Raw genomic sequence first — 57097 nt, 5'->3', positions numbered from 1 at the left:
GGCGTGGCCGTCATCCACTGGCTGGCCCGGCAGCCGTGGTGCTCCGGCCGGGTCGGCATGTTCGGCATCTCGTGGGGCGGCTTCAACTCGCTCCAGATCGCCGCGCTGGCCCCCGAGCCGCTGAAGGCGATCGTCACCGTCTGCTCGACCGACGACCGCTACGACAACGACGTCCACTACATGGGCGGCTCGGTGCTCGGCGTCGACATGCACGCCTGGGCGGCCACCATGCTCGCCTTCGTCTCCCGGCCGCCGGACCCGGCACAGGTCGGCGACGGCTGGAAGGACATGTGGCTGAAGCGGCTGGAGACCGTGGACCCCTTCATCCACACCTGGCTGGCCCACCAGACCCGCGACGACTACTGGAAGCACGGCAGCGTCTGCGAGGACTACTCCGCGATCCGGGCCAGTGTCCTCGCGGTGGGCGGCTGGCACGACCCGTACCGCGACACCGTGCTGCGGCTCGTCGAGCACCTGGACCCCGGCCGGGTCCGCGGGCTGATCGGGCCCTGGTCGCACCAGTACCCGGACCGCGGTCTGCCGCCGGGGCCGTCGATCGGCTTCCTCCAGGAGACGCTGCGCTGGTGGGACCAGCACCTGAAGGAGAAGGACACCGGCGTCATGGCCGAGCCGTTGCTGCGGGCCTGGATCAGCGAGTCGCACCGTCCCGCCACGGTGTACGAGACGCTGCCGGGCCGCTGGGTCGGTGAGGACAGCTGGCCGTCCCCGAACGTCACGCCGGTCGCGTACGCGCTCGGCGGCGGGCCGCAGATCGTCGACTCGCCGCAGCAGACCGGGCTGGACGCCGGACGCTTCTTCCCGTTCGGCAACGACGCCGACCTGCCGCCCGACCAGCGCGACGAGGACGCCAAGTCGGTCTGCTTCGAGTTCCCCGTCCAGGAGGCGCCGATCGAGATCCTCGGCCGCCCCCGGGTGAAGCTGCGGATCCGGATGGACACGCCGCGCGGCCAGGCGATCGCCCGGCTCTGCGACGTCGCGCCGGACGGCTCCTCCACGCTGGTCACCCGGGGCGCGCTCAACCTGTCCGCCCGCCACGGCCGCGACCGCGCGGAGGACTGGCCGGTGGGCGCCACCGAGGACGTGACCTTCGAGCTGAACGGCATCGGGCACACCTTCCCGCCCGGCCACCGGATCAGGCTCGCGGTCTCCTCCTCGTACTGGCCGTGGATCTGGCCGCAGGCCGGGGCGGTGGGCTTCACCCTGGACGCCGACGGCAGCCTCGTCGAACTGCCGGTGCGCCGGTCCGTGGCGGACCCCGCGATCCGGTTCGAGGAGCCGGAGCAGTCGGAGCCGCTCGGTGTCGTGTACCCGGTGACACTCGACGAACAGCGCCCGGAGCGGCTGGTGGTCCGCGACGTCGCCAAGGGCGAATGGCGGCTGGAGGTCGACCCGCGCTACGGCGGCACCCGCGTCTACCCGGACGGCCTGGAGTTCACCGAGGACGCGCTGGAGACGTACACGATCCAGGAGAACGACCCGCTCTCCGCACGCACCCGCTCCGACTGGGCGATCCGGCTGCACCGGCCGGAGATGGCGTGGGACGTACGGATCGAGACCCGCTCCGAGATCGGTGCGGACGACACCGACTTCATCACCTCCGACGAGGTGGTCTGCAAGGAGGGCGGCGAGGTCGTCTTCCACCGGACCTGGGAGAAGCGGATCCCGCGCACGGCCGGCTGACCGGACCCGGGCCACTGCCGTCGCCGTGCCCCGGGCCACTGCCGCCGCCGTGCCCCGGACGCCCGTCGCCGCGCCTCGCGCGCCCGGGGCACGGCGGAACTTTCCGGGCATCAGGGGCGGTTGGGACACTCCCGCGAGAGGGCGGCGGCGACGTAACGTGTCCCCCAAGCGACCTGGAAAGCGAGGCAGCAACACATGCCCGAGCAGAGCAGCCCGCTCGATCTGGCCGAGGGCGACCCCTTCGGTCCGCACAACCTTCCCTACGGAGTGTTCTCCACCCCCGATCACCCCGAGGACCGCCGGGTCGGCGTCCGCATCGGCAACCACGTACTGGACGCCGGAGCCGCGGCCCACGCGCTCGGCTCGCCCTACGCGCAGCTCCTCGCGCAGCCGGACCTGACGGCGCTGCTGTCGGCCGGCCGCACCGCCTGGCGGGACGTCAGGCGGGCGCTGACCGCGTGGGTGACGGTCCCGGCCCACCGCCCGGACATCGAACCGCTGCTGCACCCCGTCGACTCCGTGACGCTCCATCTGCCGTACGCGGTCGCGGACTACGTCGACTTCTACGCCAGCGAGAACCACGCCACCAACGTCGGGCAGATCTTCCGGCCGAACGCCGAGGCGCTGACGCCCAACTGGAAGCACCTTCCGATCGGTTACCACGGCCGGTCCGGCACCGTCGTCGTCTCGGGCACGGACGTGGTGCGCCCCTCCGGCCAGCGCAAGGCGCCGACCGATGCGGCCCCGGTCTTCGGCCCCTCCGTGAAGCTGGACATCGAGGCCGAGGTCGGCTTCGTCGTCGGCGTGGGCTCCGAACAAGGCCGCCCGGTCCCGCTCGGCGACTTCCGCGACCACGTCTTCGGGCTCTGCCTGCTCAACGACTGGTCGGCGCGGGACATCCAGGCCTGGGAGTACGTCCCGCTCGGCCCGTTCCTCGGCAAGTCCTTCGCCACCTCCGTATCGGCCTGGGTGACACCGCTGGAGGCCCTGGAGTCGGCCCGCATCGCGCCCCCGGCCCGCGACTTCCCGCTGCTTCCCTATCTGGAGGACGCCGACGAGGACGAGGACGGCGGCCTCGACCTGCGGATCTCCGTCGCGATCAACGGCCAGGTCGTCGCCGAGCCGCCGTTCGCCACGATGTACTGGACGGCGGCCCAGATGCTGGCCCAGATGACGGTGAACGGGGCGTCGCTGCGCACCGGCGACCTGTACGGCTCCGGCACGGTCAGCGGCGCCGAGCCCGGCCAGCGCGGCTCCCTCCTGGAGCTGACCTGGAACGGCCGCGACCCGCTGGACCTCCCGGACGGCAAGCGCACCTTCCTGGAGGACGGCGACACAGTGACGATGACCGCCTGGGCGCCGGGGCCGGACGGCACCCGGGTGGGGCTCGGCGAGGTCACGGGACGGATCGTTCCGTCGGCCTGACGCCCGCTCGTTGACGGCCGCGCCCCCGAGAGGTCCGGCCGTCAACAGCACCCGATTGGTTCACCTGTTCGCGCGGTTCGGAACCGGTTCCCGGCGGATACGCTGGACAGACCCGCGAGACTCCGTGCATGGGAGCACTGATGAGCGTCGAACCCGAGGCCCCCGAGCCGAGGTGGGCGGTTCCGCCCGTGGGCGGCTGGACCGCCGATGACCTGGACACACTCCCGAATCTGCCTCCGCACACGGAGCTGATCGACGGGAGCCTTGTTTTCGTGAGTCCGCAGACCCTGTTCCATTCGCGGGCGGTCGACTTCTTCAACTGGCAGCTGCAGTCGCTGGCACCGCACGAATTCGAAGTCGTGCGCGAGTTCACCATCGACATCGACCGCTACAACCGGCCCGAACCCGATGTGATCGTCGTGGACGGCGAGATCATCCAGGACCCGAACCAGACCCGCTTCCCCGCTGAGTCCGTGCAGCTGGCCATTGAGGTCGTCTCCCCGGAATCCCTGACCCGGGACCGGGAGACCAAGCCCGTGAAGTACGCGCGGGCGAAGATCCCCCACTACTGGCGGGTGGAGAACCACGACGGCCGGGCGGTGGTCTACGTCTTCGAACTGGAGCCGTCGACCGGGGCCTACACCTCGACCGGTATCTTCCACGACCGGATGAAGGTATCCGTCCCCTTCCCCGTCGATCTCGATCTCACCGCGATCACCGCGCGCCGCCGGGGTGCGGACCCGCAGTAGGCCGGTCCGCAGCGCCGCCCGCCCGCACCGCTCACTCGTACTCGGGCGGCTCCTCGTCCCAGCCGAACTCGGGGTCCGAAGCCGTGACCGCCGGGGCCGGTACGACTTTCAAAGCCGGGGCCGGGGCCGGGACCGGGGCCGAGGCCGCCGCCCCCGACCCCGCCTCGCCGAACGACGCCAGCACCTCCAGCACCCCCTCCCCGTACGTCGCCAGCTTCTTCTCGCCCAGGCCGCTGATCCCGCCCAGCCCGGACACCGAGTCCGGCCGCACCGTGGCGATCTCGCGCAGGGTCGCGTCGTGGAAGATGACATACGCCGGAACACCCAGCTCCTTCGCCTGGGCGCCCCGCCAGGCCCGCAGCGCCTCGAAGACCGGGACGGCCTCGGGGGCCAGATCGGCGGCGGCCGCCTGGGACTTCGACTTGCGTTCGGCCTTCGTGGAACGCGACGCGGGCTTGGGTGCCTCCTTGCGGAGCAGCACCTCGCGCTGCCGGCCGAGCACGGAGCCGCTCTCCTCCGTGAGCACCAGCGTGCCGTACTCGCCCTCGACCGCGAGCAGCCCCTGGGCGAGCAACTGCCGTACGACGCCGCGCCATTCGGCCTCGGCCAGCTCCTCGCCGATGCCGAACACCGAGAGCTGGTCGTGGTCGAACTGGATGACCTTGGCGGTCTTGCGGCCGAGCAGGATGTCGATGATCTGGCCGGCACCGAACTTCTGCCCGCGCTCCCGCTTCAGCCGCACCACGGTCGACAGCAGTTTCTGCGCGGCCACCGTGCCGTCCCAGCTCTCGGGCGGGGTGAGGCAGGTGTCGCAGTTGCCGCAGTCCGCCGCCGTGGGCTCCTGGCCGAAGTACGTCAGGAGCTGGGCTCGGCGGCAGCGGACCGTCTCGCACAGCGCGAGCATCGAGTCGAGATGGGAGGCCGCCCGGCGGCGGAACGCCTCGTCGCCCTCGCCGCCCTGGATCAGCTTGCGCTGCTGGACGACGTCCTGGAGCCCGTACGCCATCCAGGCCGTGGACGGCTGCCCGTCACGACCGGCGCGGCCGGTCTCCTGGTAGTAGCCCTCGACGGACTTCGGCAGGTCGAGGTGGGCGACGAAGCGTACGTCCGGCTTGTCGATGCCCATGCCGAAGGCGATGGTCGCGACGACGACCAGGCCCTCCTCGCGCAGGAACCGGGACTGGTGGACGGCGCGCGTGCCCGCGTCGAGCCCCGCGTGGTACGGGACGGCCTCGATGCCGTTGCGGCAGAGGTACTCGGCGGTCTTCTCGGTCGAGTTGCGCGAGAGGCAGTAGACGATGCCCGCGTCCCCGGTGTGCTCGTCCTTGAGGAAGGAGAGCAGCTGCTTCTTCGGGTCGGCCTTCGGCACGATCCGGTACTGGATGTTGGGCCGGTCGAAGCTGGCGACGAAGTGCTTGGCGTCGGGCATGCCCAGACGCTGGGTGATCTCCTGGTGCGTGGCGTCGGTCGCGGTCGCCGTCAGGGCGATGCGCGGTACGTCGGGCCAGCGCTCACCGAGGACGGAGAGGGTCAGGTAGTCCGGGCGGAAGTCGTGGCCCCACTGGGCCACGCAGTGCGCCTCGTCGATCGCGAAGACGGAGATCTCGGCGCGCGAGAGCAGTGCGAGCGTGGAATCCAGGCGGAGCCGCTCCGGCGCCAGGTAGAGCAGGTCGAGCTCACCGGCGACGAACTGGGCCTCCATCGAGCGGCGCTCGTCGAAGTCCTGCGTGGAGTTGATGAAGCCGGCCCGCACGCCGAGCGCGCGCAGCGCGTCCACCTGGTCCTGCATCAGGGCGATCAGCGGCGAGATCACGATGCCCGTACCCGCTCTGACCAGGGCGGGGATCTGGTAGCAGAGGGACTTGCCGCCACCGGTCGGCATGAGCACGACGGCGTCGCCGCCCGCCACCACATGGTCGACGATCGCTTCCTGCTCACCGCGGAACGCCTCGTACCCGAATACCTTGTGCAGCGTCCGCCGTGCGTCGCTCTCGGTCACATCCATGGTCCCGCCCGTCGTGCCCATCGCTCTGTCCCCCGGGTCCGTCCCGCTTTGTCGTCCGTGTTGCCGCCGTCCCCTGCCACGATAGGCGCCGCGTACGACAACGCCGGACGGGCTTGACTTCTCAAGCCCGTCCGGCGGCGGTCGCTGCTGCGTGGAAGTGCGCTACCTCACGAAGACTCCGGCCTGGCTCGCCAGGTCCAGGAAGTACTGCGGGGCCAGGCCCAGCACCAGGGTGACCGCGACTCCCACCGCGATCGTCGTCATCGTCAGCGGGGACGGGACGGCGACCGTGGGGCCGTCCGCCTTCGGCTCGCTGAAGAACATCAGCACGATGACCCGGATGTAGAAGAACGCGGCGATCGCCGAGGAGATCACACCGACCACGACCAGTCCGCCCGCGCCACCGTCCGCCGCCGCCTTGAACACGGCGAACTTTCCGGAGAACCCGGAGGTGAGCGGGATACCGGCGAAGGCCAGCAGGAACACCGCGAAGACGGCGGCGACCAGCGGCGAGCGGCGGCCGAGCCCGGCCCACTTCGACAGGTGCGTGGCCTCGCCGCCCGCGTCGCGCACCAGGGTGACGACGGCGAACGCGCCGACGGTCACGAAGGAGTACGCGCCCAGGTAGAAGAGGACCGACGAGATGCCGTCGGGGGTCGTGGCGATCACACCGGCGAGGATGAATCCGGCGTGGGCGATCGAGGAGTAGGCCAGCAGCCGCTTGATGTCGGTCTGGGTGATGGCGACGATCGCACCGCCCAGCATCGTGACGATCGCGACGGCCCACATGACCGGACGCCAGTCCCAGGCGAGGCCCGGCAGCACCACGTACAGCAGACGCAGCAGCGCGCCGAACGCGGCGACCTTGGTGGCGGCGGCCATGAAGCCGGTGACCGGCGTCGGGGCACCCTGGTAGACGTCCGGGGTCCACATGTGGAACGGGACGGCGCCGACCTTGAAGAGCAGGCCGGTCAGGATCATCGCGCCGCCGATCAGGAGCAGCGCGTCGTTGCCCATGGTGTCGGCGAGCGCCGGGTCGATCCGGGTGACGGAGCCGTCGACCACGTTCGCGATCGCCGCGTACGAGACGGAGCCCGCGTACCCGTAGAGCAGGGCGATCCCGAAGAGCAGGAACGCCGAGGAGAAGGCGCCGAGCAGGAAGTACTTCACCGCGGCCTCCTGCGACATCAGCCGCTTGCGGCGGGCGACGGCGCACAGGAGGTACAGCGGGAGGGAGAAGACCTCCAGGGCCACGAAGAGCGTCAGCAGATCGTTGGCCGCGGGGAAGACGAGCATCCCGGCCACCGAGAAGAGGACCAGCGGGAAGACCTCGGTGGTGGTGAACCCGGCCTTGACCGCGGCCTTCTCGCTGTCGCTGCCGGGGACCGAGGCGGCCTGGGCGGCGAAGGAGTCGACGTGCTTGCCGTGCGCTGCCGGGTCGAGCCGCCGCTCGGCGAAGGTGAAGACGGCGACCAGCGAGGTCAGCAGGATGGTGCCCTGCAGGAACAGCGTCGGCCCGTCGATCGCGATGGCGCCCATCGCGGCGATGTGCGCCTTCGTCGTGCCGTATCCGCCGGCCGCCAGTCCGACGACCGCGGCGAACGCGGCGGCCAGCGCGACGACCGTGAGGAAGACCTGCGTGTAGTAACGGGCCCGGCGCGGCACGAAGGCCTCGACGAGTACGCCCACGACGGCGACACCGATCACAATGAGGACCGGGGCGAGCTGGGTGTACTCGATGACCGGGGCCTTGAACTTCTCGACCGGGGCGGCCGATGTCACCCCGCCCGCCATTGTCCACAAGCTGTGGACAGCTGTTGCGCTCACTTGGCGGCCTCCACCTCAGGCTGGGGGTCCTTCTTCTGGACGTCCGACATGGTGTGCTGCACCGCCGGGTTGACGATCTCCGTCAGCGGCTTCGGATAGACCCCCAGGAAGAGCAGCAGCGCGATCAGCGGGAGGACCACCACCAGCTCCCGGACCTTGAGGTCCGCCATGCCCTGGACCTCGGCCTTCACCGGGCCCGTCATCGTCCGCTGGTAGAGGACGAGGACGTAGAGCGCGGCGAGCACGATGCCGGTCGTGGCGACGATGCCCGCCGCCGGGTACGCGCTGAACGTGCCGACCAGAACCAGGAACTCGCTGACGAACGGGGCGAGTCCGGGCAGCGACAGGGTGGCCAGACCACCGATCAGGAAGGTGCCGGCCAGGATCGGCGCCACCTTCTGCACCCCGCCGTAGTCGGCGATGAGCCGCGAACCGCGCCGGGTGATCAGGAAGCCCGCCACCAGCATCAGCGCGGCGGTCGAGATCCCGTGGTTGACCATGTAGAGCGTGGCGCCGGACTGGCCCTGGCTGGTCATCGCGAAGATGCCCAGGATGATGAAGCCGAAGTGCGAGATCGACGCGTAGGCGATCAGGCGCTTGATGTCGCGCTGGCCGACGGCGAGCAGCGCCCCGTACACGATGCTGATCAGCGCCAGGACGACGATCACCGGCGTCGCCCACTTGCTGGCCTCCGGGAAGAGCTGGAGGCAGAAGCGGAGCATCGCGAAGGTGCCGACCTTGTCGACGACCGCGGTGATCAGGACGGCGACCGGGGAGGTCGCCTCGCCCATCGCGTTGGGCAGCCAGGTGTGCAGCGGCCACAGCGGGGCCTTCACCGCGAAGGCGAAGAAGAACCCGAGGAAGAGCCAGCGCTCGGTGCTGGTCGCCATGGAGAGCGAGCCGTTCGCGCGGGCCTCGGCGATCTCGGAGAGCGAGAACGTCCCCGCGACCACGTAGAGCCCGATCACGGCGGCCAGCATGATGAGCCCGCCGACCAGGTTGTAGAGCAGGAACTTCACTGCGGCGTACGAGCGTTGCGCCGCCGCGTTCTCGTCGCTGCCGGTGTGCGCCCGGTCCCCGAAGCCGCCGATGAGGAAGTACATCGGGATGAGCATGGCTTCGAAGAGGATGTAGAAGAGGAAGACGTCGGTGGCCTCGAAGGAGAGGATCACCATCGCTTCGACCATCAGGATCAGGGCGAAGAAGCCCTGGGTCGGGCGCCAGCGCGAGGACTTGGTCTCCAGGGGGTCGGCGTCGTGCCAGCCGGCCAGGATGACGAAGGGGATGAGCAGGGCGGTGAGCGCCATGAGCGCCACCCCGATGCCGTCCACGCCCAGTTCGTACCGGACGCCGAAGTCCTTGATCCAGGCGTGCGACTCGGTGAGCTGGTAGCGGTCGCCGCCGGGCTCGAAGCGGGCGAGCGCGATGCCCGCCAGCACGAGTGTGGCCAGCGAGAAGAGCAGCGCCAGCCATTTGGCGGTGGTGCGCCGGGCGGCCGGGACGGCGGCGGTGGCGACCGCACCGATCGCCGGGAGCGCCGCCGTCGCTGTCAGGAGGGGAAAGGACATGGTGATCAGACCGCCCTCATCAGCAGGGTCGCGGCGATGAGAACCGCCGTACCGCCGAACATCGAGACCGCGTAGGTGCGGGCGTAGCCGTTCTGCAGCTTGCGCAGCCGGCCGGAGAGCCCGCCCATCGAGGCCGCCGTGCCGTTGACGACGCCGTCGACCAGGGTGTGGTCGACGTACACCAGGGAGCGGGTGAGGTGCTCGCCGCCGCGGACCAGGACCACGTGGTTGAAGTCGTCCTGGAGGAGGTCGCGGCGGGCGGCCCGGGTGAGCAGCGAGCCGCGCGGGGCGACGACCGGCACGGGCTTGCGTCCGTACATCGCCCAGGCGATGGCGACGCCGATGACGAGCACCACCATGGTGGCGGCGGTGACCGTCGTGGCGCTGACCGGGGCGTGTCCGTGGCTGTGGCCGGTGACCGGCTCCAGCCAGTTGAGGAAGCGGTCGCCGATGGAGAAGAAGCCGCCGGCGAAGACCGAACCGAACGCCAGGATGATCATGGGGATGGTCATCGACTTCGGGGACTCGTGCGGATGCGGCTCGTGGCCCTCGGCGTCGGGCTGCCAGCGCTTCTCGCCGAAGAACGTCAGCAGCATCACGCGCGTCATGTAGAACGCGGTGATCGCGGCGCCCAGCAGGGCCACCGAGCCGAGGATCCAGCCCTCGGTGCCGCCCTTGGCGAAGGCCGCCTCGATGATCTTGTCCTTGGAGAAGAAGCCGGACAGGCCGGGGAAGCCGATGATCGCGAGGTAGCCGAGGCCGAAGGTGATGAAGGTGACCGGCATGTACTTCCGCAGGCCGCCGAACTTCCGCATGTCGACCTCGTCGTTCATGCCGTGCATGACCGAACCGGCGCCGAGGAAGAGCCCGGCCTTGAAGAAGCCGTGCGTCACCAGGTGCATGATCGCGAAGACGTAGCCGATCGGGCCGAGCCCGGCCGCCAGGATCATGTAGCCGATCTGCGACATCGTCGACCCGGCGAGGGCCTTCTTGATGTCGTCCTTCGCGCAACCGACGATCGCACCGAAGAGCAGCGTGACCGCTCCGACGACCACGACGACCAGCTGCGCGTCCGGCGCGGCGTTGAAGATCGCGCCGGACCTGACGATGAGGTAGACACCCGCGGTCACCATGGTCGCGGCGTGGATGAGGGCCGAGACCGGGGTCGGGCCCTCCATCGCGTCACCGAGCCAGGACTGCAGCGGCACCTGCGCCGACTTGCCGCAGGCCGCGAGCAGCAGCATCAGGCCGATCGCCGTCAGCTTGCCCTCGCTCGTCTCCCCCGTCGCTTCGAGGACGGGGCCGAAGGCGAAGGTGCCGAAGGTGGTGAACATCAGCATGATCGCGATCGACAGGCCCATGTCACCGACGCGGTTGACCAGGAACGCCTTCTTGGCGGCCGTGGCCGCGCTGGGCTTGTGCTGCCAGAAGCCGATGAGCAGGTACGACGCCAGACCGACGCCCTCCCACCCGACGTACAGCAGCAGGTAGTTGTCGGCGATGACCAGGATCAGCATCGCCGCGAGGAACAGATTCAGATAGCCGAAGAAGCGGCGCCGGCGCTCGTCGTGCTCCATGTAGCCGATCGAGTAGATGTGGATCAGGGTGCCCACACCGGTGATCAGCAGCACGAAGGTCATCGACAACTGGTCGAGCTGGAAGGCCACATCGGCCTGGAAGCCCTCGACCGGGATCCAGCTGAACAGCTTCTGGTGCAGCGCCCGGTCCTCCGCGCCCTTCCCCAGCATGTCGAGGAAGAGCACGGCACCGATGACGAACGACACGGCGGCGAGCAGGGTGCCGATCCAGTGTCCGGCGCGGTCCAGCCGTCGGCCGCCGCAGAGCAGGACCGCCGCTCCGAGCAGAGGCGCCGCGACAAGCAGCGCGATCAGGTTCTCCACGATTCAACGTCCCCTTACAGCTTCATCAGGCTGGCGTCGTCGACCGAGGCCGAGTGGCGGGAACGGAACACCGACACGATGATCGCGAGCCCGACCACGACCTCCGCGGCGGCGACGACCATCGTGAAGAAGGCGATGATCTGGCCGTCGAGATTGCCGTGCATCCGGGAGAAGGTCACGAACGCGAGGTTGCAGGCGTTGAGCATCAGCTCCACGCACATGAACACCACGATCGCGTTCCGCCGGATCAGCACCCCGGCCGCGCCGATGGTGAACAGCAGGGCTGCGAGATAGAGGTAGTTGACCGGGTTCACTTGGCGACCTCCTCTTCTTCGTTGTCACGGCCGAGCCGTTCCCCGGAGCGCTGCTCCAGCGCCTTGAGCTGGTCCAGCGACTCGTTCGACACGTCGCGGATCTGGCCGCGGTTGCGCAGCGTCTGCATGACGGTGAGCTCGGAAGGCGTACCGTCCGGGAGCAGACCCGGGATGTCCACGGCGTTGTGCCGGGCGTAGACACCGGGGGCGGGCAGCGGCGGAAGCTGCTTGCCGCGTACGCGCTCCTCGGACATCTCCCGCTGGGTCCTGGCCCGTTCGGTGCGCTCCCGGTGGGTGAGCACCATCGCGCCGACCGTCGCCGTGATCAGCAGGGCGCCGGTGATCTCGAAGGCGAAGACGTACTTGGTGAAGATGAGGCTGGCCAGCCCCTCGACGTTCCCGCCGTGCTCGGTGTTGGCGGTGCCGAGTCCGTTGAAGCTGTTCAGCGAGGCGTTGCCGATACCCGCGATGAGCAGGACGCCGAAGCCGAGCCCGCAGCCCGCGGCCAGCCAGCGCTGCCCCTTCAGAGTCTCCTTCAGCGAGTCGGCCGCGGTGACACCGACGAGCATGACCACGAAGAGGAACAGCATCATGATCGCGCCGGTGTAGACGACGATCTGGACGATGCCGAGGAAATAGGCGCCGTTGGCGAGGTAGAACACCGCCAGGACGATCATGGTCCCGGCGAGGCTCAGCGCGCTGTGCACGGCCTTCTTCATCAGTACGGTGGACAGCGCGCCGAGCACGGCGACGATGCCGAGCAGCCAGAACTGGACGGCCTCGCCGGTCGAGGTCTGGGAGGCCGCGGCGGCCAGGCCGGTCATGCGCCCACCCCCTGCGCCGAGCCGTTGTTCTCGTTGTGCGCGTCATCCGGCTTCTCGCCCTTGGAGACGGCGACCTGGGGCTTCGTACCGGGTGCGGCCTCGGTGACGAGACCCCGGTAGTAGTCCTGTTCGTCCATCCCGGGGAAGATCGCGTGCGGCGTGTCGACCATGCCCTCCTCCAGGCCCGCGAGCAGCTCGTCCTTGGTGTAGATGAGGCTCTCGCGGGTGGTGTTGGCGAGCTCGAACTCATTGGTCATCGTCAGCGCCCGGGTCGGGCAGGCCTCGATGCACAGTCCGCAGAGGATGCAGCGCGCGTAATTGATCTGGTAGACGCGGCCGTAGCGCTCACCCGGGGAGTAGCGCTCCTCGTCGGTGTTGTCCGCGCCCTCGACGTAGATCGCGTCCGCCGGGCAGGCCCAGGCGCACAGCTCGCAGCCGACGCACTTCTCCAGACCGTCCGGGTGACGGTTGAGCTGGTGCCGGCCGTGGAAGCGCGGCGCCGTCACCTTCGGCGTTTCCGGATACTGCTCGGTCAGCCGCTTCTTGAACATGGCCTTGAAGGTCACGCCGAAGCCGGCGACGGGGTTCTGGAACTTCTCCTCCGAGGATCCCGAGGACCCCGAGGACCCCGTGGATCCCGAGGCTCCCGAAGTCCCCGAGGACTCTGGTGACTCAGACACCGTCAGCCTCCTTTCCGTCACTCGAATTTCCGTCACTCTGAGTATCCGACCCACCACTGACAACGAGCTCCCGCTCGCCCCGCGGCCTGCGGCGCGGCACCGGCGGCAGGGTCTGTCCGGGCAGCGGCGGCACCGGGAACCCGCCCGCCATCGGGTCGAACGCCGGCTCCGGTCCGGTCTCCGTCTCGGCAGCCCGGCCCTTCTTGTCGCGGAAGATGTCGGCGACGAAGGAGATCAGCAGGATCGCGATCACGGCCCCGGCCACGTACAGCACGATCCGCGTGAAGTCGTAGCCCTCGTTGCGCAGCGCCCGCACCGTCGCGACCAGCATCAGCCAGACCACGGAGACCGGGATCAGGACCTTCCAGCCGAGCTTCATCAGCTGGTCGTAACGGACCCGGGGCAGTGTGCCGCGCAGCCAGATGAAGAAGAACAGCAGCAGCTGGACCTTGAGGACGAACCAGAGCATCGGCCACCAGCCGTGGTTCGCGCCCTCCCAGAAGGTGCTGATCGGCCACGGGGCGCGCCAGCCGCCCAGGAACAGGGTCGTGGCGACCGCGGAGACGGTGACCATGTTGACGTACTCGGCGAGCATGAACATCGCGAACTTGATCGACGAGTACTCGGTGTTGAAGCCGCCGACCAGGTCGCCCTCGGACTCCGGCATGTCGAACGGGGCGCGGTTGGTCTCGCCGACCATCGTGACGATGTAGATGATGAACGAGACCGGCAGCAGCAGGATGAACCAGCGGTCCTGCTGCGCCTCCACGATCTTCGAGGTCGACATCGACCCGGAGTAGAGGAAGACCGAGGCGAACGCGGCGCCCATCGCGATCTCGTAGCTGATCATCTGCGCGCAGGAGCGCAGACCGCCGAGCAGCGGGTACGTCGACCCGGACGACCAGCCCGCCAGAACGATGCCGTAGATCCCGACCGAGGCGACGGCGAGGATGTAGAGCATCGCGATCGGCAGGTCGGTGAGCTGCATCGTGGTGCGGTGCCCGAAGATCGAGACCTCGTTGCCGGACGGGCCGAACGGGATCACGGCGATCGCCATGAACGCCGGGATGGCGGCGACGATCGGCGCGAGCACGTACACGACCTTGTCGGCCCGCTTGACGATGACGTCTTCCTTCAGCATCAGCTTGATGCCGTCGGCGAGCGACTGGAGCATGCCCCAGGGGCCGTGCCGGTTGGGGCCGATGCGCAGCTGCATCCAGGCGACGACCTTGCGCTCCCACACGATGGAGAAGAGCACGGTCACCATCAGGAACGCGAAGCAGAACACCGCCTTGATGACGACGAGCCACCACGGGTCGGTGCCGAACATCGACAGGTCCTCGGCGGCGAGTACCGCACTGTGCGGTGCCGCGGCCAGTTGAGCGAAGGCACTCACGCCCCCACCTCCGGTGTGACGTCGGGAGTACCCGGTGCGGCGGGGCCGATCCGGACCAGACCGCCGGGCCGGGCACCGGTGTCGGCCGGAACGCCCCGCCCGGCGGAGTTCAGCGGCACCCAGACCACCCGGTCCGGCATCTCGGTGACCTTCAACGGGAATGCGACGCTGCCCGCCGGGCCGGTGACGGCCAGCAGATCGCCGTCCTTCACACCCGTCTCGGCGGCGGTGGCCGCGGAGAGCCGGGCGACCGCGGCGTGCCGGGTACCGGCCAGCGCCTCGTCGCCCTCCTGGAGCCGGCCCAGGTCGAGCAGCATCCGGTGGCCCGCGAGGATCGCCTCGCCGTCGCCGGGCCTGGGCAGCGGCCGGGCCGGCTCGTTCGGGTCGGTGGCGTGCGTCCCGTCCCAGCCGCCGAGCCGGTCCAGCTCACGGCGTACGGACTTCAGGTCCGGCAGCGCGAAGTGGACGTCCATGACGTCGGCCAGCATGTGCAGCACCCGGGCGTCGCCCGGCGCGAGCGTGCGCGTCATCTGCTCGGGCTTCAGCGCCGCCTCGAACATCCGCGCCCGGCCCTCCCAGTTGAGGAAGGTGCCGGACTTCTCGGCCACCGCGGCGACCGGGAAGACCACGTCGGCGCGGTCGGTGACCTCGTTCGGCCGCTGCTCCAGGGAGACCAGGAAGCCGACCTGGTCCAGGGCCTCCAGGGCCCTCGCCGGGTTCGGCAGGTCCACGGTCTGGACCCCGGCGACGACCAGCGCGCCCAGTTCGCCGGTGGCGGCGGCCTCGATGATCTGGCCGGTGTCACGGCCGAAGCGGGACGGGAGTTCGGCGACGCCCCAGGCGGCAGCCACCTCGTCCCTGGCCCGCGGGTCGGTCGCCGGACGGCCGCCGGGCAGCAGCGACGGGAGCGCGCCCGCCTCCACCGCACCGCGCTCGCCGGCCCGGCGCGGGATCCACACCAGCGCGGCCCCGGTCGCGGTCGCCGTCCGCACCGCGGCGGTGAGCCCGCCCGGCACCCCGGCCAGCCGCTCGCCGACCACGATCACGGCGCCCTCGCTCCGCAGCGCCTCGGCCGCCGCGGCCCCGTCGCCGTCGAGTCCGACACCGCCCGCGATCGCGTCCAGCCACTCGGTCTCGGTGCCGGGGGCGGCGGCCAGCAGCGTGCCGCCCGCCTTCTCCAGGCCCCGGGTGGCGTGCGAGGCGACGGCGTAGGTGCGCTGCCCGTGCTTGCGGTTGGCCTTGCGCAGCCGCAGGAAGACGCCGGGCGCCTCCTCCTCCGACTCGAACCCGACCAGCAGCACCGTCGGGGCCTTCTCCAGCAAGGTGTACGTGACCCCCGCGCCGTCCAGGTCCCGGCCGTGCCCGGCCACGCGGGCGGCCAGGAAGTCGGCCTCCTCGCTGCTGTGGACCCGGGCCCGGAAGTCGATGTCGTTGGTGTCCAGCGCGATCCGGGCGAACTTGCTGTACGCGTAGGCGTCCTCGACGGTCAGCCGGCCGCCGGTGAGCACCCCGGTCCGGCCGCGCGCGGCGGAGAGACCGGCGGCCGCGGCGGCGAGCGCCTCGGGCCAGCCGGCGGGTTCCAGGACGCCGTCCGCGTTGCGTACCAGCGGGGTGGTGAGCCGGTCCCGCTGCTGCGCGTAACGGAAGCCGAAGCGGCCCTTGTCGCAGACCCACTCCTCGTTGACCTCGGGGTCGTTGGCGGCGAGCCGCCGCATGACCTTGCCGCGCCGGTGGTCGGTGCGGGTCGCGCAGCCGCCCGCGCAGTGCTCGCAGACCGACGGCGAGGAGACCAGGTCGAAGGGGCGGGAGCGGAATCGGTACGCCGCCGAGGTCAGCGCCCCGACGGGGCAGATCTGGATGGTGTTCCCGGAGAAGTACGACTCGAACGGGTCGCCCTCGCCGGTACCGACCTGCTGGAGCGCGCCGCGCTCGATCAGCTCGATCATCGGGTCGCCCGCCACCTGGTTGGAGAACCGGGTGCAGCGCGCGCAGAGCACGCACCGCTCACGGTCCAGCAGCACCTGGGTGGAGATCGGGACGGGCTTCTCGTACGTCCGCTTCTTGCCGTCGAAGCGGGAGTCCGCGTCGCCGTGCGACATCGCCTGGTTCTGCAGCGGGCACTCGCCGCCCTTGTCGCAGACCGGGCAGTCCAGCGGGTGGTTGATGAGCAGCAGCTCCATCACACCCTTCTGGGCCTTCTCGGCGACCGGCGAGGTGAGCTGCGACCTGACGACCATGCCGTCGGTGCAGGTGATGGTGCAGGACGCCATCGGCTTGCGCTGGCCCTCGACCTCGACGATGCACTGGCGGCAGGCGCCGACCGGGTCGAGGAGCGGGTGGTCGCAGAAGCGCGGGATCTCGATGCCGAGGAGTTCGGCGGCCCGGATGACCAGGGTGCCCTTGGGCACGCTGATCTCGATGCCGTCGATGGTCAGCGTGACCAGGTCCTCGGGCGGGATGGCCGCCTCGCCGCCCCCGGAGGGCGCACTCGTGGTGACTGTCATGCGTTCACCCCCTGGTGAGCGTTCTTGTCGTCGGCCCAGACGGTCGACCTGGCGGGATCGAAGGGGCAGCCCTTGCCCGTGATGTGCTGCTCGTACTCCTCGCGGAAGTACTTCAGCGAGGAGAAGATCGGCGAGGCGGCGCCGTCACCGAGGGCGCAGAAGGACTTGCCGTTGATGTTGTCGGCGATGTCGTTCAGCTTGTCGAGGTCGGACATCTGTCCCTTGCCGGCCTCGATGTCGCGGAGCAACTGGACGAGCCAGTACGTGCCTTCGCGGCAGGGCGTGCATTTGCCGCAGGACTCGTGGGCGTAGAACTCGGTCCAGCGGGTGACGGCCCGCACCACGCAGGTGGTCTCGTCGAAGCACTGGAGCGCCTTGGTGCCGAGCATGGATCCGGCGGCGCCGACGCCCTCGTAGTCGAGCGGTACGTCGAGGTGCTCGTCGGTGAACATCGGGGTCGACGAGCCGCCCGGCGTCCAGAACTTCAGCCGGTGGCCGGGGCGCATCCCGCCGCTCATGTCGAGCAGCTGGCGCAGGGTGATGCCGAGCGGGGCCTCGTACTGGCCGGGGCCCGCGACGTGCCCGCTGAGCGAGTACAGCGTGAAGCCCGGGGACTTCTCGCTGCCCATCGACTTGAACCAGTCCTTGCCCCGGTTCAGGATCGCGGGAACCGAGGCGATGGACTCGACGTTGTTCACCACAGTGGGGCAGGCGTACAGACCGGCGACCGCGGGGAAGGGAGGTCGCAGCCGGGGCTGGCCACGCCGTCCTTCGAGAGAGTCGAGCAGCGCGGTTTCCTCACCACAGATGTACGCGCCGGCACCGGCGTGCACCGTGAGTTCCAGATCGAGCCCCGAGCCCAGGATGTTCGTCCCCAGATAACCCGCCTCGTACGCCTCTCGTACGGCCTCGTGCAGACGTCGCAGCACGGGGACGACCTCACCGCGCAAGTAGATGAACGCGTGCGACGAACGGATCGCGTAGCAGGCGATCACGATGCCCTCGATGAGGCTGTGCGGGTTGGCGAACAGGAGCGGGATGTCCTTGCAGGTGCCCGGTTCCGATTCGTCGGCGTTGACAACCAGATAGTGCGGTTTGCCGTCGCCCTGCGGGATGAACTGCCACTTCATCCCGGTGGGGAAGCCCGCGCCGCCGCGTCCGCGCAGACCGGAGTCCTTGACGTAGGCGATCAGGTCGTCCGGTGCCATGGCGAGGGCCTTGCGCAGTCCCTCGTATCCCTCGTGGCGGCGGTAGGTGTCCAGGGTCCAGGATTCCGGCTCGTCCCAGAAGGCGGAGAGGACGGGGGCGAGCAGCTTCTCGGGGCTGGCCCCGTTGCCGCTTCCGTTGTCGTTGATCTCGGTCGTCACCGTCATCACTCCCCCTCCTCGACGGTCGGGCCGGCCGGCTGGTCCGGGTCCTGCGGGGCGGTGTGGCCGGGCTCGCCGTGCGGGCGCTCGCCGCGGGGGGCGACGACGCGCGGGTGCGGCTCCTCGCCCTTGGCGAGGCGGAGGCCGATCAGCGAGGCGGGGCCCGCGCCGCCGGAGGCCTCGACGGCACCGGGGCGCTCGTCGGGGAAGCCGGCCAGGATGCGGGCGGTCTCCTTGTACGAGCAGAGCGGGGCGCCGCGGGTGGGTTCGACGGTGCGCCCGGCGATCAGGTCGTCGACCAGGCGGGTCGCGCTCTCCGGCGTCTGGTTGTCGAAGAACTCCCAGTTGACCATCACCACGGGGGCGAAGTCGCAGGCCGCGTTGCACTCGATGTGTTCGAGCGTGATCGTGCCGTCCTCGGTCGTCTCGTCGTTGCCGACGCCGAGGTGCTCCTTGAGCCGGTCGAAGATCGCGTCGCCGCCCATCACCGCGCACAGCGTGTTGGTGCAGACGCCGACCTGGTAGTCACCGCTGGGCTTGCGCCGGTACATCGTGTAGAAGGTGGCGACCGCGGTGACCTCGGCGGTGGTGAGACCGAGCAGCTCGGCGCAGAACGCCATGCCCGTACGGGAGACGTAGCCCTCCTCGGACTGCACCAGGTGCAGCAGGGGCAGCAGGGCGGAGCGGCTGCCGGGGTAGCGGGCGATCACCTCCTTCGCGTCCGCTTCGAGCCTGGCGCGCACCTCGGCCGGGTAGGCGGGGGCGGGGAGCTGCGGCATCCCCAGACTGACTTCCTGACGTGCTTCGGTCACCGGTCGACGCCTCCCATCACGGGGTCGATGGACGCGACGGCGACGATGACGTCGGCGACCTGGCCGCCCTCGCACATCGCCGCCATGGCCTGGAGGTTGGTGAAGGACGGGTCGCGGAAGTGGACCCGGTAGGGGCGGGTGCCGCCGTCCGAGACGACGTGCACGCCGAGTTCGCCCTTGGGCGACTCGACCGCGGTGTACGCCTGCCCGGCCGGGACCCGGAAGCCCTCGGTCACCAGCTTGAAGTGGTGGATCAGGGCCTCCATGGAGGTGCCCATGATCTTCTTGATGTGGTCGAGCGAGTTGCCGAGTCCGTCCGGGCCGAGCGCGAGCTGGGCCGGCCAGGCGATCTTCTTGTCGGCGACCATCACGGGACCGGGGGCGAGCCGGTCGATGCACTGCTCGACGATCCGCAGCGACTGGCGCATCTCCTCCAGGCGGATGAGGAAGCGGCCGTAGGCGTCGCAGGTGTCGGCGGTGGGGACGTCGAACTCGTAGGTCTCGTATCCGCAGTACGGGTCGCTCTTGCGCAGGTCGTGCGGGAGTCCGGCGGAGCGCAGGATCGGGCCGGTGGCGCCCAGCGCCATGCAGCCGGTCAGGTCGAGATAGCCGACGTCCTGCATGCGGGCCTTGAAGATGGGGTTGCCGGTGGCGAGCTTGTCGTACTCCGGCAGGTTCTTCTTCATGGTCTTCACGAACTCGCGGAGCTGGTCGATCGCGCCGGGCGGCAGGTCCTGGGCGAGTCCGCCGGGGCGGATGAACGCGTGGTTCATGCGCAGGCCGGTGATCAGCTCGAAGAGGTCGAGAACGAGTTCACGATCACGGAAGCCGTAGATCATGATCGTGGTGGCGCCGAGCTCCATGCCGCCGGTGGCGATGCACACCAGGTGCGAGGAGAGCCGGTTGAGCTCCATCAGGAGCACGCGCAGGATGGTGGCCCGGTCGGGGATCTGGTCCTCGATGCCGAGGAGCTTCTCGACGCCCAGGCAGTACGCCGCCTCGTTGAAGAACGGCGTCAGGTAGTCCATGCGCGTGACGAAGGTGGTGCCCTGCGTCCAGTTCCGGTATTCGAGGTTCTTCTCGATGCCGGTGTGGAGGTAGCCGATGCCGCAGCGGGCCTCGGTGACGGTCTCGCCGTCGATCTCCAGGATCAGCCGCAGAACACCGTGCGTGGACGGGTGCTGGGGGCCCATGTTGACAATGATGCGCTCGTCGTCGGACTTGACGGCGGACTCGACGACCTCGTCCCAGTCGCCGCCGGTGACTGTATATACAGTCCCCTCGGTCGTGGCCCGGGCATCCGAAAGGGGCGTCCCGGAGGGACTCGATGAGGGGTGGTGGCCGGGCGACGGGTGGGAGTGGGGAGTAGACATCAGGAGTACGACCTCCGCTGGTCCGGAGCCGGGATCTGGGCGCCCTTGTACTCGACGGCGATGCCGCCGAGCGGATAGTCCTTGCGCTGCGGGAAGCCCTGCCAGTCGTCCGGCATCATGATCCGGGTGAGAGCGGGGTGCCCGTCGAAGACGAGCCCGAAGAAGTCGTAGGCCTCGCGCTCGTGCCAGTCGTTGGTCGGGTAGACCGCGACGAGGGACGGGATGTGCGGATCGCTGTCCGGGGCCGACACCTCCAGGCGGATCAGCCGGCCGTGCGTGATCGAGCGCAGGTGGTAGACGGCGTGCAGCTCGCGGCCCTTGTCGCCGAGGAAGTGGACGCCGCTCACCCCCGTACAGAGCTCGAAACGCAGCGCCGGGTCGTCGCGCAGGGTCTGTGCGACCCGGACGAGGTGCTCGCGGGCGATGTGGAAGGTGAGCTCGCCGCGGTCGACGACGGTCTTCTCGATGGCGTTGGCGGGAAGCAGGTCCTGTTCCTCCAGGGCCCCCTCCAGCTCGTCGGCGACTTCGTCGAACCAGCCGCCGTACGGGCGGGAGGTGGCGCCCGGCAGGATCACGGTGCGGACGAGGCCGCCGTAGCCGGAGGTGTCGCCGCCGTTGTTGGCGCCGAACATGCCCTTGCGTACGCCGATGACCTCGCCGGTGTCCGTGCGCGGCGCGGGCACCCCGTTGTTGTTGCTCTGCTCGTCGTGGTTGTCGTTCCCGCTCATCGCAGCAGCCCCTTCATCTCGATCAGGGGCAGTGCCTTGAGTGCCGCGTCCTCCGCCTCGCGGGCGGCCTCCTCCGCGTTGACCCCGAGCTTGGAGCCCTGGATCTTCTGGTGGAGCTTGAGGATCGCGTCCATCAGCATCTCGGGCCGCGGCGGACAACCGGGCAAATAGATGTCAACCGGAACAATGTGATCAACACCCTGCACAATGGCGTAGTTATTGAACATTCCGCCCGATGATGCGCAAACCCCCATGGAGATCACCCACTTGGGGTTGGGCATCTGGTCGTAGACCTGACGCAGGACGGGAGCCATCTTCTGGCTGACCCGTCCTGCGACGATCATCAGATCCGCCTGCCGCGGCGATCCGCGGAAGACCTCCATGCCGAAACGGGCCAGGTCGTAGCGCCCGGCCCCGGTGGTCATCATTTCGATGGCGCAACAGGCGAGGCCGAAGGTGGCGGGGAAGACGGAGGACTTCCGTACCCAGCCGGCGGCCTGCTCGACAGTGGTCAGCACGAAGCCGCTGGGCAGCTTCTCTTCGAGTCCCATGGTGTGCCCCTCAGCCCCTCAGTCCCATTCCAGGCCGCCGCGACGCCACACATACGCGTAGGCGACGAAGACGGTGAGCACGAAGAGCAGCATCTCCACGAGCCCGAAGATCCCCAGGGCGTCGAAGGTGACCGCCCAGGGATAGAGGAAGACGATCTCGATGTCGAAGACGATGAAGAGCATCGCCGTCAGGTAGTACTTGATGGGGAAGCGGCCGCCTCCGGCCGGAGTGGGTGTGGGTTCGATACCGCACTCGTACGCTTCGAGCTTTGCCCGGTTGTACCGCTTGGGGCCGATAAGCGTGGCCATGACCACGGAGAAGATCGCAAACCCTGCCCCGAGGGCGCCGAGCACGAGGATGGGCGCGTAGGCATTCACGCTCCTCGCTCCTTCCAGTCGTCCTTGACCGTTGGACCGCATCGGGCGACCGGCTCACCACCTCACCAAGATCGTGCACATGTGAGGCAGTTCACAAGCCCGACTGCCCCGCATCCTATGCCCGCCATCCTGTGATCTGCGACACGGGGTACGACAACGCCTTTGTGATCTCCACCACCTGACGAAGGATCATGAAGTCGGATGAGCGGTGATCTTCACACGCGAAGCGGCCGAGTGATCACGAGACGTGACATCCGATGCCGTTACCGCTGGTCAAACGGCTGTCGCCCTATCAAGAGATGGTCGTGCCAAGCAAATTGGCGATGGACGGGCCGGGGTGATAGAGGAATGCTCCCGATCTTGGTCCCGCCGGACGCACCCCACCCCCCGCCCGGCCCGCCGGAGCCCTCCCGGCCGCTCGAACCTCACCCGGGAGAGGGGGTCGCGAGGAGCGAAGTGGACGCACGAGAGCATTTCCGAACTTCAGGATGAACAGGACATCCCCCCTCGCCTGGCGCCACCTTGGCCGCATGGCGCATAACCGCCCCTCACCCCGCACTCACACTGTGACCTGCGTCACCCCACCAATGCCCCAACAAAAGCGGGCTTGGCCATCGGTGTGAACGGATGGTAAGCGGCGGGCAATTCGGGCGTATTACCGAAAGCCCGTGATCACAGCCGTGCTCAGGTGTGCCCGTTTTGCCCGTTACGGCGTCAATAAGGGTCCTCGGAAAGCGGATTCACAGATTCCGTACGTAACTGTGTCGCAACACACGTTTCTTGATGGGAGCCCCAGGGCCCTGATAGCGCTAGTACTCATGTCCCACACCGCTCACATACCCAGCCACCGGAAGCCCCGCCGAAACGCCTCGAAGACGGCGCTGCGGGCCGGAGTTGCCGGTGGCGTCCTCAGCACCATCGCCGTCGCGGGCGCAGCCGGTCCGGCCCAGGCCGAGCCGGTGACCCAGACCATCGAGATGCCCACCATCACCTCCGGGCTCTCCACCACCGTCGCCGCGTCCGCCCAGGCCACGCAGCAGGTCGCCCAGGACCTGCAGACGCAGGCCCAGGAGGACGCCGCAGCCGCCACCGCGGCCAAGACCGCCAAGAAGGCCAAGGCCGAGGCGGTCCGCAAGGCTGAGGCCAAGAAGAAGGCGGAGGAGGCCGCCAAGGCCAAGGCGGAGGCCGCCGAGCGCGCTTCCCGCTCCGCCGCCCGTACGACGCTCAGCGCGACCTCCGGCTCGGCCACGTCCGCCACCTCCGTCTCCTCGTCGAACGCGACCGGCTCCGCAGCGGCCGTCATCGCCTTCGCGAAGGCGCAGCTCGGTGACGCGTACGTGCTGGGCAGCACCGGCCCCAGCTCGTGGGACTGCTCCAGCCTCGTCCAGGCCGCGTTCCGTTCGGTCAACATCGACCTGCCGCGCGTCTCGCAGTCCCAGTCCACCGCCGGCACCCAGGTCTCCCTGAGCAACCTCCAGCCGGGCGACATCCTGTACTGGGGCGGCGCGGGCAGCGCGTACCACGTCGGGATCTACGTGGGCGGCGGCGAGTTCATCGGGGCGCAGAACTCCGGCACCGGTGTGGTGCAGCGCCCGCTCTCCTACGACCCGCCGTCGGGCGCGGTCCGCGTTCTCTGATTCGGCGCGACCTTCCGGGTTCACGGATTCACAAGCGCCCTCGCGGCGCGCGCTGAAGGGCCGTCACTCCCCCGCTCGGGAGCGACGGCCCTTCGCCGTATCCGGTGCTGCGGCCGGAAGCGTCCGGCATCCGGCGAGAAAACGACGTCGACCCCCGCTGACGGCGTCGATGTCGCGAACCTGCCGGACTCCGTCCACCGCCGCTTGTGAACTGGGGCGAACAGCCCCCGCGTCACCGAGCACAGGACGGCACCCGCCATGACCACCCCCGCGGCCATCACCCCCTCCGAACGCGCCACCCTCCCGGCCCGCACCCCTTTACGCGGCCGGCTCGCCGTCCTCTCCGTCATGCTGGGCATCTTCTCGATCGTCACCACCGAGATCCTGCCCATCGGCCTGCTCACGTCGATCGGGTCCGACTTCGCCGTCTCGGACGGCACGGCGGGCCTGATGATGACCATGCCCGGACTCCTCGCGGCGGTCTCCGCCCCCTTGGTCACGGTGGCCACGGCGCGGATCGACCGTCGCGTGATGCTCAGCGCCTTCATGCTCCTGCTGGCCCTGGCCGACTTCCTCGTCGCCGCCGCGACCGACTACCGCCTCGTCCTGGTCTCCCGGGTGATGGTCGGGATCACCATCGGCGGCTTCTGGTCCATCGGGGCCGGGCTGGCCGGCCGACTGGTCCGCCCGGCGTCGGTCGGCCGGGCGACCGCGGTGATCTTCTCGGCCGTCCCGCTGGGCTCCGTACTCGGCGTCCCCGCCGGTACGTTCATCGGCGGCCTGGCCGGCTGGCGGACGGCCTTCGTGGTCCTGGGGGCGCTGAGCGTGGGCGTGCTCGCCCTGATGCTCCTGGTGGTTCCGCCCCTTCCCCCGACGCAGGCCACCCGCGCGAGCCTGCTGCGCACCGTGCTCGGCCGCCCCGGCACGCGGTTCGCCCTGTGCATCACTTTTCTCATCGTTCTGTCCCACTTCGCGACGTACACCTATGTCACCCCGTTCCTGGAGCGGGTCACGCACGCCGGCCCGGCGCTGATCACGGTGTTCCTGCTGGTCTACGGCGCCGCCGGGATCGTCGGCAACTTCGTCGGCGGCGCGCTCGTGACGCGCCGCCCGCGCCTCGCGGTCTCCCTCGCCGCGGGGCTGATCGCCACCGCGACCGCGCTCCTCCCGGTCCTGGGCAGGTGGGAGGCCGGGGCCGTCGTGCTGCTGATCGTCTGGGGTGTGGCCTACGGTGCGGTGCCGGTCTGCTCGCAGACCTGGTTCGCCAAGTCCTCGCCCGACGCGCCCGAGGCGGCGTCCGTCCTGTTCACCGCGTCCTTCCAGGCGACCTTCGCCCTCGGCGCCCTGGCCGGCGGAGCGGTCCTGGACCACCTGTCCGTGTCGGCGGTCATGCTGCTCGGCGGCGCGGTCGCGGCTCTGGTGCTGGTAGTGGCGGGGCCGCGCTCCGGGCGGCGGTCCTCCGGCTGAGACGGCTGCCAAGGGGTGCCCGGACGAAGGAACCCGCCCGCCGGCCGGCCCTTCGAGCCTGATCACGCCGTGCGGTTCGCGGGCGGCTCCGGCGCCCTGCGGGACTCACTCCTGCAGGCGTCGCCTGAGTTCGGCATAGGCGTCGTTCGCCGAATCACCCGGGTGCTCGTAGAGGTGCTCCACCGCGTGGCACGCGACTTCGCACGCGACTCCGTCCAACTCACCGCCCTCCAGCTCGTGCACCTCACTGACGAAGCCGGGGAATGCGGGGTCGTCGAGGATGCGCGCGGTGAGCTCTTCGCCGTAGTCCTCGCACAGCAAGGACCGGTACCGCTCCAAGGTGCTCATGGGCCCATTCTGCCCGGCACACGCGGGGTCGGCTTGCTCCGCTGTTCGGCGTCTCGGAGATCACTTACGGGACAGCCTTCGGGGTCGGTGGGGAGAACCCCACCATGGCTCGCGGTGCTGGCACCCCGACCGATTCGGGGGGCCACTTCACTGTGCGTATCGCCTGCTGACGCCACGCTGTTGGTATGCAGCAAACCCACGCTCATTCGCCCGGCCGCAGCAGCATTCGCAGCAGCAGCCTCGGTCACGGCAGCAGTCGCGGTCGCGATCCATTCATAGACGTCATCAGAGCACTGTGCGTGCTGGCGGTGATTTCCCAGCACTGGCTCATGCCCGTACTGGCCTATGAGAATGGGCAGTTGAGCACCGGGAATGCTCTCGCGAGTCCCGGCTGGTGGATCGTCACATGGCTGACGCAGGTCATGCCCATGGTGTTCTTCGCCGGCGGGGCCGCCAATTTCTTCTCCTTCCGGTCGGCGAAATCGACGCGCACCTGGCTCCGGAGCAGAATTGCCCGGCTCCTGGTGCCGGTCGTCCCCCTGGCGGCTGTCTGGCTGGTGCTGCCCCATGTACTGATCGGCGCGGGGGTGCCCGAGCAACCGGTCCTGATGGCGGGCAAAATAGCCGGCCAGCTGCTCTGGTTCCTCGCCGTCTACGTGCTCGTGGTGGCGCTCACACCGGTGATGTTCAGGTGGTACCAGCGATACGGATGGCGTGTGATCGGCGTACTCGCCGTCTGCGCCCTGGTCGTCGACGTACTGCGCTTCGAGGTCAGCCCCGCGATCGGTTTCCTGAACGCCCTGTTCATCTGGCCGGCGGCCCACCAGTTCGGCTTCCACTACGCCGACGGCGGCCTGCGCATACGGAGCGGGTGGGCCTCGGCCGGTCTGGCCGCCGTCGGCTTCGGAATCACCGCGGCCGCCGTGTTCTTCGGGCCCTACCCGGCCTCCATGATCGGAATGCCCGGGGCCCCGGTCTCCAACATGAGCCCGCCGACCGCGGTGATGCTGTCGCTGACGATCGGCCAGCTCGGGCTGTGGCTGACGCTCAAGCCGGCCATCACGCGATGCGCCGAACGCCCCATGCCCACCGCCGTGCTTCAGTGGTGCGGAGCCCGCTTCATGACCCTGTATCTCTGGCACATGCCCGCGCTCGTGATGACGGCGGGAATCGCCACGGTCGGACTCGGATTCGCGACGCCGACGCCCGGCAGCCCGATGTGGTTCGCGGTGGCGCCGCTGTGGGTCGGCGCCTCGGGATTCTTCCTGCTGTGCTTCACCAGAATCTTCGGCCGCTTCGAATTCCGCCGCCGTTCCGGTACGGCATCGGAAATGAGCCTCGGCAAGGTCGTTCTCGCGGCGGTGCTTTCCGCCGGCGGCCTCCTCGGACTTGCCGCGCAGGGGTTCATTTCCCCCGGAAACCCGGTCACTCCGGTGCTGTGGGTGCTGCTGGTGGTGGCCGGGCTGCTCGTCGTACGGGAGAAGAACACCCGTGGGACGGTTGTCGCCCAGGGAGCTCGCACCGTGCCCGTGCAGTTGGCCGTGCGCCGCGAAGGTGCCCGGGTCCTCTCCCGGCAGAGCGGCTGACGAGGACCTCGCGCACCTCCGCATCTCAGGAGCTGTCGGCTGCGAGCTGTTGCCGGACCAGGCCGACCAGCCCCTCGATGAGGGGGCCGGGTTCGAGGGACGGGTCGAGCGACCGCTGAAGCAGGTAGCCGTCGATCGCCGCCGTGAGGGTCACCGCGACGATGAGGGGACGCGCGACCCCCCGGGCCGCGAACCAGTCGCACAGCCGCCGGCGCAACTCGGCCAGCAAGGCGGCGATCTCGGCGCGCAGCTCGTCGTCCCGACTCGCGGCGACCAGGGACTCGTACAGCAGCAGCAGCTCCGGATCACGCGGATCGTTGGCGGACAACGCACGGAGCATGGTTTCCACGGCCACGGCCGGATCCGGCTGCGACAGGGCCTCGTCGATCCGGTCGAGGAAGAACGTCCGGATCTTCCGTACGGCGGCGATGCGCCGGAGCTCCCCGATGCTCCCCACGTGGTAGTGGATCACTCCGGTGTTCACACCCGCGCGCTCCGCCACCCGCCGACTGCTCACATCGCCCCAGCCCAGCTCGGGAATGAGGGAGGCCGCGGCCTCGATGATCTTCTCGCGTGTGTCCGTCCGGCGCGAGGGGCTCGTGGACTCGCTCGTCACAGCCGCACCCCCTGGATCGCGATCACGGCGAGCACACCGGCCGAGGCCAGCGCGATCGCTTCGAGGACGAGCAGTTGCACCGGCAGGGGGTCGGGCACGACGGGGAACACCGCGCCGAGGTCCGCCGCGAAGACCGCGATGTAGCCGAGGCTCAGCACCAGTGCCGCCGCGAAGGCCCAGTGCCGGCCGGCCATGGCGAACCCGGCCACCACGAAGCTGGCGAGCCCGAGCGAGGTCAGAAACACGTTGAAGCTGTTGTACTGCCACCGCGGAAGCGGGGAGAAGTCCCTCGTGTCGATCAGCTTCCCCGGGACCATGGGAATCAGCAGGAGCGCCTCCCAGACCAGGAGTGCCGCGATCACGGTCGCGAGCAAGGATTGATTCATCACACCCTCCGATACATGTACGTGCAGGAGTCGGCCGTCTCATTTGGACGATAGCCCTGGACGGTCGTCCAAATCAAACGGAGAGGCGAGCCGCGCTCGCGGCGGAGAGGGTGAACCACACGGTCTTCGAGTGCGGTGACTGCGCCCCGTACGCGGTGGTCCCCCACCGGGCGGCGATCCCGTCCACGAGGAGGAGCCCCCGGCCGTGCTCGTCCCGGTCCGGTTGCACGGCAGCATGGGGGCGGGGCGTCGAACCGGGGTCGTCGTCCGTCACGTACACCGTCACCTGCCGGTGGTTGACGGTGACCTCCACCCGGATCTGCGGCGAGTCGGTGTGGCAGTACGCGTTGGAGACGACCTCGCTCACGCAGAGCCGGGCGTCGTCGACGAGGTGTGGGTGCTCGGCGACCCACAGCACCGTCGCCACGAAGTCCCGCACGATCTTGGGGGCGGTGGGGGCGTTCGGCACGACGAGCCGGTAGCGCTCGCCGCGTTGGGGGAGGTAGGGGGCGGGTGGCGGAGGAGCGGTTACGGGGGGCATGGCGCGGTCTCCCTGCGTGAGGCGGTCTCCGGGCGTCGTGCGGTGGGCGTGGTCCGTGGCATTGGCCGAGTTCCGTGAGCGTTCAACTCGCTTACGGATGGCTGCACTTCGGTCGCTGACGCTTTGGGGCGTCACCCATGGGGACCATAGGGCGCAGGAATGCCCCGTAGCAAGGTTGCCACTATCACTTCACGCGATCGGGTGGACCGGGGCAGCCGCACCGCGCAAGACTGCGCAGGGACGAAGGATGGTGACATGCCACCGAGGGACAACCCGACCGCACGCCAGGCGCGCCTGGGCTGCGAACTGAGAAAGCTGCGCGAGCAGGCCGGCAGAACTGCTCGCGAGGCTGCCGGACTCATCTCGACCGATCAGGCGAAGATCAGCCACATGGAAGCGGGCCGCATCGGCATCAGCGAGGCACGGATCCGCCGCCTGGCCAGCTTCTACGCGTGTGACGACGCCACATTGATCGAAGCGCTGTGCGGCATATCGCGGGAGTACCGGGGCCAGTTCTGGTGGGACGAGTACCGCGGTGTGCTGGCGCCGGGCTTCTTGAACATCGCGGAGCTGGAACACCACGCCACCTACATGCGCTGCCTCCAGTCCGTGACGTTGCCCGGACTGATCCAGACGCCGCAGTACGCGCGAGCACTGTTCGAGGGGGTGCTGCCCAAGCTGCCCGAGGACGAGGTGGAGGCGAGGGTCGAACACCGCATGCGCAGGCAGACCGTGCTCGACCGCGAGAAGCCGCCGAAGTTCGACGTCATCGTCCACGAAGCAGGGCTCCGCATGCGGGTCGGCGGACGCGAGGTCGCACGTGGCCAGCTGGCACGCCTCCTGGAGGCGGCCGACCGGCCGGAGGTGACCGTACGCGTGATCCCGTTCGCCAGCGAGAAGTTCGTCGAGGTGACGCAGACCGTGCTGTACGCGGGTGGTGTGACGCCGCAGCTGGACACCGTCCACATCGACACCCCGTTCAGAGGGGCCTACCTGGACGCAGCGGCCGATCTGAACCGGTACCGCATGCAGCTCGACTTCGCCCGGCGGGTCGGTCTCGGGCCCGAGGAGTCGCGGAGCTTCATTCACCACCTCGCGCGAGACCTGTGATAATCCGCGGCATGAGCACAGACATCGAGTGGCAGAAGTCGTCGTTCTCCGGCGGTGGCGAACAGTGCGTCGAGGTGGCGTGGCAGGGCGAGGAGATCCTGGTGCGCGAGAGCGACGACCCGCGCACGGTGACCAGGACGAGCCGCGCCAAGTTCGCCGCCTTCATCCAGGGCGTCAAAGCAGGCGAGTTCGACCACTTCGTCCAGTAACGCCCTCCCCCCCCTGCCCCAGGAGAGCCCCCGCCAGTCCGAGGCGGGGGCTCTCCTGTCATCAACTATGCCCCGGGGCATAGTTGCGCCAACCATCTCGTAGCGGGCGCTCCATCGCGGCGAACCCTGCGGGTTCACGCTCATGCTGCACGGCAGCCGGCACATCGAATGGCACGTCCGCCCGCTGACGTACGTATCGCTCGCCCCCCACGCCCACCCCCACCCCGCTCCCCATCGCACAGAACTACGTATGAGTTAGGCTCGCCTGGGCGCAGCGAGGGCATCGATCGGGCTCAGGTATCGGCCCGCTGGGCCGGAATGTGAGGCCGCCCGTGCGGGACTACTTGCTCATGCTGTTCATCACGGCGGCCGTGACACATCTCCTGACCGGCCCCGTAAGGAAGTTCGCGATCTCCGTCGGCGCGATGCCCGAGATCCGGGCCCGCGACGTCCATCGCGAACCGACTCCACGCCTGGGCGGCGTGGCCATGTTCGGCGGACTGGTGGCGGGGCTGCTGGTCGCATCGCACCTGCCGCATCTGGCGGACATCTTCACCCAGAGCTCCACGCCCCGGGCGCTGCTGACCGGCGCCGCGCTCATCTGGCTCCTGGGCGTCCTGGACGACAAGTGGGGCGTCGATTCGCTGGTCAAGCTAGGCGGCCAGATCCTCGCCGCCGGAGTGATGGCGTTCCAGGGGCTGACGATCCTCTGGCTCCCGGTGCCGGGCACGGACGGCATCTACCTCTCCGACTGGCAGGGCACACTGCTGACCGTGGGGCTGATCGTCGTCTCGATCAACGCGGTCAACTTCGTCGACGGGCTCGACGGGCTGGCCGCCGGCACGGTGGGCATCGCGGCGACGGCGTTCTTCCTGTACGCGTACCGGCTCTGGTACGGCTACGGGATCGAGGCCGCCGCGTCCACCACGCTGATCTCCGCGATCCTGGCGGGCATGTGCCTCGGGTTCCTGGTCCACAACTCCCACCCGGCCCGGATCTTCATGGGTGACTCGGGCTCGATGCTGCTCGGGCTGCTCATCGCCGGGTGCGCGGTCTCGGTGACGGGCGAGGTCGATCCGAGCCTGCTCAACCAGTCGGTGGACGGCAGGTCGGGTTCGGCCGCGATGGTGCCGGTCTACATTCCGCTGATGCTGCCGCTGTCCGTCATCGCCCTGCCCGTCGCGGACCTCGTGCTCGCCGTCATAAGGCGTACGTGGAACGGGATGTCCCCGTTCGCCGCCGACAAGGGCCACCTCCACCACCGCCTGCTCCAGCTCGGCCACTCGCACCGCCGGGCCGTGCTGCTCATGTACTTCTGGTCGGCGCTGTTCTCGTTCGGGATCGTGGCCTACTCGGCGCGGGGTGCCAAGTCCTGGATGCTGTTCGGGGTCGCGTTCGTCTGCGCGGTGGGGCTGCTCCTGCTGCTCCAGCCCCGTTACGAGTCCGGCTTCACCCGCCGCCTGCTGCCGCGCAGGTCCGGGGGCCGCGTGGTCGCGACCGGAGGACGGCGCACCGAGACCGATGCCGACGCCGATGCTCATGCCGGCGAGGAGCGCCGGGTGCCGTCCAGGTGACCGTGGCACTCCGACTGCCGCCGGACATCGCAAGGGCGCGGACCGGACCGGGGATCCCGGCCGGTCCGCGCCCCGCGTAAACGGCACACGGCTCAGCTGCCGCGGTACGTCGTGCAGTTCCACGGCGTACAGATCATCGGCACGTGGAAGTGCTGCGTCGCGTCGAACACCGTGAAGCGCACGGGCACTTGATCGACGAACGGCGGGTCCGACAGCTTCTCCTCGAGCCCGTCGTAGTACTCGTCGACGTGGAACAGCAGCTCGTACCGCCCGGCCTTCGCCTCCTCCGGCTTCAGGATCGGCTCGTCGGTCCGGCCCTCCTGATTGGTCCGTACGGTCTTGATGAGCCGGTACTTGCCGTTCTCGAATATCGAGAACTCGATACGCATTCCGGCGCCTGGTTTCCCATGGGCGATATCCAGAACGTGCGTCGATATTCCAGCCATTACTTCACCTCCAGGGGGCGGACTAGCTGCCTCGGTAGTAGGAGTAGTTCCAGGGGGTGAACAGGATCGCCGTGTGATAGTGCTGCGTGGCGTCCGTCACCAGGAACCGGACGGGGACCTCTTCGAGGAATGACGGCTGCGGAAGCCCGGCGGCGGTTCGCGAGAAGTACTCCGCCAGGTGCAGCGTGATCTCGTAGCGGCCCGTCTTCAGCTCGTCGCGGATCAGGAGCGGTTCCTTCGTCCGCCCGCCGGCCAGCGTCTCGAACTTCTCGATCAGCTGGTAGCGGCCGTTCCTGAAGACCGAGAGGTCGAACCGCAGCCCGGCCTCGGTCGCCCCGCGGTAGGTGTCGATCGCGTGGATGGTCAGGCTCGGCTCGACCGCCGGATCCGCCGGCTTGCCCTTCGCGCTGCCGGTGGCCGCCGCGCTCGCCGCAGGTGCCGGGTTCGCGGCACTGCTCGTACCGGCGAAGCCCATCGGCGCGATGGCCGCGGGACCAAGGACGAGGCCCGCCCTCAGGAGCTTCCGGCGGCTGGGGGCATCGCCTTTCTGTGCCTGCTTGTCCTCGTGGGTCATGACGGCACCCCGTCACTGACGACGGCCCGGAGGCGCCGGCCGGTGATCGCGGTGATCTGGCTGACCGCCTCGGACAGCTCCGCCTCGGTCCCGTTGCCGGTGCGGCGCCGGAACTCGTCGAAGATCTCCTGCTTGGTGTAGTCGCCCACGCAGATGATGAACGGGAAGCCGTGGCGTTCCCGGTACTCGGCGTTCAGCCGGGTGATCAGGTCCAGCTCGGCCGGGGCCAGGGCATCCAGACCGGCGCCCTTCTGCTCGGTGGTGGAGTCCGAGGTCATGGTCCCGGACTGCGCCTCCTTGCCGGCCAGCTCGGGGTGTGCGCACAGGAAGTCGATCCGCTCCGCCCGTGGGCGGCTGCGGACGACGTCGATCATCGCCGTGTGCAGGGCCTCGACGCTGTCGAACGGACGGGCGTCGACGGCCCCGGCCGCGACCCACTCGGAGTGCTCGAAGACGGCGCCGAGCCGGCTGACGAACTCTTCCGGGGACAGTGCGTTGACGGTCCGGAGGTCCAGGCTCGACGCATTCACCGCGGTACTCGATGCGCTGGTCATGCGAGGGGTGCCTCGACTTCCTGCTTGGCCGGTTCCGGGGCGGTGTCCTTCTGGAACCGGGGAATGCACACGAGGATGAGGACGGTCGCGAGGATCTCGAAGGCCGCGACGACGAACAGGCCGGGGGAGTACGAACCGGTGGAGGTCTGGACCGCACCCAGCATGTAGGGGGTGCCGAACCCGGCGAGGTTGGCCATGGAGTTGATGAGCGCGATGCCACCGGCTGCGGCTGCCCCGGTGAGGAACTGGTTGGGCATCTGCCAGAAGACCGGGATGGCGCTCATGGTGCCGACGATCGCCAGGACCAGCGCGATCAGGGTGACGATGGGGCTGATGTCGAGCGTGACGGCGATGACCGCGAACGACACCGAGCCGAGTGCGGCGGCGAGCCCGCTGTGCCAGCGGGATTCGAGGTGCTTGTCCGAGTGGAAGCCGTTCCAGATCATCGCGGCGGCGCCGAGGAGGTAGGCGAGCGCCATGATCCAGCCGATGGCGACCGGGCTGTCGAAGCCGACTTCCTTGATGATCGTCGGCCCGAAGAAGGTCTGCGCCGAGTTCGCGACGACGATACAGAAGTAGATCGCGATGAACTGCCAGATCCGGGCCTGCTTGAGCGTCGCGATCATGCTGTGCTCGCGGTGGCCCAGCGCGGCGTCCTCGCGGGCGATGTCCGCCAGCACGATCTCCTTCTGGCGCTCGGTCAGCCACTTGGCCTCCGCCGGCTTGTCGCACAGGTAGAAGTAGGTCACGAGGCCGGCGACCACGGAGGGAATGCCCTCGATCACGAAGACCCACTGCCAGCCCGCCATGCCGCTGACGCCCTCGAACGACGTCATGATCCAGCCGGCCAGCGGTCCGCCGAGCACACCGGCGAAGGCCGAGGCAGACATGAACATGCCGAAGGCCTTGCTCCGTCGGCTGTGCGGGAACCAGTAGGTCAGGAACAGGATGATGCCGGGGTAGAAGCCCGCCTCGAACACACCGAGCAGGAAGCGGAGAAAGTAGAACATCGCCGGCGTCGTGACGAACATCATCGCGACGCTGGTCAGGCCCCAGCCGACCATGATGCGCATGATCGTCTTCTTGGCGCCGATCTTCTGCAGAAGCAGGTTGCTCGGGACCTCGAAGAAGAAGTAACCCAGGAAGAAGATTCCGGCGCCGAGGCCGTACACGGCCTCGCTCCACTCCAGGTCTTCGAGCATCGTCAGCTTGACGAAGCCGATGTTCACCCGGTCGAGCCAGGCCAGGACCCACAGGCCGAAAAGGAACGGGATGAGCTTCAGTGTGATCTTGCGGTACGCGCCTTCGAGTTCGGCCTTGGACGCGTCGGATTCACCGACGGGTATGGCATCGGAACTACTCATGGAAGATCCCTCCGATTCGGCAGGCATTCTTGACCCAGGGGTGTTTATCGGAATTCAGGCAGGCTGATATCGACGTACGAAGGCGCGTCGGCGTCGGCCGTCGACGCGCCGAAAGGCAGTCAATGGGCGGGAAAGTCGATGACTACGACAGGCCGAGGGCCTGCGGATTCGGGCGGATCCACAACGCTGTCGGCCGCACACCGGGGCGTGCGCGACCCAGTCGCCCTGGAGCGATCGGGCGCCCCGAGCCAGGGGCACTCGCGGACGGGACGGGCACCGGCTGCCGGACCGCCTGGTGGGCGTTCCGGATCCGGACGGGTTCGTCACGTGCCGCCAAAAGCCCGACAGCCTGCGCTCGTGGCGCGTCGTTCCCTGCGGTGAGGCGACTCGATGCCATGACTCAACCAACCCGACGTGATTTTTTGGAATACAACTTCCGCGATGCGAGACGGTATACCGGGGTGGCGATGCGGTCAACGATTCGTGGCAGGGGAACCCATCACGTCCGCGCACCGCGCGCCGACGCCGACATCCCGCCCCACCGATCTGGCCAACTTGCGGATATTTAACCGCTCTTGGGATGGTACGGCGCGGGTCGCCACCCCGGCAGCCGTCCTCGGTGCGGGCGTGCGGGACGGGACCCGATACGCCTCTTCACCTGGGAAATGCCGAGCGGATCAGGTGGATGCCGAGTGGTATACAAACTCGACGAGGGTTCTGACCTGCCGATCGGCGACCTGGCCGGGGAACCGGACACCACCGCCGCGCCCCGGCGGCCCACCCACCTAAGTAGCCGATCCCCGCGCCGGGTTCATCCTTTGGTCGCGTACCCGCAGACTTTCGGGGGACGCCCTCCCCGGCACCCGCTCGACAGACTGACGGCACCACGCGAACCGCCGACCATCCGGGGAGTCAGAGTGCACCGCGACGAACGCAGCAGGGGAATCAGCCGGGCGAAGTTCCTGACCGGGGCGGGAGCGATCGGGGCCGCGGCGGTCACCGGCCCGCTCCTCGCCGGCGCCCCCGCCTCGGCGGCCACGACCGACCGACGGGACCGGCGCCGAGACGGCAACGGGAACAGGAACGGCAAGGGCCTGACGCATCGAGGAATCTGCTACACGGTCGGCGCGGGCGAGACCCCCGGCACCGCGTGGAGCGCCGCCCGTATGCGCGAGGACCTCCGCGCCATCAAGTACGACCTGCACGCCACATCGATCGAGGTGACGGGCGACGGCGTCGACCGCCTCGACGCCACCGCGGCCGAGGCAGCCGAGCTCGGCCTGCACATCTGGCTCCAGCCGACCTTGGGCGACCGCCCCGCGTCGGAGATCCTCGACCACCTCGCGGAGACCGGCCGGCACCTGGAGCGGCTGCGCCGCCAGGGCGCTCGGGCCGACCTGAGCGTGGGGTGCGAGTTCTGGCTGTTCGTGCCGGGCATCGTGCCCGGCGACGACGCACAGGAACGGATCCGCAATCTGATGGCCGGGAACTTCGACCCGGAGCAGATGATGCGCCGCCTGTCCGAATTCACGGCACGGGCCGCCGGGGTCGGACGGTCGGTATTCGGCGGCAAGCTCTCGTACGCGGCCGCGCAGGGCGACGAGGTCGACTGGAGCCTCTTCGACATCGTGGGCATCGACTACTACTCGTACTTCCCCGACCGCGCGGACTACGTGCGCGAGCTGAGCTCGTACCTGCGCTGGGGCAAGCCGGTGGCGATCACGGAGTTCGGCACGTGCACGTACGCGGGGGCGCCCGAGCAGGGCGGCATGGGATGGGACACCATCGACTACACCAAGCAACCGCCCGAGATCAAAGGCGACTTGGTACGAAGTGAGCGAACCCAGGCCGCCTATCTCACCGAACTCCTCGGCGTCTTCGAGGAAATGGGCCTGTACGCCGCGATGGCCTTCGAGTTCATCACCGCCGACGCCCCGCATTCCCCCGTCCCGCGCTACGACCTGGACATGGCGAGCTACGCGGTCGTGAAGCCGGTCAAGGACCGGTTCGACGACCCGGAGTCCGACTGGCACTGGGAACCGAAGCAGGCCTTCCACGCACTGGCGCGGTGCTACGGGAGGGCGGGCCGCCGCTGACGGGCGCCGACGGAAACGACACCCTGTCGAAGGGTCACGTCCGGGAAGAGGAAGCGCTCTTCCCGGACCAGAAATCCGACTTGCCGTCAGGAGTGGGTGTCATTTTTCCGGCATAGTTCGGGCCAACCGTCTCCGTCTTCGGGGGAGACACCTTGGAAGGGTTCACGCAAGGCGTGGCCACTTCAAAAAATGCTTGCCCGTTACTGCGGAGACCGCCCGGCTCCTTTGTACGTCGCATCCCCCTTCAATCGACTCATCGTGTGTCCAGCGCCCCGGCGGACTTGACCGTCCGTACCTGCGCGTACGCCACCACAGCCTCTCCAAGCACGAGGCGTGCGCTCCGTCGTCGGCTCCCCTCAGCTTCTGCTCGGCGAGCCCGTGGGAATCGGCTCGTTCGACGACCAGAAGGGGTCTTTCACATTGGGACGCGGAATGGGGTAGTCGTAGTCAGGCCCGTTCGGGGAGGCGGATGGGGCCGCTACTTCCGACTTCTCGACGCAGGGGGAATCAGCCAAAAAGGTGAACTGGCCCTCTCCTCCCACGCTCACTGAGATCCCGAAACCATCAGTCGCCGCTGCGAAGATCGCAGGAAATTTGTGACTGTTGTTGACAGACTTAATTGTGTAGCCGCGCTTCTCCCAAGAGCGTTGCACCATGCCGAGCAGATTTCCGCGCCGCTCCTCGGACACGATCGTCATCACCACGCGACGCCTGGTCACTTCGCAATTTCCCGTCGTGGTCGCACCATGCGTCCAGCGGAGGTCGGGCGCGATCGCTTTCATCGTCGCGTCCAACATGCCGTCCTGGCGCTCCGCAGCTTCCTGCATGGTCATGCTCGTAGCCTTCTTCTGTTCTCCCACCGTCTCTCCAGACTTGTTCCCACTCATGCTGCACGCCGAAGCTGAAAGGCACGCAGCAACAACGATAATCGGAGCCAAGCGAACCTTTGTCACCGTGGCCGCTCCCGGCTGATTTCGTCGGAATTGCCAGACACGATCAATGAAATGTTTCTTTCCGACTCGGACGGTCGCCTGGCACCCGCATCGTCGTTGACGTCGAAGTAGTCGGAGTGAGCAGGAGTGGCACCCTCACCGCCAACGAATGGCACCGGGCCGTCATCCACAGCGAAGCGTGTTGCACCGAAGTTACGGTGAGACGGGTCAGTCCCGAACCACAGCTGATCACCGGAAGGATCCGCAAGACTGGCAGGAATGATCCCACTCACCAAAGCCGCAGCAGCCTGCGCTGTCGACGGCAACTTGGTCACTAGGTCGTTGTCGGCCGCACCGACGAAAACGTGGTTCTTTCCCACGTTCAAGTCCTGAGCGTGATCGGCGCCCGTGCCGGGGCTGCCTACCAAGACGATGTCGTCGACGCCAGGGATCCCACCGTCGCGTTGCGCAGCCTGACCGACGGTGAATGATCCGTATGAATGACCAACCGCTGTGACATGCGGATCGGAATTGTCATTCGTTGCGGAGATCCCTGCCATGAACTCGTTATAGGACGTGGCTCCAGCACTCGCCTTCGCTGAATCCATGACATCCAAATTTCGAATATTTTGCGGCAAGTTGCTATCAAACCCGGTCTGCGGGGCGTCGTAACCAAGCCAGGCGATTGAAGCGCTCGATCTATCAAATGACTGAGCGTCGATAGCAATATCACTGGCTCGTTTGAGGTCACCCCCTGCGAAACCGGCATCAAGCGAAGTATTAAGACCAGGAACGTAAGCAGAGACATTCTTTGCCGTGTCAGGGTTCCCGTAGGCGACAATGGCCCGACCATTCCCTTCGGCACCGATCCCCAGAAGGTACATGGGAGGCATTTTCGGATCCTGGTGCATCAGCTTGCGCTGAATCTCCTTCAAGCCCTCCGCCTTGTCCTGGGACTTCGCATCATTCTGGCCGTCCAGCTGGGCTATGAGTAGATGAATGTTTTCGCGATTTGCCTGATCCCGTGCCAGCGCAGGGATACCGTCCAGGTTACCGATCACACCAGGAAAAGCGGCGAGGTACTCCTCACGCTGCTCTCTGGTGAGGTGGTCCCACCATTCCTTTCGGTCCGCAGGCGACTTGTCAAAGGGAATCTCCTTCCCCAGGTACTCCCTCGCAGCACCACTCACACTGTCGACGTCGGACGCGACGTCCGCCCACGTTCCAGTGTCGACGGTGAGGCCGGGTGCGGCCTTGAGCTTGTGGAGCGCGGTGCTGTACCGCTCGTCGATCTCGCGTGCTTCCCGCATGGCATGGGCGAGGCGGTCGGCGACGTCCTGGGCCTTGGCGCGGTGCGGATTGAGACTCTTCAGCGCGGGAGTACCCGGGGCCAGTGCGGGGTCCAACATGCCATTGGCATCGCGGTACAGCCCCGGGTTCCCGGCACCGATGAGGCCGTTGTTGCCCACTACGGAGCCGCCGGGGATCGCATCGCCGGTCAGCTCGTTCCTACCGCCTGCCGGGTAGTCGATGCTGCCGTTGTCGTTGACGGTGTATCCGAGAGAAGCGGCGTCGTCGAGGGCGTCACGTAACCGGCGCTGTGGGGCGCCGAGTTCGCTCGCGAGCGCGTCGAGGGCGCCTCGGACGAGGCCGGTCTCGGTGTGGATGTAGTGGTAGTTCTCGCTCAGCCGCTTCAGTCGCTTGACGGCTGCCCGGGCGGACTCGCTGTCCTGGGTCTTGGCGAGCTTCCCGCTCATGTCGCCGTCGACACGCTCGCGGGCAGCGTCGGCGAACGTGGAAGCGGTGCGCCAGCCGTCGGCCGCATCGGTCAGTTCCGACAGTTCGAGGTCGCGGAGCCGCTGCCACGTCAGCCCGGTTGTTGTGGCCATGGTTTACTCGCCCCTCCTCGTGCCCGGCACCGTGACCGCCTTCGCGCTGTCCCCCACCCCGGCATCCACTTCGGCGAACTCCACCGCCACCTGCCGCAGTTTCGGCTCCAGCGAACCGCACTCCGCACGGACCCGGCCGAGGCGTTCGTCCCACGAGGTGAGGACGGACTTGAGTGCTCCGAGGCTGGACAGCCCGGCCAGGCCGCCTACCGTGCCGTCGTGGGCTCTGCGCAGGTCAACCTTGGCGGTGGTCGTGCTGGTCTGGAGACCGTCCGCCGTGCCGGCCGCCTTCGTCCACGGGCCGCCCTTGTGCTTGAGCGTGCCGGTACCGCCCCCGGCACCGGCCGACTTGGCGTAGCCGCCTTCTGCCTGGAGGCCGTTGATCTGCGTGTGAGTGGCGTGCCGCTCCGCCACCTGCGCCTTGAGCTGTTCCCACTCGTCCCACGCCATGCGCGTGCCCTCCCCGTGCCCCGGTCGTGTCTGCCGTGCTGCTGAGTGCCGGCGCAGACGTTACACGCGGGGCGCACCTCACCGTGTCCGCGCGATCACTCAAACGGGCCCAGGTGTCTGAGTATCTGTACCTACGCGCACCGTCATCGACGGTCCCCGCGCCGGTACCGAGCACGACGGAGGGGCAGCGACCGGCGGACGGTCGCTGCCCCTCCGTGGGCATACGTACATCAGCAGAACAGGCTTGGGACTGCTCAGGCCTTCGGGGCCACCTTGGACAGGCCGTTGATGATGCGGTCCATCGCGTCGCCGCCCGTGGGGTCGGTGAGGTTGGCGAGCATCTTCAGCGTGAACTTCATCAGCAGCGGGTGCGTCAGGCCGCGCTGGGTGGCGACCTTCATGACCTTCGGGTTGCCGATCAGCTTCACGAAGGCGCGGCCCATCGTGTAGTAGCCGCCGTAGGTCTCCTTGAGCACCTTCGGGTAGTTGTTCAGGGCCAGTTCGCGCTGGGCGGGGGTCGCGCGGGCGTGGGCCTGGACGATGACGTCCGCGGCGATCTGGCCCGACTCCATGGCGTACGCGATGCCTTCGCCGTTGAACGGGTTGACCATGCCGCCCGCGTCACCGACGAGCAGCAGGCCCTTGGTGTAGTGCGGCTGGCGGTTGAAGGCCATCGGGAGGGCGGCGCCGCGGATCGGCATCGTCATGTTCTCGGGGGTGTAGCCCCAGTCCTCCGGCATCGAGGCGCACCACGCCTTGAGGACCTCGCGCCAGTCCAGCTCCTTGAACGCGGAGGAGGAGTTGAGGATGCCGAGACCGACGTTGGACGTGCCGTCGCCCATGCCGAAGATCCAGCCGTAGCCGGGCAGCAGGCGGTCCTGGGGGCCGCGCCGGTCCCACAGCTCCAGCCAGGACTCCAGGTAGTCGTCGTCGTGGCGGGGCGAGGTGAAGTACGTACGGACGGCCACGCCCATCGGGCGGTCCTCGCGGCGGTGCAGGCCCATGGCGAGCGACAGCCGGGTGGAGTTGCCGTCGGCGGCGACGACGAGCGGGGCGTGGAAGGTGACCGGGGTCTTCTCCTCGCCGAGCTTCGCGTTGACGCCGGTGATGCGGCCGGTGCGGTCGTCGATGATCGGGGCGCCGACATTGCAGCGCTCGTACAGCCGCGCGCCCGCCTTCTGCGCCTGGCGGGCCAGCTGCTCGTCGAAGTCGTCGCGCTTGCGGACCAGTCCGTAGTCCGGGTACGAGGCGAGGTCGGGCCAGTCCAGCTGGAGGCGGACGCCGCCGCCGATGATGCGCAGGCCCTTGTTGCGCAGCCAGCCGGCCTCTTCGGAGATGTCGATGCCCATGGAGACGAGCTGCTTGGTGGCGCGCGGGGTGAGGCCGTCGCCGCAGACCTTCTCGCGGGGAAACGCCGTCTTCTCCAGGAGCAGGACGTCCAGTCCGGCCTTGGCCAGGTAGTACGCCGTCGTGGAACCGGCCGGGCCTGCCCCGACGACGATCACATCCGCGCTGTGTTCGGAGAGGGGCTGCTCGGTCACGGTCGGATCTCCCGAAGACTCGAAATCACGTGCCGCGCGGCACCTGTCCCATGCAGTCTAGGGGGGTCCGCTGATCAACCTTCCGAAGGGCTCCCAGATGTCGACCCTGCTTCCCGGTGCTCCCTCCGTACAGCTGCGCGTCCCGACCGACGAGGACGCGCTCTCCTGGCATCGCGCGTTCGACGATCCGGAGGTGATGGAGTTCTTCGGCGGTACGTCGGAGGAGCTCTCGATGTACGAGGAGTGGACCGCCCGGCAGCGCCGGCTCGACGCCGAAGTCGGCTACTGCCTGTGGACGGTGCTGGGCGAGGACGGCGAGGTGGCCGGCTTCACGGGCGCCCAGCCGTGGCCGCGCACCGATTACGGGCCGGTCGGCGAGATCGAGATCGGCTGGCGGCTGGCCCGAAGCGCCTGGGGCCGGGGTTACGCCAGCGCCGCCGCGCGCCTCACGCTGGAGCGGCTGCGCGCGGCCGGGGTGGAGCGGGTGGTGGCGACGATCGACGCGGAGAACGAACGGTCCGTAGCGGTGGCCCGGCGGCTGGGGATGGAGCGGGCGGAGAGCTTCGCGGCGCCGGGGACGGGCCGGGAAGTGGTCTGCTTCCGGCTGGCCCTGTGACCCCGGCGCCGTGAACTGGGGCGTCAGTCGATGTCGTTGAGCATCCAGGTGGACAGGGCGGTGTCGAAGATCCGCCGGGCGCCGGGCCATTCGGTGTCGCGTTCGGTGGTGTAGATGGCGTACTCGGTGCCGTCCTCCGCGATGTAGCTCTGGTCGATCGCGTGGATCGTCTCGCCGCTCTCCCGGTCCTCGTAGGTGTACTCCCAGATCGCACCGGGCCGTCCCTGGAAGGTGTTCGCCGTCAGCCCGATGCGGCGGTAGTTCTTCTGGTTGGCGTCGGCGGTCCGCTCCAGCGTCGTGAAGTTGTCGTACGAGGTGTACGGGGCGTCGTGGATGACGCCGACCTTGAGCTCGGCCCGTCCGGTGGAACCCGCGTAGGTGATCTGGTTGTTCTTCTCGCTCCGCCGGTCCCAGACCGTGGGGACGGCGAAGGAGAACCCGGCGGTGTCGGAGACGAGCCGGAAGCCCTCGGGGATCGTGGGGGCGGTGGGGGTCGCGTCGGGCGTCGCGGAGACGGCGGAGGCGGTGGGGGTCGGGTCGGCGGAGGGGGTCTGCTGCTGCGACGGCTCGGCCGAGGGCGACTGACTGCTCCGGGTCCGGTCGGTGGGCCTGCCGTCCTCGACGGTTCCGGCCCCGCCCCCGCCCCCGCCGTCCGTCAGGGCCAGCACTCCCGCCGTCGCGCCGCCGCCGACGAGCAGCGCCGCGACGAGGGTGCCGGTCCAGATGAGGGCGGCGCGCTTGCGGGAGTCGGGCGGGGATGCGGGTGACACCACGGGCGTGGGGGTGGTGGGCGCGGTCGGCGCGGCGGGCGCGGCGGAGAGCGCGACGGTCTGCGGGTCGTACGGGGTCGGAGCCGGAGTCGAAGCCGCGACCGGGTCCGCCGGGGCGGAAGGGTCGTACGGAGCCGAAGTCGGAGTCGGGGTCGGGGTCGGCATCGCCGGGACCACCGTGGTCGGGGTGTCCGGAGCCACGCCGGACAGCGGCGGCGTCGGCATCGATACCGGAGCCGCCCCCGGAGCCGCCCCCGGAGCCGCCCCCGGCATCGGCATCGGTGCCTGCGGCGCGACCGGCGCGACCGGCGTGGACCGCCCGGTCAGCCGCAGCAGATGCGGCGCCACGAGCACCGCGCCGCCCACCCACAGCAGCCCGAACAGCAGCGCCTCCGACACACTCGTCGCCAGCTCCGCCGTGCCCTGGCCACCCATGTCCTGGAAGCCGCCCGCGAACTCCGCGGACACCCCGCCGATGCCGCTCAGTACCAGGTACAACGCCAGGAACAGCGCGCCCGCGATGGCCTGTTCACGCCGGTCCGCCGAGCGGCGCGCGGCCCAGATACCGATGGTCAGCGCGGAGACGACGCCGGTGGCCACCGCGCCGGTCACCGCCCAGCCGTTCACTGCCTCGCCCAGTTCGGGCAGCCCGACGCTGCCGTGCTCCATGCCCGTGCCCAGGAAGCTCATCTGCCCGCGGATGTCGTACTCGAAGGAGGCTCCCCAGCTCAGCCCGAGCACCGCCAGGCCGATGTTCGGCAGCAGCGGCAGCGCGATCAGCATGGCCGTGCCGTCCACGTCGTCGACGTTGGCGTACGCGATGTACCCGATCAGGCCGCAGAGCAGGAGTACGGCGCCCAGTGCCCGTACCGCCGTCCCCGTCGCCCGGACCACGGTGAGCGCCACCGGGCGCACGGCCAGCCACTGTGCGGCGGCGTCGCGCTGCAGTACGCCGCCCGTGACGAGCAGCGAGATGACCAGCGCCCCGAGCGTGGCCAGGAGCGGCGCGGACGAGATCGACACACCCGCGACATCGGGCTGGGCGAACAGCCCGAGGACCAGGACGGCGGCGGAGGCCACCAGGCCGATCCGTACCGCCGCCTCAAGACCGCCGCCCTGCGCACGGGCCCTGCGGGCGCCCAGGATCAGCGCGCCCACCCACAGCACGGTGACGGTCAGCGGGACCACGGAGAGCGAGGCGCCGCCCTGCGACATGCCGTGTTCGAGGTCGTACCACCCGGCCTCGAAGTCGCTGCCGCTGCCGTCGCCGACCGGGCCGGTGGGCCGGATTTCGAAGCCGCCGCCGAACGCCTGGAGCAGCATCGCCAGCGCGATCCGCAGCCGGTCGCCCCAGCCGACGACGATGTCGTCGCCCTGCCCGTACGAGGGGATGGCGAGCGCCACCGCGAGGGCCAGGATCAGTCCGGTGGGCCAGGCGGCCGCCTTCGCCGAACCCGCCCAGTCGCCCCGGAAGGTCCGGCCGAAGAACGCGCCGAGGGGCGAGGGGACCGCCGGCCCCGGCAGCGGCGGAGCGGCCTGCAGCGGCGCGTGACCGGGCGGCGGGGGCTGGTGGGGCGGGGGCTGGTGGGGCGGCGGTCCGAACGGTTCGGGCCGGGGCGGTGTGTCCGGCATCGCGGGCGGGGCGGCCGGTGCCGTATCGGCAACCGTCGGGCGCTCGCGCCCGCACTTCATACAGAAGCGCGCCCCGTCCGGGGCCTGTGTTCCACAGAAGGGGCAGTACAACGGCATGCGGACTCCGGCAACGGGAACGGGGAGGGGGACGACGGTGTCGGGGAAGACATGTGTGTTTCAACGGACACATCTTCCCCATCGCCCGGTTCCCGTCGGCCGAAGTCGCCGAACCGTTGTCTCAGGGGCGCACGCCCCGGTGCAGCGCCACCACACCGCCGGTGAGGTCGCGCCAGGCGACCTTCGACCAGCCGGCCCGCTGGAGCGCGGCCGCGAGTCCGGGCTGGTCGGGCCAGGCGCGGATGGACTCGGCGAGGTAGACGTACGCGTCGGGGTTGGACGACACCGCGCGCGCGACCGGCGGCAGCGCCCGCATCAGGTACTCGGTGTAGACCGTGCGGAACGGCGCCCAGGTCGGCTGCGAGAACTCACAGATCACCACCCGGCCGCCCGGCTTGGTCACCCGGTACAGCTCGCGCAGCGCCGCGTCCGTGTCCTGGACGTTGCGCAGCCCGAAGGAGATCGTCACCGCGTCGAAGGTCTCGTCGCGGAACGGCAGCCGGGTGGCGTCGCCCGCGGTGAAGGGCAGCCAGGAATTGCGCTTCTTGCCCTCCTGGAGCATGCCGAGGGAGAAGTCGCACGGCACGACGTACGCGCCGGTCGCGGCGAACGGCAGCGAGGACGTCGCCGTGCCCGCGGCCAGGTCGAGGATCTTCTCCGCGGGCCGGGCGTGCACCGCCTTCGCGACCTCCTTGCGCCACAGCCGGGACTGGCCGAGCGACAGCACATCGTTGGTGAGGTCGTAGTTGGCCGCCACGCCGTCGAACATCGAGGCGACTTCGTGCGGCTGCTTGTCCAGGGATGCTCGGGTCACCCGTCCATTCAAGCAGCCCGGTCCGCGCCGCTCCGCGCCGGTCGTGAGTCGTTGCCCGAGTGGACTGAACCAATCGGTGCGATCGGTGGTCAGTACAAGTGGGGGCAGCGAGCCACCGGGGATCCAGGGGGGAGCCCAGATGTCCGCACGAGGTGCAGAGTCCGAGGGCCGCCGAAGACGTCTGTCCGCAGCCGTGGTCGTTCCGGCGGCGCTGATCTGCGCCGCCGCCGTGCTGGGGCCGCGGTGGAGCACCGGCGCCGAGGAGCAGCCGACCGGGGCGTCCGGGCCGTCCGCGTCCGGGAGTTCGCCGGGCACCGGGAAGTTCACCGCCGCCCGCGCCCAGAGCGGGGGCGGCGACGGGGACGGAGGTCTGGCGTACCGGGTCGAGGTGGAGGACGGTTCGGGCGTCGATCCGGACCGGGCCGCCGCCGGGATCGCCCGCGTCCTGGCCGCACCACGGGGCTGGTCGCACCACGGCGAGCGCACCTTCCGCCGGGTCTCCGAAGGACCGGCCGGACTCGTCGTCCGGATCGCCACCCCCACGACCACCGACGCCATCTGCCGCAAGGGCGGCCTCGACACCCACGGCGAGGTCAACTGCCGGGTCGGCGCCGACGTCATGGTCAACCTCAAGCGCTGGCAGCGAGGATCGCCCGAGTTCCACGGCCCGCTCGCCGAGTACCGGGCCCTGATCATCAACCACGAGGTCGGCCACTGGCTGGGCCACGGCCACGAGACCTGTCCGGGCAAGGGCCGCCCCGCCCCCGCGATGATGCAGCAGATCTACGGGCTGAAGGGGTGCGTCGCCAACGCCTGGCCGTACGACGCGAAGGGCCGCTATCTGGGCGGCCCGCAGGTACCGTGAGCCGGCGCGTCGTACGTACGCGTCGGTCAGCTGCGGCGGAAGACCAGCCGGCCGCCGAGCACCGTCGCCACGCAGCTCCCCGCGCCCCCGGCCCGCAACTCCGCCGGGTCCGCCACCCCGAACACCGCCAGGTCCGCGGGCCCGCCGACGGTCAGCGCCGTCGCGAACGCCTCGTCCGGCTCCGCCACCGCGGCCAGCGGGTCGAGCGACACGACTCGCCCCGGCACCGGGCCGGGGGCGTGGACGCGCAGGCCCGAGCGGGCGACCGCGGTGCGCACGGCGGGGCGGGTGAACGGACCCCGGACGGCGGTCGTGCCGTGCCGCAGCATCCGTTGCAGGCCGCGCCGGGCACTCGCGCCCCAGCGGGCGTCGTCCATGCCGAGTGCGGTGAGCGCGTCGCCGGTGAGCGGTTCGGTGCCCAGCTCGTCGGCCTCGCGCGGGTCCGGGTGGTAGGCGGCCTCCAGCAGTGCCGGGGCCGCCGCGTTCAGCAGCCCGGGGGTGATCAGCCCGGACCACCGCCGGATCCGGGCCTGCGGACGGGCGGCGATCAGCTCCCCGTACGCGCCGACGGCGACGACCACGCCGCCGTCCACGGCCACGGAGTCCGCCCCGCCGGGGGCGCCGTGCACCGCGTCGGCGGCGTGAACCGTCAGCAAGGCGGGCTCAGTTGGCGTCGAGGAGCTTCAGCTCCGGGTGGGCCGTGCCGCCCTCGATCGCGGTGGACGAGATGTGCGAGACGACGCGCTCGTCGACCGGGTCGTTCGCCGGGTCGTCGTGGACGACGAGGTGCTCGTACGTGGTGGCGCGCTGGGCCGGCACCCGGTCCGCCTTGCGGATCAGGTCGATGATCTCCAGGCGGTTGGAGCGGTGCTTGGCACCGGCGGAGGAGACGACGTTCTCCTCCAGCATGATCGAGCCGAGGTCGTCGGCGCCGTAGTGCAGCGACAGCTGGCCGACCTCCTTGCCGGTGGTCAGCCAGGAGCCCTGGATGTGGGCGACGTTGTCGAGGAAGATCCGGGCGATGGCGATCATCCGCAGGTACTCGAAGAGCGTGGCCTGCGTCTGGCCCTTCAGCTTGTTGTTCTCCGGCTGGTACGTGTACGGGATGAACGCGCGGAAGCCGCCCGTCCGGTCCTGCACGTCGCGGATCATCCGCAGGTGCTCGATGCGCTCGGCGTTGGTCTCGCCGGTGCCCATCAGCATGGTGGAGGTGGACTCGACACCGAGGCGGTGGGCGATCTCCATGATCTCCAGCCAGCGCTCGCCGGACTCCTTGAGCGGGGCGATCGCGGTGCGCGGCCGGGCCGGGAGCAGCTCGGCGCCGGCCCCCGCGAAGGAGTCGAGACCGGCGGCGTGGATGCGCTGGATGGCCTCCTCGACGGAGACCTTGGAGATCCGGGCCATGTGCTCGACCTCGGAGGCGCCCAGCGAGTGGATGACCAGCTGCGGGAACGCCTTCTTGATCGCGGAGAAGTGCTCCTCGTAGTACTCGACGCCGTAGTCCGGGTGGTGCCCGCCCTGGAACATGATCTGCGTGCCGCCGAGTTCGACGGTCTCCGCGCAGCGGCGCAGGATGTCGTCGAGGTCGCGGGACCAGCCCTTGGCGGTGTCCTTCGGCGCGGCGTAGAAGGCGCAGAACTTGCAGGCCGTGACACAGACGTTCGTGTAGTTGATGTTGCGCTCGATGATGTACGTCGCGATGTGCTCCGTACCGGCGTAACGGCGGCGGCGTACGGCGTCGGCGGCCGCGCCCAGCGCGTGCAGCGGCGCCGAGCGGTAGAGGTCGAGCGCCTCCTCCGGGGAGATCCGACCGCCCTCGGCGGCTCGGTCGAGGATGGGCTGGAGGTCGGCCTTCTCGGTCACCGGGCTGTCACCTTTCGGCGGTTTTTCAACGGATCTACGGACCGGCTCAGCGTACGCCAGCCCCTTGCGGGGTCAGCCGCCGGACCGGCTCAGCGTTCCGTACGGCAGCCCCGCGCCCCGTTCCTCGGACCGGAAACGCAGGGTGCCGTCGGCGGCCAGGGTGAAGTGGACGTCGGTGGTGGTGGAGGTGCACAGGGTCGGGGTGCTGGGGCGGTCCGGGTCGACGCGTTCGTGGAGCGTCAGCTCCTTCGCGGTGCCGGAGGTGAGACGGGCGACGCTGTTGCAGCTGACGGTGACGCCGAGGCTGGTGACCTCGGTGTTCATCCGGACCACGTCCGTGCCCTTCTTCCCCGCGGTGAAGACGGCGGTGAGCGTGCCGTGCGGCTGCCCGGTGGTCTTCTCGGTGACCGGGCCCTGCCAGGTGCCGATGAACTCCTTCGGGAGTTCGCCGATCTGCTCCGGGCTCCCCGTGCCCGAGCCCGTCGGCTGCGACGGCCCGCCGGACGGGGTGGCGGCCGGCGGGGTGGCGGCGGTCGGGGTGCTGCCGACGTTGCCGTGCTCGGCGTCGTTTCCGCCGCTGCCGCCCGGCATCAGGTCGAAGAGGAACGCGCTGCCCACGGTCACGGCGGCGAGCGCCCCCGCCACCGCGAGGGCGACGGTGCAGCTGAGCCGCCGGCCACGGTTCGCGTCCGGCCGGGCCGGGGAGGAGTCCGCGCTGACGGTGACGGAGAAACGGGGGTCGGCGGTACGTGGGCCGGGCAACCCGGAGCCACCGGTCCGCGACGACGGTCCGGACGTCCCCGCCGCACTGGCGGACCCGGCCGTGCCCGCGGGCCACGAGGGCAGTACGCCCGGGTGGGAAAGCCGGGTCGGGTCGTGCGTGGGGAAGGGCTCGGCCGGCGAACCGAACCCGCCGCCCACACCCCCGACCCCGCTCGCCCCGTCCATGCCATTGGCGCCGCCCGCCCCCCACGCCGCGCCGCTGAACGGCACCGGCCCCGACTGCACCGGCGCGTCCTGCGGCTCCAGGTCCAGCAGCGCGACCGCCGCCCGGCTGACCTCGCGCACCAGCGGTCCGGGCAGCCAGCCGGCCGCCACCAGCGCGGCGGCCCCGCCCGGTGCCAGCCGCCGGGCCAGTTCCACGGGCGTGGGCCGGTCCTCGGGCTCCTTCTCCAGGCACCCGGCGATGACCTCCCGCAGGTCCCCCTCCAACTCGCCCAGTTCGGGCTCCTCGTGCACCACCTTGTAGAGGAGTACGGCGGAGGAGTCGCCGAGGAACGGGGCGGTACCGGTCGCCGCGTACGCGAGCACCGCGCCGAGCGAGAAGACATCGGCCGCGCCCGAGATGTCGACGCCCCGGATCTGCTCCGGCGCCATGTAGCCGGGCGAGCCGACCGAGACCCCGGTGGAGGTGAGCGAGGCGGTGGCGCCGATGGCGTGGGCGATGCCGAAGTCGATCAGCCGGGGGCCGTCCAGGGCCAGCAGTACGTTGGACGGCTTCACATCACGGTGGATGAGGCCCTGCCCGTGCACCGCTGCCAGCGCCTCTCCGAGCCCGGCGCCCAGCGTCCGCACCGCGGTCTCGGGCAGCGGGCCGTGCTCGGCGACAGCGGCGGAGAGCGGAGGGCCGGCCACGTAGCCGGTGGCGACCCACGGAATGGGCGCGTCCGGGTCGGCGTCCAGCACCGGGGCCGTCCACTGCGCACCGATCCGCCGGGCCGCGTCCACCTCGCGCCGGAAGCGCGCGCGGAACTGCTCGTCCAACGCGAAATGCGGGTGCACGACCTTGACCGCGACGGTGCGTCCGCCCGCGCTGCGCCCCAGATAGACCCGGCCCATTCCGCCCGCACCGAGCCTGCCGAGCAATCGGTAGGCACCGATGGTCTGCGGTTCGCCGGCTTCCAGCGGCTGCATATGGACACTCCCCCTGTGGACCGGCCTGACCTCCGACCGAAGCCTAGGGGGCGAAGGTCATCAGGTCACAGAGGAAACCATCCGCCTATTTCGCCCCTAAGGGAACGAACAACTGCTTTCAACACAACAAAAGGCGTGAATGCGTCGTTCACCCGAGCGATTCCGGGACCGGCCGGGACGCTCGGCGGACACCGCCCGGGAATCGGCTATTCGACGCGTATTAACCCGAATCGAGACCGTACCGACAGAAGGCCATAGGGAGAAGCGACGGGAAGCGGCGGGAAGCGGCGGGAGAGGGCACGGGAAGGGATAAGCGACCCCGAATGGTCCGGGATTCATCTATATCCCGGGCATTCCTGCGCGAGGCGCACACCCCGCGCTCCGTACTCCCGTACCCGCTCCCCCCGTACGTCCGTCCGTACGCCCGTACTCGCACCCCCGCACCGCGCCCCGCTTCCGGTCCGCCTCAGCCGCCGAGCAGCTCGACCTTCACGTCCGCCGGGAAGCCGGTCGTCGGACCGACCCGGCGCGCGAACTCCCGCACGCCCGCCAGCTGGTCCGGGCCGAAGCGGAAGTCCAGGGTCGTGAAGTACCGCTCCAGCACCTCCGAGTCGAAGGCCTCCCAGCGCGCCGCCTGCTCCGCGACCTTGGTGACCTCCTCCAGGGAGAGGTCCCGCGAGGCCAGGAACGCCTCGTGCACCTTGCCCACCCGGTGGGGTTCGGCCGCCAGGTAGTCCTTGCGGGCCGCCCAGATCGCGAAGACGAACGGCAGCCCGGTCCATTCCTTCCACATCTGCCCCAGGTCGTGGACCTGAAGGCCGAGCCGGGGCGCGTCGTGCAGGTTGGCGCGCAGCGCGGCGTCGCCGATCAGCACGGCGGCGTCCGCCTCCTGCATCATCAGACCGAGGTCCGGCGGGCAGGTGTAGTAGTCCGGGCTGACCCCGTACCGCTCGGCGAGCAGCAGCTGGGCCAGGCGGACGGAGGTGCGCGAGGTCGAGCCGAGGGCCACCCGGGCCCGGTCGAGCTGCTCCAGCGGCACCTGCGAAACGATCACGCACGACATGACGGGCCCGTCGCAGCCCACCGCGATGTCGGGGAAGGCGACCAGGTCGTCGGCGTTGCGCAGGTACTCGACCAGCGTGACGGGGCCGATGTCCAGATCGCCCCTGATCAGCTGCTCGCTGAGCTTCTCCGGGGTGTCCTTCGAGAGCTCCAGGTCGAGCAGGGTCCCGGTGCGCGCCAGCCCCCAGTACAGGGGAAGGCAGTTCAGGAACTGGATGTGGCCGACGCGCGGCCGGCTGCGACGGTCGTCGCCTGCGACGGTTGAGACGGTTGAATTGTCCACATCGCGAGGCTAGACCCGTGGCGCGATCCGGACGGCACCGGGGGCGCGGGGGTCACCCGAACTCGCTCCCGCCAGCGCCCTCGGAGACTCCGGAGGCCCTCCTCCGTACCCCTGGAAGTCACCCCCGCGACACCCTCTCGCAGGCTCCCTTCGTCAGCTCATGAGCGCGGCAATCAAACATCCGAGTGAAGTGATCTTTCCCTCTACCCTTCGATACACGCTGCGTGCTAGGCTCGACGCAAGTTGCAGTTTGGTTTCCCTTGCAGTACAGAGCCTGCGGAGCATGTAACCCGCAGGCTTTTGTAGTTTTCAGACTTCTTTGCAGGTTCTGGAGCAGGGCAACCCTTTGGCCCAAGGAGGGCTTATGGCTACCGGAACCGTCAAGTGGTTCAACGCTGAAAAGGGCTTCGGCTTCATCGCCCAGGACGGCGGCGGCCCGGATGTCTTCGTCCACTACTCCGCGATCAACGCGTCCGGGTTCCGCTCCCTCGAGGAGAACCAGGTCGTGAACTTCGACGTCACTCAGGGACCCAAGGGTCCGCAGGCTGAGAACGTCACCCCGGCCTAGTTGCCCGGGTCGGCCGATCGCGGCCGGCTAGTAGTACCCAAGGAGCCCCGCTCCTCCGCTTCGGCGGGGAACGGGGCTCCTGCCTTTTCCCATCCCATTCGCTTTCCCTTTCCCGCTTCCTGCTCCTTCTTCCTCTGCCTTCGACTTCGCCTTCTTCCTCCTCCTTCGCCTTCTGGTGCCGGGCTCCGGGCGGCGGCGCTTGACCTTGACACCGTGTGAAGCGGTGGGCTGGGACACATCATGTTCACCATCGGAGACTTCGCCAGGTACGGACGGGTGTCGACCCGGATGCTGCGTCACTACGACGCCATCGGGTTGCTGCGCCCCGACCGCACCGACCCCACCACCGGCTACCGCTTCTACGGCGCCGCCCAGCTCGCCCGTCTCAACCGTGTCATCGCTCTGAAGGATCTCGGCTTCACGCTCCAGCAGGTGCGGGCCATCCTCGACGAGCAGGTGGGGCCGGAGGAGCTGCGCGGGATGCTGCGGCTGCGCCGGGCGGAGCTGGAGGAGGCCATGAGGGCGGCGGCCGCACGTCTGACGCAGATCGAGGCGAGGCTCCGGTCGATCGAGAGTGAGGGAAGCATGTCCGTGGACGATGTCGTCATCAAGAAGGTTGCCGCGGTACGGGTCGCCGAGCTGACCGGCACCGCGGCCGGTTACGAGCCGGAGGACATCACTCCGGTGATCGTTCCGCTGTACGACCGGCTGTTCCCGCTGCTGGGAGAGGCGGGTGTCGCTCCGAGCGGTCCCGGGATCGCGTACTACGAGGACGCCCCGGAGGGCGGCGGCGCGGTCGTCGTCCATGCGGGCGTCACGGTGTCCGCGCCGGTGGGGCCGCTGGGCGGCACCGGGATCACGGTGGTCGAGCTGCCCCCGTTCGAGGCGGCGACCGTCGTCCACCGGGGTTCGATGGACGGCGTCCTGCCGACGTCCCAGACCCTGGCCCGCTGGATCGACGCCAACGGCTACCGGTCCGCGGGGTACGCCCGGGAGATCAGCCTGGAGTGCCCCGAGGACCGCGACCAGTGGGTGACGGAACTCCAGGAGCCGGTCATCGAGGTCTGACCCGCTCCGGACACCCGTAGTGGGAAAAGAACGTGACACTCGATACCTGGAGTGTCACGTTCTTTTCCACCCCTCAGTGTCCGCCGCCGGGCCCCGCCCACAGCCCGTCGTCCGTCAGCCCCAGCAGGTCGATCGCGTTGCGGCGCACGATCCGGTCCACCACATCGGCGTCCAGATGCCCCATCTGCGCCTCGCCGACCTCGCGCGACTTGGGCCAGGTGGAGTCGGAGTGCGGGTAGTCCGTCTCGTACAGGACGTTCCCCACACCGATCGAGTCCAGGTTCTTCAGCCCGAAGGCGTCGTCGAAGAAGCAGCCGTAGACATGGTCGGCGAACAGCTCCGACGGCGGGCGGTGGACCTTGTCGGCGACGCCGCCCCAGGCCCGGTTCTCCTCCCAGACCACGTCGGCGCGTTCCAGGATGTACGGGATCCAGCCGATCTGCCCCTCCGCGTACATGATCCGGAGGTTCGGGAACCTTTCGAACTTGCCGCTCATCAGCCAGTCGACCATGGAGAAGCAGCAGTTGGCGAAGGTGATGGTGGAGCCGACGGCGGGCGGGGCGTCCGCCGAGGTGGACGGCATCTTCGAGGACGAGCCGATGTGCATCGCGATCACCGTCCCGGTCTCGTCACAGGCTCGCAGGAAGGGATCCCACTCATCCGTGTGAATCGACGGCAGTCCGAGGTGCGGGGGTATCTCGGAGAACGCCACCGCGCGCACGCCGCGCGCCGCGTTGCGCCGCACCTCGGCCGCGGCCAGCTCCGCGTCCCAGAGCGGGATCAGCGTGAGCGGGATCAGCCGGCCGTGCGCCTCGGGTCCGCACCACTCCTCGACCATCCAGTCGTTGTACGCGCGCACTCCGAGCAGCCCGAGCTCACGGTCCTTCGCTTCGGTGAAGGTCTGGCCGCAGAAGCGCGGGAAGGTGGGGAAACAGAGCGCGGACTGGACGTGGTTGACGTCCATGTCGGCGAGCCGCTCGGTCACCGAGAACGAACCCGGACGCATCTGCTCGTAGGTAATGATCTCCAGCTTGATCTCGTCCCGGTCGTAGCCGACCGCGGTGTCGAGCCGGGTGAGCGGGCGGTGCAGATCCTCGTACACCCACCAGTCGCCGATCGGCCCGTCGTCGCCCTTCGCACCCATCACGGGCGCGAACTTCCCGCCCATGAAGGTCATTTCCTTGAGCGGTGCGCGGACGATCCGCGGGCCGCGGTCGAGGTACTTGGACGGGAGCCGGTCCCGCCAGACATGAGCGGGCTCCACCGTGTGGTCGTCCACCGAGATGATCTTCGGGAAGGTCTCCATGCATACCACCGTAGCGCCGATCTGACGAACCGTCAGCTATCCGGACCCGACCCCGTGCGGTAATCGTTGTCGAGGCCTTGTGCAGAGCGTCACCCACTGCTGACGTGCCACCCAAGACAAGGCAGACTGTTGAGCGCGATACCAGCGGTACCGAGCAATCCGGATCCACCCGCCCCGGACCGGCACAGGGACGGACAATCCAGGCGGACGGCATCAAGCACGATGGGCAGCACAGGCGGGGCGAGCAGGGCAGGGGGCAGCAATGGACCGTGACATCGGGCCACACGTGCGTGTTCCGGAGCAACGCGCTCCACACCAGCGGTCGGCGGGCGGCATCGACCTGCGCTTCTCCGTGCTCGGCCCGGTGCGGGCCTGGCGGGACGGCGAAGCCCTGTCGTCCGGTTCGCCGCAGCAGCGCGCCCTGCTGGCGGCACTCCTGCTGCGCGGCGGCCGCACGGCCACCGCCTCGGAGCTCATCGACGCCATCTGGGGCGACGAGCCGCCCTCCCAGGCGCTCGCCACCATCCGTACGTACGCCTCCCGGCTCCGCAAGGTCCTCGACCCGCAGACGCTGGTCAGCGACGCCGGCGGGTACGCGATCCGGACCGGCACCGACGCCCTCGACGTGACGGTGGCCCAGGAGCTGGCGGCCGACGCGGACAAGGCCCGTGCGTCCGGCGACCGCGGCCAGGCCCGCGCCCTGCTCGGGAAGGCGCTCGGGCTGTGGGACGGCGAGGCGCTGGCCTCCGTACCCGGACCGTACGCCGAGAACCAGCGCACCCGGCTGGAGGAGTGGCGGCTCCAGCTCACCGAGACCCGCCTGGACCTGGACCTGGAGGTCGGCTGCCACGCGGAGGCGGTCTCCGAGCTCACCGCGCTCACGGCCGCGCACCCGCTGCGGGAGCGGCTGCGCGAGCTCCTGATGGTCGCCCTGTACCGCAGCGGCCGCCAGGCCGAGGCGCTGGCCGTCTACGCCGACACCCGCAGGCTGCTCGCCGACGAACTGGGCGTCGACCCGCGTCCCGCGCTCGCCCAGCTCCAGCAGCGCATCCTGCAGGCCGACGAGGAACTGGCCCGCCCCGCGGACGAACCGGCACCCGCCCCGGCCCCGGTGCGCCCCGCCCAGCTCCCGGCCACCGTCCCGGACTTCACCGGCCGCGCCTCCTTCGTACGCGAACTGGGCGACCGGCTGGCCACCGCCGAGGGTTCGGTGATGGCCGTCTCGGCGCTGGCCGGCATCGGCGGCGTCGGCAAGACCACTCTCGCCGTGCACGTCGCCCACCAGGCCCGCCAGCACTTCCCGGACGGCCAGCTGTACGTGGACCTCCAGGGCGCGGGCGCACGGGCGGCGGAGCCGGAGACGGTCCTCGGCGCGTTCCTGCGCGCCCTGGGCACGGCGGACTCGGCGATCCCCGACTCCCTGGACGAGCGCGCCGCGCTGTACCGGTCCACGCTGGACGGCCGCCGCATCCTGGTCCTCCTCGACAACGCCCACGACGCGGCCCAGATCCGCCCCCTCCTCCCCGGCACCGCGGGCTGCGCGGCCCTGGTCACCAGCCGCGTCCGCATGGTCGACCTGGCCGGCGCCCACCTCGTCGACCTGGACGTGATGTCTCCCGAGGAGGCGCTCCAGCTCTTCACCCGCATCGTGGGCGAGGAGCGGATCAACTCCGAGCGCGAGGCCGCCCTCGACGTGGTCGCCGCCTGCGGTTTCCTCCCCCTGGCCATCCGCATCGCCGCCTCCCGCCTGGCCGCCCGCCGCACCTGGACGGTCTCCGTCCTGGCCGCCAAGCTGGCCGACGAACGCCGCCGCCTGGACGAGCTCCAGGCCGGCGATCTCGCGGTGAAGGCCACCTTCGAACTCGGCTACGGCCAGTTGGAGCCCGCCCAGGCGCGTGCCTTCCGCCTCCTCGGCCTGGCGGACGGCCCCGACATCTCCCTGGCCGCCGCGGCCGCCGTGCTGAACCTGGACGCGCACGTCGCGGAGGACCTCCTGGAGGCCCTGGTCGACACCAGCCTCCTGGAGTCCGCGGCCCCCGGCCGCTACCGCTTCCACGACCTGGTGCGCCTCTACGCGCGTTCCTGCGCGGAGCGGGGCGAAGAGCCCCTGGAGGACCGGGAGTCGGCCCTGTCGCGGCTGCTGGACTTCTACCTGGCGACGGCGGCGGGGGTGTACGCGCTGGAGCGGCCGGGGGACCGGGCCGTTGCCCACCTGGTGGACACCGAGCACCCGGGACTCGAATTCACGGACGGACCGCAGGCCGTGGACTGGCTGTACAGCGAGGCCAACTCACTGCTCGCCTGCGCCCATCAGAGCGCGTCGAACGGAATGCTTCAGCGAGCCGTCGACCTGCTCTGCGCGGCGAAGGACCTCGCCGAGTCGGGCGCGAACTCCCGCCAGTACGAAACCACCGCCGCGGCCCTGCGTGACGCGGCACAAACCGCCGCCGACCCCCGCTCCGAGGCGCGGGCCCGTGCCTCGCTGTCCACCGTCTACCTCGTCTCCGGCCGTTTCACGCTGGCCGACGAGGAGGCGCGGCACGCGATGGATCTGGCGGAGAGCACCAAGGACCCGATCCCCGCATGCTGGGCACCCAACGATCGCGGCATCATCGCGTTCTACCAGGGCAGGCACGAAGAGGGCGAGAAGTTCCTGCAGGAGGCGATAGAGAACTACCGCGCGGACGGAAACCTGGTCGGCGAGGCCTCCGCGCTGTGCAATCTCTCGCGCATCCACGTGAACATGAACCGCACGGCCAGCGCGGTCGAGCTCGCCCAGCAGGGCACGGCCATCTT

Annotated in this window: 49 protein-coding genes and 1 pseudogene (2 of these 50 only partly in view); 15 read left to right on the top strand and 35 right to left on the bottom strand. The window is 69.5% G+C overall.

The window, feature by feature from the left end:
* The 3 genes from ACFYY1_RS06565 to ACFYY1_RS06555 form a co-directional block, all read left to right on the top strand.
* Positions 1 to 1701, top strand: partial view of a CocE/NonD family hydrolase gene (locus ACFYY1_RS06565; protein ID WP_388581766.1) — the 3' portion only. The gene continues 294 nt to the left of window position 1, outside the view; 1701 of the gene's 1995 nt are visible here — the last part of the coding sequence; its start codon lies off the left edge, out of view; the stop codon is at positions 1699 to 1701.
* A 195-nt stretch (positions 1702 to 1896) separates the two neighbouring features.
* Positions 1897 to 3126 (top strand): fumarylacetoacetase, encoded by a 1230-nt coding sequence (fahA, locus tag ACFYY1_RS06560; protein WP_388581765.1) that lies wholly within the window; start codon positions 1897 to 1899, stop codon positions 3124 to 3126.
* 140 nt (positions 3127 to 3266) lie between these two features.
* Positions 3267 to 3875, top strand: coding sequence for a Uma2 family endonuclease (locus tag ACFYY1_RS06555; protein WP_388581762.1), 609 nt, complete (start codon positions 3267 to 3269; stop codon positions 3873 to 3875).
* 31 nt (positions 3876 to 3906) lie between these two features.
* Here the strand turns inward: ACFYY1_RS06555 and recQ are convergent, their stop codons facing one another.
* The 15 genes from recQ to ACFYY1_RS06480 form a co-directional block, all read right to left on the bottom strand.
* A complete protein-coding gene (recQ, locus tag ACFYY1_RS06550) occupies positions 3907 to 5901 on the bottom strand; it encodes a DNA helicase RecQ (protein ID WP_388581760.1) in 1995 nt (664 codons plus the stop codon).
* Between the two features lie 141 nt (positions 5902 to 6042).
* A complete protein-coding gene (nuoN, locus tag ACFYY1_RS06545; RefSeq protein ID WP_266730485.1) occupies positions 6043 to 7707 on the bottom strand; it encodes an NADH-quinone oxidoreductase subunit NuoN in 1665 nt (554 codons plus the stop codon).
* Positions 7704 to 9275: an NADH-quinone oxidoreductase subunit M gene (locus tag ACFYY1_RS06540; RefSeq protein ID WP_376310334.1), complete on the bottom strand. Its 1572-nt coding sequence runs from the start codon at positions 9273 to 9275 to the stop codon at positions 7704 to 7706. Before ACFYY1_RS06540 ends, nuoN begins: the two co-directional genes overlap by 4 nt.
* Before the next feature lie 5 nt (positions 9276 to 9280).
* Positions 9281 to 11176, bottom strand: coding sequence for an NADH-quinone oxidoreductase subunit L (gene nuoL, locus ACFYY1_RS06535; RefSeq protein ID WP_388581757.1), 1896 nt, complete (start codon positions 11174 to 11176; stop codon positions 9281 to 9283).
* A gap of 14 nt (positions 11177 to 11190) precedes the next feature.
* Positions 11191 to 11490 carry an NADH-quinone oxidoreductase subunit NuoK gene (gene nuoK / locus ACFYY1_RS06530; RefSeq protein WP_093543641.1) on the bottom strand — a complete coding sequence of 100 codons (300 nt, stop codon included), beginning with the start codon at positions 11488 to 11490 and terminating at the stop codon, positions 11191 to 11193.
* The gene (locus ACFYY1_RS06525) at positions 11487 to 12314 is read right to left on the bottom strand and encodes an NADH-quinone oxidoreductase subunit J (RefSeq protein ID WP_388581754.1); all 828 of its coding nucleotides are present in this window, start codon (positions 12312 to 12314) and stop codon (positions 11487 to 11489) included. The genes nuoK and ACFYY1_RS06525 overlap by 4 nt, the downstream gene beginning before the upstream one ends.
* Positions 12311 to 12994 (bottom strand): NADH-quinone oxidoreductase subunit NuoI, encoded by a 684-nt coding sequence (gene nuoI, locus ACFYY1_RS06520; RefSeq protein ID WP_388581751.1) that lies wholly within the window; start codon positions 12992 to 12994, stop codon positions 12311 to 12313. The genes ACFYY1_RS06525 and nuoI overlap by 4 nt, the downstream gene beginning before the upstream one ends.
* Entirely contained in the window at positions 12987 to 14390 is a 1404-nt protein-coding gene (gene nuoH, locus ACFYY1_RS06515; protein ID WP_388581749.1) for an NADH-quinone oxidoreductase subunit NuoH, read from the bottom strand. Before nuoH ends, nuoI begins: the two co-directional genes overlap by 8 nt.
* On the bottom strand, positions 14387 to 16894 hold the full coding sequence (locus ACFYY1_RS06510; protein ID WP_388581746.1) for an NADH-quinone oxidoreductase subunit G: 2508 nt from the start codon (positions 16892 to 16894) through the stop codon (positions 14387 to 14389). The genes nuoH and ACFYY1_RS06510 overlap by 4 nt, the downstream gene beginning before the upstream one ends.
* Positions 16891 to 18270 carry an NADH-quinone oxidoreductase subunit NuoF gene (gene nuoF / locus ACFYY1_RS06505; RefSeq protein WP_388581744.1) on the bottom strand — a complete coding sequence of 460 codons (1380 nt, stop codon included), beginning with the start codon at positions 18268 to 18270 and terminating at the stop codon, positions 16891 to 16893. The genes ACFYY1_RS06510 and nuoF overlap by 4 nt, the downstream gene beginning before the upstream one ends.
* The gene (gene nuoE, locus ACFYY1_RS06500; RefSeq protein ID WP_388583419.1) at positions 18267 to 19040 is read right to left on the bottom strand and encodes an NADH-quinone oxidoreductase subunit NuoE; all 774 of its coding nucleotides are present in this window, start codon (positions 19038 to 19040) and stop codon (positions 18267 to 18269) included. The genes nuoF and nuoE overlap by 4 nt, the downstream gene beginning before the upstream one ends.
* A gap of 29 nt (positions 19041 to 19069) precedes the next feature.
* Positions 19070 to 20446: an NADH-quinone oxidoreductase subunit D gene (locus ACFYY1_RS06495; protein ID WP_388581741.1), complete on the bottom strand. Its 1377-nt coding sequence runs from the start codon at positions 20444 to 20446 to the stop codon at positions 19070 to 19072.
* Positions 20446 to 21174 carry an NADH-quinone oxidoreductase subunit C gene (locus ACFYY1_RS06490; protein WP_388581738.1) on the bottom strand — a complete coding sequence of 243 codons (729 nt, stop codon included), beginning with the start codon at positions 21172 to 21174 and terminating at the stop codon, positions 20446 to 20448. The genes ACFYY1_RS06495 and ACFYY1_RS06490 overlap by 1 nt, the downstream gene beginning before the upstream one ends.
* A complete protein-coding gene (locus ACFYY1_RS06485; RefSeq protein WP_030926341.1) occupies positions 21171 to 21725 on the bottom strand; it encodes an NADH-quinone oxidoreductase subunit B family protein in 555 nt (184 codons plus the stop codon). Before ACFYY1_RS06485 ends, ACFYY1_RS06490 begins: the two co-directional genes overlap by 4 nt.
* 18 nt (positions 21726 to 21743) lie before the next feature.
* A complete protein-coding gene (locus ACFYY1_RS06480) occupies positions 21744 to 22103 on the bottom strand; it encodes an NADH-quinone oxidoreductase subunit A (protein WP_003992243.1) in 360 nt (119 codons plus the stop codon).
* Between the two features lie 818 nt (positions 22104 to 22921).
* Here ACFYY1_RS06480 and ACFYY1_RS06475 point away from each other — a divergent pair.
* A complete protein-coding gene (locus ACFYY1_RS06475) occupies positions 22922 to 23740 on the top strand; it encodes a C40 family peptidase (protein WP_388581735.1) in 819 nt (272 codons plus the stop codon).
* 258 nt (positions 23741 to 23998) lie between these two features.
* A complete protein-coding gene (locus ACFYY1_RS06470) occupies positions 23999 to 25207 on the top strand; it encodes an MFS transporter (protein ID WP_388581733.1) in 1209 nt (402 codons plus the stop codon).
* 105 nt (positions 25208 to 25312) lie between these two features.
* Here the strand turns inward: ACFYY1_RS06470 and ACFYY1_RS06465 are convergent, their stop codons facing one another.
* A complete protein-coding gene (locus tag ACFYY1_RS06465) occupies positions 25313 to 25555 on the bottom strand; it encodes a hypothetical protein (RefSeq protein ID WP_388581731.1) in 243 nt (80 codons plus the stop codon).
* Between the two features lie 185 nt (positions 25556 to 25740).
* On the opposite strand from ACFYY1_RS06465, the gene ACFYY1_RS06460 reads away from it, so the two are divergent.
* Positions 25741 to 27141, top strand: coding sequence for an acyltransferase (locus ACFYY1_RS06460; protein ID WP_388581729.1), 1401 nt, complete (start codon positions 25741 to 25743; stop codon positions 27139 to 27141).
* 25 nt (positions 27142 to 27166) lie between these two features.
* Here ACFYY1_RS06460 and ACFYY1_RS06455 read toward each other — a convergent pair whose 3' ends face one another.
* From ACFYY1_RS06455 to ACFYY1_RS06445, 3 genes are all read right to left on the bottom strand, one after another.
* A complete protein-coding gene (locus ACFYY1_RS06455; protein ID WP_388581726.1) occupies positions 27167 to 27757 on the bottom strand; it encodes a TetR/AcrR family transcriptional regulator in 591 nt (196 codons plus the stop codon).
* Complete coding sequence (locus ACFYY1_RS06450; RefSeq protein ID WP_388581723.1) at positions 27754 to 28143, bottom strand: hypothetical protein; 390 nt, start codon at positions 28141 to 28143, stop codon at positions 27754 to 27756. Before ACFYY1_RS06450 ends, ACFYY1_RS06455 begins: the two co-directional genes overlap by 4 nt.
* A 73-nt stretch (positions 28144 to 28216) precedes the next feature.
* Complete coding sequence (locus ACFYY1_RS06445) at positions 28217 to 28684, bottom strand: ATP-binding protein (RefSeq protein WP_388581720.1); 468 nt, start codon at positions 28682 to 28684, stop codon at positions 28217 to 28219.
* A 255-nt stretch (positions 28685 to 28939) separates the two neighbouring features.
* Here ACFYY1_RS06445 and ACFYY1_RS06440 point away from each other — a divergent pair, with 255 nt between their 5' ends.
* The 3 genes from ACFYY1_RS06440 (at position 28940) to ACFYY1_RS06430 (ending at position 31577) form a co-directional block, all read left to right on the top strand.
* Positions 28940 to 29794, top strand: coding sequence for a helix-turn-helix domain-containing protein (locus tag ACFYY1_RS06440; RefSeq protein WP_388581718.1), 855 nt, complete (start codon positions 28940 to 28942; stop codon positions 29792 to 29794).
* 11 nt (positions 29795 to 29805) lie between these two features.
* Positions 29806 to 30003, top strand: coding sequence for a DUF397 domain-containing protein (locus ACFYY1_RS06435; protein WP_388581715.1), 198 nt, complete (start codon positions 29806 to 29808; stop codon positions 30001 to 30003).
* 332 nt (positions 30004 to 30335) lie between these two features.
* Positions 30336 to 31577: an MraY family glycosyltransferase gene (locus ACFYY1_RS06430; RefSeq protein WP_388581712.1), complete on the top strand. Its 1242-nt coding sequence runs from the start codon at positions 30336 to 30338 to the stop codon at positions 31575 to 31577.
* Between the two features lie 92 nt (positions 31578 to 31669).
* Here ACFYY1_RS06430 and uraH read toward each other — a convergent pair whose 3' ends face one another.
* Genes uraH through ACFYY1_RS06410 form a run of 4 tightly spaced genes read right to left on the bottom strand, consistent with a single transcriptional unit; the run spans position 31670 to position 34515 of the window.
* Positions 31670 to 32023, bottom strand: coding sequence for a hydroxyisourate hydrolase (uraH, locus tag ACFYY1_RS06425; RefSeq protein WP_388581709.1), 354 nt, complete (start codon positions 32021 to 32023; stop codon positions 31670 to 31672).
* A gap of 22 nt (positions 32024 to 32045) precedes the next feature.
* Positions 32046 to 32597: a hydroxyisourate hydrolase gene (locus ACFYY1_RS06420; RefSeq protein ID WP_388581706.1), complete on the bottom strand. Its 552-nt coding sequence runs from the start codon at positions 32595 to 32597 to the stop codon at positions 32046 to 32048.
* On the bottom strand, positions 32594 to 33151 hold the full coding sequence (gene uraD, locus ACFYY1_RS06415; RefSeq protein ID WP_388581703.1) for a 2-oxo-4-hydroxy-4-carboxy-5-ureidoimidazoline decarboxylase: 558 nt from the start codon (positions 33149 to 33151) through the stop codon (positions 32594 to 32596). Before uraD ends, ACFYY1_RS06420 begins: the two co-directional genes overlap by 4 nt.
* Positions 33148 to 34515 (bottom strand): MFS transporter, encoded by a 1368-nt coding sequence (locus ACFYY1_RS06410; protein WP_388581700.1) that lies wholly within the window; start codon positions 34513 to 34515, stop codon positions 33148 to 33150. Before ACFYY1_RS06410 ends, uraD begins: the two co-directional genes overlap by 4 nt.
* 917 nt (positions 34516 to 35432) lie before the next feature.
* On the opposite strand from ACFYY1_RS06410, the gene ACFYY1_RS06405 reads away from it, so the two are divergent.
* Positions 35433 to 36611: an abortive phage infection protein gene (locus tag ACFYY1_RS06405; protein WP_388581697.1), complete on the top strand. Its 1179-nt coding sequence runs from the start codon at positions 35433 to 35435 to the stop codon at positions 36609 to 36611.
* Positions 36612 to 36967: 356 nt separating this feature from the next.
* Here the strand turns inward: ACFYY1_RS06405 and ACFYY1_RS06400 are convergent, their stop codons facing one another.
* From ACFYY1_RS06400 to ACFYY1_RS06385, 4 genes are all read right to left on the bottom strand, one after another.
* A complete protein-coding gene (locus tag ACFYY1_RS06400) occupies positions 36968 to 37444 on the bottom strand; it encodes a hypothetical protein (protein WP_388581695.1) in 477 nt (158 codons plus the stop codon).
* Positions 37445 to 37560: 116 nt separating this feature from the next.
* The gene (locus tag ACFYY1_RS06395; RefSeq protein WP_388581692.1) at positions 37561 to 39432 is read right to left on the bottom strand and encodes an alpha/beta hydrolase; all 1872 of its coding nucleotides are present in this window, start codon (positions 39430 to 39432) and stop codon (positions 37561 to 37563) included.
* A 3-nt stretch (positions 39433 to 39435) separates the two neighbouring features.
* The gene (locus ACFYY1_RS06390) at positions 39436 to 39882 is read right to left on the bottom strand and encodes an amino acid ABC transporter permease (RefSeq protein ID WP_388581690.1); all 447 of its coding nucleotides are present in this window, start codon (positions 39880 to 39882) and stop codon (positions 39436 to 39438) included.
* 254 nt (positions 39883 to 40136) lie between these two features.
* Positions 40137 to 41423 (bottom strand): geranylgeranyl reductase family protein, encoded by a 1287-nt coding sequence (locus ACFYY1_RS06385; protein ID WP_388581687.1) that lies wholly within the window; start codon positions 41421 to 41423, stop codon positions 40137 to 40139.
* Positions 41424 to 41520: 97 nt separating this feature from the next.
* On the opposite strand from ACFYY1_RS06385, the gene ACFYY1_RS06380 reads away from it, so the two are divergent.
* Positions 41521 to 42039 carry a GNAT family N-acetyltransferase gene (locus tag ACFYY1_RS06380; protein ID WP_388581684.1) on the top strand — a complete coding sequence of 173 codons (519 nt, stop codon included), beginning with the start codon at positions 41521 to 41523 and terminating at the stop codon, positions 42037 to 42039.
* A gap of 23 nt (positions 42040 to 42062) precedes the next feature.
* Here ACFYY1_RS06380 and ACFYY1_RS06375 read toward each other — a convergent pair whose 3' ends face one another.
* The 3 genes and pseudogenes from ACFYY1_RS06375 to ACFYY1_RS06365 all read right to left on the bottom strand — a co-directional run bounded on the left by ACFYY1_RS06375 (position 42063) and on the right by ACFYY1_RS06365 (position 45372).
* On the bottom strand, positions 42063 to 44441 hold the full coding sequence (locus tag ACFYY1_RS06375; RefSeq protein WP_388583508.1) for a hypothetical protein: 2379 nt from the start codon (positions 44439 to 44441) through the stop codon (positions 42063 to 42065).
* Between the two features lie 48 nt (positions 44442 to 44489).
* Positions 44490 to 44558 (bottom strand): annotated as a pseudogene (locus ACFYY1_RS06370) (zinc-ribbon domain-containing protein); the annotation flags it as partial.
* A 121-nt stretch (positions 44559 to 44679) separates the two neighbouring features.
* Positions 44680 to 45372 carry a demethylmenaquinone methyltransferase gene (locus ACFYY1_RS06365; RefSeq protein WP_388581681.1) on the bottom strand — a complete coding sequence of 231 codons (693 nt, stop codon included), beginning with the start codon at positions 45370 to 45372 and terminating at the stop codon, positions 44680 to 44682.
* Positions 45373 to 45511: 139 nt separating this feature from the next.
* Here ACFYY1_RS06365 and ACFYY1_RS06360 point away from each other — a divergent pair, with 139 nt between their 5' ends.
* Complete coding sequence (locus tag ACFYY1_RS06360; protein WP_388581678.1) at positions 45512 to 46237, top strand: DUF3152 domain-containing protein; 726 nt, start codon at positions 45512 to 45514, stop codon at positions 46235 to 46237.
* A gap of 26 nt (positions 46238 to 46263) precedes the next feature.
* Here ACFYY1_RS06360 and ACFYY1_RS06355 read toward each other — a convergent pair whose 3' ends face one another.
* From ACFYY1_RS06355 to ACFYY1_RS06340, 4 genes are all read right to left on the bottom strand, one after another.
* A complete protein-coding gene (locus tag ACFYY1_RS06355) occupies positions 46264 to 46893 on the bottom strand; it encodes a hypothetical protein (protein ID WP_388581675.1) in 630 nt (209 codons plus the stop codon).
* Positions 46894 to 46900: 7 nt separating this feature from the next.
* Positions 46901 to 48100: a cyclic dehypoxanthinyl futalosine synthase gene (gene mqnC / locus ACFYY1_RS06350; protein ID WP_360921790.1), complete on the bottom strand. Its 1200-nt coding sequence runs from the start codon at positions 48098 to 48100 to the stop codon at positions 46901 to 46903.
* A gap of 72 nt (positions 48101 to 48172) precedes the next feature.
* Positions 48173 to 50014 (bottom strand): serine/threonine-protein kinase, encoded by a 1842-nt coding sequence (locus tag ACFYY1_RS06345; RefSeq protein ID WP_388581672.1) that lies wholly within the window; start codon positions 50012 to 50014, stop codon positions 48173 to 48175.
* Between the two features lie 466 nt (positions 50015 to 50480).
* Positions 50481 to 51359 carry a menaquinone biosynthetic enzyme MqnA/MqnD family protein gene (locus tag ACFYY1_RS06340; RefSeq protein ID WP_388581669.1) on the bottom strand — a complete coding sequence of 293 codons (879 nt, stop codon included), beginning with the start codon at positions 51357 to 51359 and terminating at the stop codon, positions 50481 to 50483.
* Between the two features lie 364 nt (positions 51360 to 51723).
* Between ACFYY1_RS06340 and ACFYY1_RS06335 the strand changes: the two genes are divergently transcribed.
* A complete protein-coding gene (locus tag ACFYY1_RS06335) occupies positions 51724 to 51927 on the top strand; it encodes a cold-shock protein (RefSeq protein WP_003967102.1) in 204 nt (67 codons plus the stop codon).
* 240 nt (positions 51928 to 52167) lie between these two features.
* Positions 52168 to 52995 carry a MerR family transcriptional regulator gene (locus tag ACFYY1_RS06330; RefSeq protein ID WP_388581668.1) on the top strand — a complete coding sequence of 276 codons (828 nt, stop codon included), beginning with the start codon at positions 52168 to 52170 and terminating at the stop codon, positions 52993 to 52995.
* 73 nt (positions 52996 to 53068) lie between these two features.
* On the opposite strand, the gene ACFYY1_RS06325 is transcribed toward ACFYY1_RS06330, so the two are convergent.
* On the bottom strand, positions 53069 to 54301 hold the full coding sequence (locus tag ACFYY1_RS06325) for an amidohydrolase family protein (RefSeq protein ID WP_388581666.1): 1233 nt from the start codon (positions 54299 to 54301) through the stop codon (positions 53069 to 53071).
* 262 nt (positions 54302 to 54563) lie between these two features.
* Between ACFYY1_RS06325 and ACFYY1_RS06320 the strand changes: the two genes are divergently transcribed.
* Positions 54564 to 57097, top strand: the 5' portion of a protein-coding gene (locus ACFYY1_RS06320) for a BTAD domain-containing putative transcriptional regulator (RefSeq protein WP_388581664.1). 424 nt of this gene lie beyond the right edge of the window; the window shows 2534 of its 2958 coding nt (coding positions 1–2534); its start codon is at positions 54564 to 54566; its stop codon lies off the right edge, out of view.

The organism is Streptomyces sp. NPDC001890 (assembly GCF_042891445.1).
Classification (GTDB): domain Bacteria; phylum Actinomycetota; class Actinomycetes; order Streptomycetales; family Streptomycetaceae; genus Streptomyces.
This window is presented reverse-complemented; position numbering and strand designations above follow the sequence as displayed.

Excerpts from the sequence above, each read along its gene's own strand:
- fahA (WP_388581765.1), top strand. The coding sequence starts at position 1,897 with ATGCCCGAGCAGAGCAGCCCGCTCGATCTGGCCGAGGGCGACCCCTTC.
- ACFYY1_RS06555 (WP_388581762.1), top strand. The coding sequence starts at position 3,267 with ATGAGCGTCGAACCCGAGGCCCCCGAGCCGAGGTGGGCGGTTCCGCCC.
- recQ (WP_388581760.1), bottom strand. The coding sequence starts at position 5,901 with ATGGGCACGACGGGCGGGACCATGGATGTGACCGAGAGCGACGCACGG.
- ACFYY1_RS06540 (WP_376310334.1), bottom strand. The coding sequence starts at position 9,275 with ATGTCCTTTCCCCTCCTGACAGCGACGGCGGCGCTCCCGGCGATCGGT.
- ACFYY1_RS06525 (WP_388581754.1), bottom strand. The coding sequence starts at position 12,314 with ATGACCGGCCTGGCCGCCGCGGCCTCCCAGACCTCGACCGGCGAGGCC.
- ACFYY1_RS06510 (WP_388581746.1), bottom strand. The coding sequence starts at position 16,894 with ATGACAGTCACCACGAGTGCGCCCTCCGGGGGCGGCGAGGCGGCCATC.
- nuoE (WP_388583419.1), bottom strand. The coding sequence starts at position 19,040 with ATGCCGCAGCTCCCCGCCCCCGCCTACCCGGCCGAGGTGCGCGCCAGG.
- ACFYY1_RS06495 (WP_388581741.1), bottom strand. The coding sequence starts at position 20,446 with ATGTCTACTCCCCACTCCCACCCGTCGCCCGGCCACCACCCCTCATCG.
- ACFYY1_RS06490 (WP_388581738.1), bottom strand. The coding sequence starts at position 21,174 with ATGAGCGGGAACGACAACCACGACGAGCAGAGCAACAACAACGGGGTG.
- ACFYY1_RS06485 (WP_030926341.1), bottom strand. The coding sequence starts at position 21,725 with ATGGGACTCGAAGAGAAGCTGCCCAGCGGCTTCGTGCTGACCACTGTC.
- ACFYY1_RS06475 (WP_388581735.1), top strand. The coding sequence starts at position 22,922 with ATGTCCCACACCGCTCACATACCCAGCCACCGGAAGCCCCGCCGAAAC.
- ACFYY1_RS06470 (WP_388581733.1), top strand. The coding sequence starts at position 23,999 with ATGACCACCCCCGCGGCCATCACCCCCTCCGAACGCGCCACCCTCCCG.
- ACFYY1_RS06465 (WP_388581731.1), bottom strand. The coding sequence starts at position 25,555 with ATGAGCACCTTGGAGCGGTACCGGTCCTTGCTGTGCGAGGACTACGGC.
- ACFYY1_RS06460 (WP_388581729.1), top strand. The coding sequence starts at position 25,741 with ATGCAGCAAACCCACGCTCATTCGCCCGGCCGCAGCAGCATTCGCAGC.
- ACFYY1_RS06450 (WP_388581723.1), bottom strand. The coding sequence starts at position 28,143 with ATGAATCAATCCTTGCTCGCGACCGTGATCGCGGCACTCCTGGTCTGG.
- ACFYY1_RS06445 (WP_388581720.1), bottom strand. The coding sequence starts at position 28,684 with ATGCCCCCCGTAACCGCTCCTCCGCCACCCGCCCCCTACCTCCCCCAA.
- ACFYY1_RS06440 (WP_388581718.1), top strand. The coding sequence starts at position 28,940 with ATGCCACCGAGGGACAACCCGACCGCACGCCAGGCGCGCCTGGGCTGC.
- ACFYY1_RS06435 (WP_388581715.1), top strand. The coding sequence starts at position 29,806 with ATGAGCACAGACATCGAGTGGCAGAAGTCGTCGTTCTCCGGCGGTGGC.
- uraH (WP_388581709.1), bottom strand. The coding sequence starts at position 32,023 with ATGGCTGGAATATCGACGCACGTTCTGGATATCGCCCATGGGAAACCA.
- ACFYY1_RS06420 (WP_388581706.1), bottom strand. The coding sequence starts at position 32,597 with ATGACCCACGAGGACAAGCAGGCACAGAAAGGCGATGCCCCCAGCCGC.
- uraD (WP_388581703.1), bottom strand. The coding sequence starts at position 33,151 with ATGACCAGCGCATCGAGTACCGCGGTGAATGCGTCGAGCCTGGACCTC.
- ACFYY1_RS06410 (WP_388581700.1), bottom strand. The coding sequence starts at position 34,515 with ATGAGTAGTTCCGATGCCATACCCGTCGGTGAATCCGACGCGTCCAAG.
- ACFYY1_RS06400 (WP_388581695.1), bottom strand. The coding sequence starts at position 37,444 with ATGACCATGCAGGAAGCTGCGGAGCGCCAGGACGGCATGTTGGACGCG.
- ACFYY1_RS06395 (WP_388581692.1), bottom strand. The coding sequence starts at position 39,432 with ATGGCCACAACAACCGGGCTGACGTGGCAGCGGCTCCGCGACCTCGAA.
- ACFYY1_RS06390 (WP_388581690.1), bottom strand. The coding sequence starts at position 39,882 with ATGGCGTGGGACGAGTGGGAACAGCTCAAGGCGCAGGTGGCGGAGCGG.
- ACFYY1_RS06380 (WP_388581684.1), top strand. The coding sequence starts at position 41,521 with ATGTCGACCCTGCTTCCCGGTGCTCCCTCCGTACAGCTGCGCGTCCCG.
- ACFYY1_RS06375 (WP_388583508.1), bottom strand. The coding sequence starts at position 44,441 with ATGCCGGACACACCGCCCCGGCCCGAACCGTTCGGACCGCCGCCCCAC.
- ACFYY1_RS06360 (WP_388581678.1), top strand. The coding sequence starts at position 45,512 with ATGTCCGCACGAGGTGCAGAGTCCGAGGGCCGCCGAAGACGTCTGTCC.
- ACFYY1_RS06345 (WP_388581672.1), bottom strand. The coding sequence starts at position 50,014 with ATGCAGCCGCTGGAAGCCGGCGAACCGCAGACCATCGGTGCCTACCGA.
- ACFYY1_RS06335 (WP_003967102.1), top strand. The coding sequence starts at position 51,724 with ATGGCTACCGGAACCGTCAAGTGGTTCAACGCTGAAAAGGGCTTCGGC.
- ACFYY1_RS06330 (WP_388581668.1), top strand. The coding sequence starts at position 52,168 with ATGTTCACCATCGGAGACTTCGCCAGGTACGGACGGGTGTCGACCCGG.
- ACFYY1_RS06325 (WP_388581666.1), bottom strand. The coding sequence starts at position 54,301 with ATGGAGACCTTCCCGAAGATCATCTCGGTGGACGACCACACGGTGGAG.